This window comes from Brevundimonas mediterranea, assembly GCF_014196125.1.
GTDB classification, from domain to species: Bacteria; Pseudomonadota; Alphaproteobacteria; order Caulobacterales; family Caulobacteraceae; genus Brevundimonas; species Brevundimonas mediterranea.
Genome location: NZ_JACIDA010000004.1, coordinates 1 through 54,855 on the forward strand (window position 1 = coordinate 1; position 54,855 = coordinate 54,855).

Below are 54,855 nucleotides of genomic sequence, written 5' to 3' on the forward strand. Positions count from 1 at the left end.
ATATCTCGGGCGTGGTGCGGCGCGAGGACGGCTTCGTCGTCCTGATCGATCTGCCCCGACTGCTGTCCAGCACCGACACCGTCTCTCTGGCGTCCTTCCCCAACATCGACCGCGCGGCCTGACGGTCCCCGGCCTCTCCTGGAAAGAACACAACCTTGTCTCACGCGGCGCTAGAACGGTCCGCCCCCCTCGTCGATCAGATCAGCGCCCGCAATTTCGAGCGGATGGCGGCCTATATCTACGACTACAGCGGCATCAAGATGCCGTCGTCCAAGCGGACCATGCTGGAGGGGCGGTTGCGCCGCCGTCTGCGCAGCACCGGTCACGAGACCTTTGACGACTATTGCGACTATCTGTTCAAGGAGGACGGGCTCGAGGCCGAGTCCGTCTTCCTGATCGACGCGGTGACGACGAACAAGACCGACTTCTTCCGCGAACCCCGCCATTTCGACTATATGACGTCCCACGTGCTGCCCGAGTTCAAGGCGGCCGGGACGCGGCGGATCCGGGCCTGGAGCGCCGCCTGCTCGATGGGGGCCGAGCCCTACACCATGGCCATGGTCATGCAGAAATTCGCCGATGAACAGGGCGGCCCAGACTATCAGATCCTGGGCACGGACCTGTCCACCGATGTGCTGGAAACCGCCTTGCGCGGCGTCTATCCGAACGAGATGCTGACCCCGGTGCCCGCCGACATGCGGCGCTGGGTCATGACCGCCCGCGACAGCGGACGACGCGAGGGCCGCATCCATCCGTCATTGCGCGCGAAACTGTCGCTGGCGCGGGTCAATCTGATGGACGAGACCTATTCGGTCGGCGATCCGTTTGACATGATCATGTGCCGTAACGTCATGATCTATTTCGACAAGCAGACCCAGGCCAAGGTTCTGAAACGGCTGTGCGACCGGCTGAAGCGCGGCGGCTATCTGTTTATCGGCCATTCCGAGAGCATCACCGGCATCGAACTGCCGCTGGTGACTGTCGCCAACACCATTTTCCGGAAGACCTGATCCCATGCCCAAGGTCCGAGTCCTGATTATCGACGACTCGGCCAGCGTGCGTCAGACCCTGGTCGACGTCCTGTCCGCCGATCCCGGCATCGAGGTCATGGGCGTAGCGTCCGATCCCTTCGTCGCTGCGCGGCGTATCGCCGAGGACGTGCCCGACGTCATCACCCTGGACGTCGAGATGCCGCGCATGGACGGCATCACCTTCCTGCGCAAACTGATGTCCCAGCGGCCGATCCCGGTGGTCATGTGCTCGTCCCTGACCGAGGCCGGATCCGAGACCCTGATGCAGGCGCTGGAGGCCGGCGCGGTCGACATCATACTGAAGCCGCGCATCGGGGCGGCGGACCATCTTGCCGAGAGCGCCGATCGCATCCGCGATGTGGTCAAGGCTGCGGCGCGCGCCCGGCTGGGCGCAAGGCGAACGACGACGCGAACGCTGGACCCCGGAACCAAGCTGACGGCTGACGCCATGCTGCCGCCCCCGACCGGGGCCGCCATGGCGCGCACCACGGAGATGGTGGCCTGTCTGGGCGCCTCGACAGGCGGGACCGAGGCGCTGCGTGAGGTGTTGCAGGCGCTGCCGGCCAATGCGCCCGGCATCGTCATCGTCCAGCACATGCCTGCGGGTTTCACCGCCGCCTTCGCCAAACGGCTCAACAGCCTGTGCGAGGTCGAGGTCAAGGAGGCCCAGAACGGCGATCCGGTCCTGCGCGGCCACGTCCTGATCGCGCCGGGCGACAAGCACATGCTGCTGGAACGCCACGGCGCCCGCTATCAGGTGGCGATCAAGGACGGGCCGCCCGTGTCGCGCCACCGCCCCTCCGTCGACGTCCTGTTCCGCTCCGCCGCTCGGGCGGCCGGACGCAACGCCATGGGCGTGATCATGACCGGCATGGGCGACGACGGCGCACGTGGCCTGCTGGAGCTCAAGGAGGCCGGGGCCGTCACCGTGGCGCAGGACGAGGCGACCTCGATCGTCTTCGGCATGCCCAAGGAGGCCATTGCGCGCGGCGCCGCCCAGAAGGTCACGGCGCTGGAGCATATCGCCCGCGAGATCATGAACGTCGATCGTTCTCGCTGACGGGGGACAGCGGCCCGGCCGCTCGGCGGCCCGTAGACGGACAGGCAGACGGACGGGCCAGGCCTGCGCCTATCGCGCCCGACCGCCGCCCGGATCAGAACAGAAGGTCGTCGAATTCGTCCTCGGCGGCGGCCGTTTCACCGGCTGTTTCCGTCATCGTCGTCGCCTCGTCGGTCTTGTCGGTCTCGGTAAAGACCGCATGGGCCGCGTGGACCGTCCGCTCGCGCGCCATGGTGTAGCAGCGCCCGATCTCGGTCATGGCGGCGTCCACCACTCCGGCGATATCGGTCAGATCCTCGACCACCGGTCCGGCGGCCTCGGCCAGGGCGATGGCGGCGGTGTGCAGGGCGTCGCCCAGGTCTTCCTTGAGGCCCAGCTGGTCGGCGGCCAGGGCCAGCGACCGGGCGGTGGCCTCGCCATGGGCGCCGAGACCGACCAGATCGTTCTCGACCACGTCGGCGGCGCGGCGCAACTGGCCCTGCACACCGTTCAGGCGTCCGGCGTCCACGTGCGCGTCGCCGGGTTGGGTGGTCTCCATCCCGTTGGCCAGGCCGGCCAGGGCGGTTAGGGAACCCAGGGTCTGGTCGGCGGCGTCTTCCAGATGGGTGGCGTGGCTGCTCAGCTCGATGGCGATGACGCTCAGGGGCTTGCCGATTTCCCCGAGACGATTGCAGCGCAGGCTGCTGTTGATCGCCATCTGCTGGATGTCGCGCTTGACCTTCTGAATGGCGTCCACCCGTCGGGCCAGGGCCTCGACCGCCGAGACGGTCTCGCCGCTGATGCGCTGGGCGTTGGTCATGGCCGCGGTGACGTCATCGATCAACAGACCGGCCCGGCCCAGACTGATCTCGAGGTCGCGCAGATCGCCCCCACCGTCGGACAGGCCGTGGATGACCATGATCTGTTTGGTGTCCTGGGCCATGCCGGACAGGCTGTGTGCGACCTTGGCCGCTTCGGCCTCGAAATCGGTGGCGATGTCCGCCATCTGGTCGGCGACCATGTGCAACAGGCGGCGCTCGGCCCGGTCACGCGCCTCGGGCGACAGGTCCGCCTCGCGAACCGTGCGGGCCGCGACCTGGATGCCCAGTTGGACGTGTTCGATCCGCTGACGGGTGATGTCGCCGATCTGCAGGGCCATCAGGGCCTTGCCGACCTTCATCTGGATGTCGCGCGCGATGGCGGCGACCGAGGCGGCGACCTCGGCGATCCGGGCGTGGTTCACGCGGAGCGTCTCGGCGTCGAGCGCCAGCTTGTCCGGCACCGCCGGAATCAGCTCCTTGTACTTGCCGCCCAGCCCCTGTTCGAAGGTCAGGGCGCCGTCCAGTTGGCGTGCGAGCCGCGTAAGCTCTTCGGCCAGTTGATCCAGTTGGGACACGCCGAAGTCCAGCTGTTCACACATCCGCTCGGCGAAGCCGGCGAACTCGTCTGCGGCCCGGATGGTCGCGCCCGCCGTGATCTTCACGTTCAGGGCGAAGGCGCGCAGATAGCGCAGCGTGGTGCGCATCACGTCTATATCGGCTTCCAGCAGGGCGCCGGCGGTCTTCAACTGATCCAGATCCGCCACCCGCCGTTTCTGCGTAAGGGGCAGAGCGTTCAGGCTTTCCGCCGTCGACAGCAACTCGTTGCTGGTGTGCGAGACCGATTCGACGTTCAGCGTCAGGCCCAGTCGATCGAGCGCCTCGATCAACCGGCTGACCATCTCAAGCGATCCGGCCAGGCGTTCCCCCGCGTCGGAAAAACGGCTCTCCACCAGGGCGCGCGCTGCCTCCAGCTGATCCGTGACGTCAGAAGCGACGACGGGCGCGAAGAAGGGGGGGGCGGAATCCATGCCTGAATCGACGACGGCGTCGGCGGTCGCTGCTGGATCGAAATGCTGCGCTTGCGCCTGCATGCTGGGTCTCATTCTGAGAGTCATGAACCCAGGTTACGCGGCACAGGAAAACCGACCGTAAACGCCGACTCGAATTTCTGCGCTGGGCGGAAGAGATCAGGGCAGGCGATCCCAGGAGATGGCGTGAACCTTGTCGCGGCCCACGACGGCCGTCAGGGGCTCTGTGGCAAACAGGCCGGCGATGACGGGGTCGCGCACGTTCAGGCCGCCGGTGAAGGCGCCGAAAGCGGGCAGGATCAGGCGCGATCCGTCGGTGACAAAACAGGGACGACGCACGCCGCGGCCATAGGCGACGACGCGGGCGGCGGGGTGCAGGTGACCGGCGACCTCGCCGTGGCGGTCGTCGCCCGGCGTTCGGGGCTCCGGCTCGTGGGTCAGGCGCAGGGCGCCCAGGGCCATGTCGCCCACGATCCGGCCGGGCAGGGACGCCTCGGTCCGGGCATCGTCGGCCAGGGCCTTGTGGTCGTGATTGCCTTCCAGCCACAGCCAGTTTCGGCCGCTCGCCAACCGGTCCAGCCGCGCCCGGTCCTCATCCGCCATCCGTCCGATGGCCCGGGCGTCATGGAAGCTGTCGCCCAACAACACGACAAGGCCGGGGTCGAGGTCGGCGATCTCGGTCTCCAGCCGGTCCAGGGTGGCGCGGCTGTCGTAGGGCGGCAGCATCTGGCCGCGCGCGGCGAAGGCCGAACCCTTCTCCAGATGCAGGTCGGCCGCGATAAGGGCGCGATGGGTCGGGAGCCACAGGACGCCCGAACAGCGCAGCACGCAGGTTTCCCCCGCGATCTGGACCCGCAAGGAACCGCAGGGCTTGCGCGCGGGGGACAGGGTCTGGCGCAGGGCGGCGTTCATGGCGCGTCCTCGTCCATGACTTCGGCGATCAGATGTTCGGCGCTCTCGTCCAGGATCATTTCGGCCGCGTCGCCGCCGACCCGCTCGCGGCCGATTTGGACCAGGACCGGCACGCAGAAGGGCGAGGGACGGGTCAGGGCCTGATGCCTGATCCGGCCCTCGATCCGCGCCAACATCTGGCCCAGGCGCGCCACATCAAGCAGGCCGGAGGCGGCGTCGGCGCGGGCGGTCTTCAGCAGCAGATGGTCGGGCTGGTGGCGGCGCAGCACGTCGTAGATCAGGTCGGTGGAGAAGGTCACCTGTCGGCCGGTCTTTTCGGCGCCGGGCTGGCGGCGCTCGATCAGGCCCGAGATCAGGGCGCAATTGCGGAAGGAGCGCTTCATCATGAAGCTTTCCTCCAGCCAGGCCTCCAGGTCGTCGCCCAGCATGTCGGACTGGAACAGGGCGTCCAGGTCGATCTGGTCCATGGGCTTGATCGACCAGATGGCCAGGGAATAGTCGGTGACGACGAAGCCCAGCGGGCCGACGCCCAGCCGGTCCAGCCGCCGGGTCAGCAGCATGCAAAGCGTGGTGTGGGCCAGATTGCCCTCGAAGGGATAGGCGACCAGGAAATGCCGACCGCCGCGCGGGAAGGTCTCGACCAGCATGGACTCGGCGTCGGGAATGGCGGACCGTTCGGCCTGAAGCTCCAGCCATTCCTGCACGTCGGGCGGCAGGACGCGCCAGTGATCCGGGTCCTGAACCATGGTCCGCACCCGGTCGGCCAGGGAGGTGGACAGGGGAAATTTGGACCCGCCCCAGGACGGGATCTTCGGTTCCTTGTCATTGGCGTGGCTGACCAGGGCGTCGGTCCCGACAATGCCCTGAAACGCCCAGACCTGGCCCGCGAACAGGAAGGTGTCGCCGGGCGTCAGCTGTTCGAAATACCATTCCTCGGCCTCGCCCACCTTGCGGCCCGGGACCAACTGGCGCGAGGCCCCGCCGCGACGGCCCGCCACCCGCACGTTCAGGGTTCCGGCCGAGACGATGGCGCCGACGTTCATCCGGTGCCGCTGGGCGATGTCCTTGGTGCGGGCCTTCCAGCGGCCGTCCGGGGTGCGGACGATACGGGCGAACCGATCATAGGTGCGCAGCGCGTATCCGCCGGTGGCGACGAAATCGACCACCTCCTCGAACTGCTCCCACGCCAGGTCGCGGTAGGGGCCGCAGCCGATGATTTCGTCATACAGGGCCTGCATGTCGAAGGCTTCGGAACAGGCGACGCCCATCACATGCTGGGCCAGCGCATCCAGCGTGCCGATGTGGATCGGCTCCCAGTCGAAGGCGTTGTCGGCCACCGCCTCGCGGGCCGCTTGGCATTCCAGCATCTCGAACCGGCTGGCGGGCACCAGAAGGGCGCGCGAGGGCTCGTCCAGCCGGTGATTGGCGCGGCCGATCCGCTGGACCAGACGGCTGGAGCCCTTGGGCGCCGCCATCTGGATGACCAGATCGACGTCGCCCCAGTCGATGCCGAGGTCGAGGGTCGAGGTGCAGACCACGGCCCGCAGATCGCCCCGCGCCATGGCCGCCTCGATCTTGCGCCGCTGTTCGGCCGCCAGGGAGCCGTGGTGCAGGCCGATCGGCAGATTGTCGTCGTTGATCGCCCACAGTTGCTGGAAAACGAACTCCGACTGCCAGCGGGTGTTGACGAAGATCAGGGCCAGGCCCGCGCGCTGGATAGCGGCGTAGACTTCCGGGATGGCGTGGCGGCCGGTGTGGCCCGCCCAGGGGACTTTGCCCTCGGAGATCAGCACATCGATCACGGCCGGGGCGCCGGGGTCGCCTCGGACCAGAGCCACATCCTCGACGGCGGGGGTGGGGCTCAGCCACCCCCGGATCAGATCCGGATCTTCGATCGTCGCGCTCAGGCCGACCCGCCGCATGCCCGGCGCAAACTGTTGTAACCGCCCCAGTCCCAGCGACAGCAGATCGCCCCGCTTGCCGCTCCAGATGGCGTGGACCTCGTCCAGAACGACGCATTTCAGATCGGCGAAATAGGATCGCGCCCCTTCCCAGGCGCAGAAGAGGGCCAACTGCTCGGGCGTGGTCAGCAGGATGTCGGGCGGGAAGTCGCGCTGACGCTGGCGTTTGGATTGTTTGGTGTCGCCGGTGCGGGTCTCGACGTGGATGTTCAGTCCGATCTCGCGGATCGGGGTCGTCAGATTGCGCTCGACGTCGGTGGTCAGGGCCTTCAGCGGCGACAGATAAAGGGTGTGGACGCCGGACCCAGGCCCGTGCTGCGGCCTTGGCCCCCGTTCGGCGAGCTCGATCAGGCTGGGCAGGAAGCCGGCCAAGGTCTTGCCCCCGCCGGTCGGCGCGACCAGCAGGGCGTGCCGGCCGGACTGACCTGCTGCGACCATTTCCAGCTGATGACGCCGGGGCGACCAGCCGCGCCCGGCGAACCAGTCGGCGAACAGCGGCGGAAGCGTTGCGGGAACGGCGGCGGTCGTCACGAACGGCATATAGCATGTTCCCGTTCCGTTTCAGCCCCGACGTCGCTATCTATCGGCTGTGTCCGACGAATCCGTCATCGCTGAATCCCGCCTGACCGGCGCCGAGCCCTGGCTCGACCTGCCGCCGGCGCTCGCCACCCCGCCGGGGGCGGGGGCGGTCTGCGACGAGGCGGGGGCGCGCAAGATCGGGCGGGGGGCGGCCGAAGGGTTGTTCACCGGCGGGGCCGTGCTGGTGGCCCATGCGTCGCTGACCGCGCGACGGCTGGGGCTGACGCCGCCGCCGCGGTCGAGCGAGTTGATGGATGTGCTGGAGCTTTACGCCTTCGTCCGGCCGGCGCGATTCTGCGCCCCGTCGCCGACGGGCCTAGCCTTGTCTCTGGGTCTGGCCGAGCCGAAGTCGCCCGAGGCGCAGGCGGCGGTGTTGCGCGAGGCGGCGGCCGTGCTGCTGCGAGAACTGGCGGCCCCCGCCTATCCAGAACGCGAGGCCGCCTATGTCCTGGCCCTGACCCTGCAACGCGCCGGCTGGGCCTGGGGCGAGCGCGTGGTTCAGGCGCTGGAGGCGGGCGGGGTGCGCGCGCGCCAGCATCGCGGGTCCGGCCTGGACGTCTGGACCCGTCTGACGGAGTGGGAGGACGAGGCCGCGCGCGGCGAGGCGGGTTCGGCCCCGGTCGATAGCGAGAGCGCGCGGATCCGGCTAGCGAAACTGCTTCAGGCCTCGGGTCTGGACGAGACCCGGCCGACCCAGTCCGACTACGCCGCCGAAGCCGCCTTTGCCTTTTCGCCGCGTAATGAAGAGGGACGGCCGCGGGTGCTGCTGGCCGAGGCGGGGACGGGGACGGGCAAGACCCTGGGCTATCTGGCGCCGGCCTCGCTTTGGGCCGAGCGGAACCAGGGGGCGGCCTGGATCTCCACCTATACACGCGCCCTGCAACGCCAGATCGACCGCGAGAGCCAATCGCTGTGGCCCGATCCGGAGGAGCGGCGAAAGAAGACCGTGATCCGCAAGGGGCGCGAGAACTATCTGTGCGTCCTGAACCTGCAGGACATGGTCCAAGCGGCCCAGCTGGGGAACGGCGACCTGATCGGCCTGGCCTTGGCGGGGCGGTGGGCGCTTCACACACGCGACGGGGACATGACCGGAGGAGATTTTCCAGGTTGGCTGCCGGGTCTGTTCGCCATGGCGCCTGCCCATGCGGCGGGGGCGGCCAATCTGGTGGACCGGCGCGGCGAATGCGTCCACGCCGCCTGCCCCCACTATCGCAGCTGTTTTGTCGAGAAGACCATCCGCGCCAGCCGTCGCGCGGACCTGGTCATCGCCAACCACGCCCTGGTCCTGACCCAGGCCGCGTTCGACGGCGCGCGCTCGGCCCGTGGCCAGAAGCAGGATGGCGAGACGGCGGCCCTGAAACGCATCGTCTTCGACGAGGGCCACCATCTGTTCGACGCCGCCGACAGCGCCTTTTCCGCCTGTCTGTCGGGACAGGAGGCGGCCGAGCTGCGCCGCTGGATCCGGGGGCCGGAAGGCAAGGGTCGGCGCGGGCGCGGGCTGGAGCAGCGGCTGGGCGACATGGTCGGCGACAATGAGGCCGCGCTGAAGGCCTTGCAGGACGCCATCCGCGCCTCGGCCGCCTTGCCGGGCGAAGGCGTGTCGGGCCGCGTCGCCCCTGCCTCGGGCGAGGTCAATCCGATCGGACCGATCGAGGCCTTTCTGGCCGCCGCGCTGGACCAGCTGCGGGCGCGCACGGCCGAGGCAAGCGGCAATGGCGGATTCGGGGGCGGTCCCGAGTTCGGCATGGAATGCGCGTTGAAGCCGGTGACCGATCCCGTGGCCGAGACCGCCCGCGCGGCGGCCCAGGCCCTGGCCGCCATCGAGGCGCCCCTGCTGGCCCTGTCGCGGCATCTGGAGGACATCCTCGACGACGAGGCGGCCGAGCTGGACGGGTCGCAGCGGTCGCGGATCGAGGGGGCGTTGCGGGGCCTGGATCGGCGCGCCCGCATGACCCTGCCGGGCTGGCGCTCCATGCTGGCGGCGCTGGAGGACGGCGGGGACCAGCCCGATCCGGACTTTGTTGACTGGCTGTCGGCCGAGACCGCCTTCGGCCGCATCCATGACGTGGCCCTGCGCCGTCACTGGATCGACCCGACCGTGCCGCTGGAAGCCGCCGTGATCGTGCCGGCGCACGGGGTGCTGGTGACCTCGGCCACCCTGTCCGACCCCTTGCAGGAAGACCCGTTCGACCTGGCTCGCTTACGGACAGGCTCCGCCCGGCTGATCGAGCCGCCGCGCACGCTGAAGGTCGAGAGCCCGTTCGACTATGCGTCCAACAGCCGGGTCATCGTCGTCAACGACCTGGTCAAGGACGATCCGCGCCAGACGGCGGCGGCGATGCGCGAACTGTTCCTGGCCGCCGGGGGCGGGGGGCTGGGCCTGTTCACCGCCATCCGCCGGTTGAAGGCGGTCTATGAACGTCTGGGGCCGGATCTGGCGAAGGCCGGCGTGCCCCTGTACGCCCAGCACGTCGATCCGCTGGAGGTCGGGGCCCTGGTCGACATGTTCCGGGTCGAGGAGAATTCGTGCCTGCTGGGCACCGACGCGGTGCGCGACGGGGTGGACGTGCCGGGCCGGTCGCTGCGGGTTCTGGCCTTCGACCGCGTGCCCTGGCCGCGTCCGGATCTGCTGCACAAGGCGCGGCGCGAACGGCTGGGGGGTAAGGGATACGATGACGCCCTGGCCCGCGCCCGCATCGCCCAGGCCTTCGGGCGGCTGATCCGGCGGGGCGACGACAAGGGGGTCTTCCTGATGCTGGACGCCGCCACCCCCACCCGCCTGTTCGCCAGCCTGCCGCCGGGCACGGAGGTCCAGCGCATGGGTCTGGCTGACGCCGTGGCGCTGACCCGCGGTTTCCTGAACCCCGAGATGACCTGAAATGTCGAAGACCACGCCTGCGACCGTCGCCCTGACCAAGGCCGGGGTCGCCTTCGAACTGTTTGCCTATGACTATGATCCCGATGCACCGCGCGTGGGGCTTCAGGCGGCCCAGGCTGTAGGAAAAGCCCCGGAACAGGTGTTCAAGACCCTGATGACCCTGGTCGACGGCGCGCCTGCCTGCGTCATCGCGCCGTCCGATTGCGAGGTCAGCATGAAGAAGCTGGCGGCGGCCATCGGCGGCAAGTCGGCGCAGATGATGAAGCCCGCCGATGCGGAACGGTTGACCGGCTACAAGGTCGGCGGCGTCAGCCCCTTTGGGCAGCGCAAGACCGTACCGACGGTGATGGACGAGACGGCCGTTCTGTTTGATCAGATCCTGATCAACGGAGGGCAGCGCGGGCTGTTGCTGGGGGTCGCGCCCGAAGCGGCGGCCCGGGCGGCGGGGGCCAGGCTGGTCGACATCACGGCCTGAACGCCTTGGGCGGTCGTCCTTCCTTGGGCTATAGCCGTCTCGACCCCGGAGTTTGAATGACCGACGCACCGACCCAGCGACCCAGCCGTGCGGGCCTCTACGCCCCCTTCATCATCGTGCTGATCGCCCTGGCCGCCTGGACCGGCTGGTGGTTCTATCTGACGCGCCAGATCGACGCCGGACTGGAGGCCCAGTCGGCCGCCCTGCGCCAACAGGGCTGGGATGTGCGCTACGCCGACAAGCGGATCGTCGGCTGGCCCTTCCGCGCCAATGTGAAACTGACCCATGTGACCATCGCCGCCCCGTCCGGTCACGCCATATCGGCGCCGGAACTGAACGCCGAGGCCAACGCCTATCAGCCGACCAAATGGGTCGTGGTCGCGCCCGAGGGTCTGGTCCTGACCCGGGCCGGCAAGGGCAAGGTGGCCGTCAACGGCGACGCCATTCGCATGAGCGCCAGCGGCATCGACCAGCGCTGGCCCAATCTGGCGCTGGAACTGGTCAATCCGATCTTCACCGTCCATCCCGACGGCGAGCCCTTCCCCATCGCCCGGGCCGCACGGATCGAATTCTATTCGCGGCCCCATCTGGAAGGCTCGACCGCCCCGAGCGACGCCATCGACGTGATGTTCCGGCTGGTGGACGGGCAGGGACGCCGCGACGGACCGGTCGAGGGCTTCGCCCAGGACGGTCAACTGACCACCCAGCTGGAGGCCACCATCGGTCGGGCCGACCTGCTGAAGGTCGGGGACGCGGCGGGGGTGTTTTCGCAATGGACGCAGGGCGGCGGGACCTTCCGCAATCTGCGCGGCGATCTGCAGGCGGGCGACAGCCGCGCCACCTTGAGCAGCGACGTGCTGAAGGCCGACGCCAACGGGCGGCTGACGGGCCAGGTGGCGCTGCAATCGCAGAAGCCCCTGCCGGCCCTGTCCGGCCTGCTGGAGTCGCGCCAGGGTTCGGTGAACCGGATCGGAGCGGCGGGGGCCGCTGCTGCGGCCGGGGCGGCCGACGCCGCGGGGCGTGAAGACATGGCTCTCACCCTGGTGTTCCGCGATGGTCGGACCTGGCTGGGGCCTTTCCCTCTGGCCCCGGCGCCGAAATTGTTCTGATGGGATTGCTGGAAGAAGCCCAGGACGACGCCGTGCTGTCGGCGCTTGATCGAGCGGTGGTCGAGGCTGTGCGCGCCAGGGTCGCCGCCGGTCGGCGGGACCGGTTCGACGCCGGGGTCTTGGCCCTGCGTGATCTGGCGGCGGACGTCGGTCCCGTCGAGCGCGCGGCGTTGAAGGCGTTGTGGGGGCGGATCGAGGCGGCGACGGGGCCGTCGCTGGTGACGTGCGGTGGTCTGGCCCAGGCCTTGGCGACCGATCGATATGGCCTGGGCTCCCGGCCCCTTTCGGCCGACGAGGCCCTGAAGGCGGTGGAAGGCGGCTCTCGCGCCATGCTCGACCTGACGTCGGATCGGCCCTGGTGGGGGCGGCTGCTGGCGCGCCCCGAGCTGCGGATCGTCGCCGCCCTGCCAGACGACGGCCGCGCGCGGCCCCAGGCCTTTCTGGTGTCCAAGGAAATCTCGGGTCCGACCGGCGGCGATCGCACCTTCTGGGTCACCGACAGCGGCTGGTCCGAGACCAAGATCGTCGAGGACCTGGGCGAGGCCGGGCTGGTCGCCGATCCGCTTGCGGCGGCAGGCGGCTTGAAGCTGTTCGTGTTGACGGGCTATGTGCAGGCGGAGGACGGGCGGCTGAGCAACGCCCCCGGCCGTCTGACCGGCGTCATCGGCGCCGCCCCCATCTTCTGAGTTCTCTCATCTTCCGAGTTCAAGGCTTCTCATGACCGACGCGCCTGCGCCCAAGCCCGGCATCCTCGACATCGCACCCTACGTCGGCGGCAAGTCGTCCATCGCCGGCGTCGCCGAGCCGATGAAACTGTCCTCGAACGAGAACATGCTGGGCGCCGGGGAAAAGGCGCGCGCGGCCTATGAGGCCGCCATCAAGACCATCCACATCTACCCGGACGGCCGGGCGACCAAGCTGCGCGACGCCGTGGCGGAAAAACATGGGCTGGAGCCCGAGCGGCTGATCTTCGGCAATGGCTCGGACGAGGTCTTCGCCCTGCTGAACCAGACCTATCTGACGGCGGGCGACAATATCGTCTGCGGCCAGTACGGCTTCCTGGCCTATCGGATCAGCGCCCTGGGCTGCGAGGCCCAGGTCAAGCTGGCGCCCGAGCCGAACTTCAAGGCCGAGGTCGACGCGCTGCTGGCCCAGGTCGATGACCGGACCAAGATCGTCTATGTCTCCAACCCTTCGAACCCGACCGGCAGCTACAACACGGGCGAGGAGATCCGCCGCCTGCACGCCGCGCTTCCCGCCCATGTCATCCTGGTGGTCGACGAAGCCTATGCGGAATATGTGACCGAGGCCGACTGGGAGACCGCCTTCCCGCTGGCCAAGGACGCGGCCAACATCGTCGTCACCCGCACCTTCTCCAAGATCCACGGCCTCGGCGGTTTGCGCATCGGTTTCGGCTATGCGCCGCTGAAGGTGGCCGAAGCCATCGACCGCATCCGCCTGCCGTTCAACGTCTCCGTGCCGGGGCTGGAGGCCGCGACCGCCGCCCTGTTCGACGAGGCGCACCAGACGGCGTCGCGCGAGTTGGTGTCGAACTGGAAGCCGCGCCTGACCCAGGCCCTGCGCGGGTTTGGCCTCGAGGTCCTGCCTAGCGCGGGGAATTTCGTGCTGGTGATGTTCGACGGGGCCGAAAGGGCCGCCGCCGCCAATGATTATCTGAACGCCAAGGGGATCATCGTGCGGCCGGTCGGCGGCTATGGCCTGCCCCAGGCCCTGCGCATCACCATCGGCACGGAAGATCAGAACCGCGCCGTGATCGACGCCTTGAGCGAGTTCGCGGCTCAATAGGCATGGGCTTGCGGTCGGCAGGAGTGTTGGTTGGAGGGATCGTGTTGAGCGTGTCCGCCTGCGCCACGCCCTTGCCGCCCCTGCCCCACTGACCCTGCTCAGCGATGCGAAGCCTTGGGCGGCCTCGTGCTCGAGGGCCCGCCTATTCAGACATCCGACAGCAAGGCGGAGCGCGGTCAGTTCCTTGGCTGCAACGTGGACCCTCACGCGAGTGAAGAGGCTGTACGCCAAGCCCGGTGGGCTTGGCGAGAGCATCACAATGCGGGAGGCTGACGCCGATCAGCCGCCGAAGCGGCGGGCGAAGAAGACGCCCGTGCGGATGGTGTCGTCTTCCTGGGACAGGGGGCTGTCGGCCACGTCGCCCAGGCGGCGTTCATAGTTGACCAGGGCGCCGGCGGCCCATTTGTCGTTGATCGGGACCAGCAGGAACAGGCTGGCGCCGGCGCCTTGCAGGCCGCTGTCCGGCGAATAGGCGTCGATGCCGTTGCGGGCGGCCTCGGCGGTGCTGACGCCATAATAGGCGTCGGCCAGCTTGGCGTCGCCGCCGCGCGCATAGACCGAGACATTCATCAGCCCGATCGGCGTCACGCGCTGATGGCCGACCGAGGCGTAGTATTCTGTACCCTCACTGACGTCCGTCACGTCGCGGCTGACCCGGCCGCCGACCACGATATTGCCGGGCAGGCGTTTGAAGGCGTAGGCGGCGACGTCGGCGCCGAAGTCGGGACGATCCAGGTCCAGACCCTCGATGTCTTCGGGCGAGAAGCGCGGGCGAAGCTGCAGGCCGGCGCGGAAGTCGTCGGTCTTGATCGCGTTCCAGCCCAGACCGTCGATGGCGCTCAGATAGACGACGTCGCGGTAATTGGCGGCGACCCAGGGCACGACCCGGGTCTCGGAGCCCGTGTCGCCGCCGCTGTCCTTGCTGTAGAGGGCGCCGACGCCGAGATCGACGGTCCAGCCGTCGGGCGCGGGGCGCATCTGCTCATAGGGCTGGGACTGGGCAAGGGCGGAGCCGGCGAAGGCGGTTGCGGCGGCGGCTGTCAGGGCCAGGGTGCGCAAGGACATTTGGAGCTTTCTCGTACGGAATAGGTCAGTCCATACGTTCGAGCTGGGCCTTTGGCTCCAGCAGGGCCGCAGATGCCGTCTCTATGCGACTTTCCAGCAACGCCATCATCGCCCCGCGCTTCAGGCCGGCAGGGATCGGCTCCAGGAATTCGAACACCACCTTGCCCGGATAGCGGCGGAATCCATGGGCCGGCCAGTGGACGCCGGAGTTGGTGGCGACCGGCCAGCAGGGGCCTTCCAGATCGCGATAGATCGCGGCGACGCCGGGCTTGTAGTCGCCGGGCACGCCGGGGTCATTGCGGGTGCCCTCGGGGAAGATGACGATCTGGCGGCCTTCGGACAGGCGCTCGCGCGCCTGACGCGTCATGTCCTTCAGCGCCCTGGCGTGACCGGCGCGGTCGACGGCGATCATCTTGGCCTTCCAGGCGAACCAACCGAAGAAGGGCAGGGGCATCAGCTCCTTCTTCATCACGAAACAGGCGTCGGGCAGGACGGCGAGCAGGGCGACGATATCCAGCATGCCCTGGTGTTTCGAAGCGATCAGGGCCGCGCCCGACGGCGCGTGCTCCAGTCCCCGCACCTCGACCTTCACACCGGCGATCCAGCGCAGGCCGAACAGGACGATCTTCGCCCAGAGTTTGCAGACGCCTTGGGCGTATCGATGCGGCCCCAACAGGGCGGGCGACAGGCCGACGGCGACGATCGGCATCGACAGATAGAGCCAGGCGGTGAAGAGCAGGGAACGCAGGGTGTTCACTTAGGCAGGGGCCTTTTCGGCGGGGGTTTCGGACGCGGGGGCGTCGCGGCTGAGCCGGCGAATCCCTTCGCGGCCCAGTGCGGTCAGATATTTCAGGTATTCCAGCGTCATGCGCCGTGCCGTCACCGTCGCGCGCCACCAATGCCGGTTGTCCAGCGACGGGGTCGAGACGGCGTAGGGGGTCAGTTTGACGTCCGGCAGCTGGCCCCGGATCTCCACCAGCGAGCGGGGCATATGATAGTCGGAGGTGACGACGATCAGGTCGTCATAGCCCTTGGACCGCGCCCAGGCGGCGATCTCCTGGGCGTTGCCGACGGTATCCTCGGCTTCGAAGCCCAGATCGACGCAGCAGTTGAACAGGCGGCTGGAGCCCGGCGTCAGCTCGCGCAGCTCGCGACGACGGACCTCACGGTTGACGCCCGAGATCAGGACGCGCTGGCCCTTGCCCTGTTCCAGCAGACGGATGGCGGCGTTGACCCGTTCGGCGGACGGGCCGGTCAGGGCCACGATGGCGTCGGCCGGGGCGGGATCCTCAGCGGGCGTCAGTTCGCGCACCCGGTGGGCGAAGGCGAACAGGCCGACCAGCCAGATCAGGGCGACAATGCCGATGACGACGAGCAGTCTCATCCCTACCCCCGACCTGAACCCAGAACCTGCATGGCGGCGAATCTGGCCGCGACAAGCGCCACCGTAGCCGCCAGCAGCGGACATGGCGAGAGCAGCAGAAGGTCGCCCCAGGTCACGGGCAGGGCTTGGGTCAGTCCGTCCGATCCGCCCAGGAAGCGCACGAAGGCCAGGAGCACGCCTGCCAGTCCCGCCCCAATGGCTCCCGCGCCGGCCGCGATCAGGGCGAAGCGGCGCTGAAACAGCCAGGCGATGCGGCCGTCGGTCGCGCCGTTCAGGCTCAGGGTCTCGATCACGCCGCGCCCCGCCGCCAGGCCGGCGCGGGTGGCGTAGGCGATGGCGGCGGCGGCGGCGAAGGCGGTGGCTAGGAAGGCGGCGCCGGCCAGGGCCGTGATCAGGGCCGCCGAACGTTCGACCTCGCCGCGCCAAAGACTGTGGTCATCGACCGTGGCGTCCAGCCCGGCCTCGGCCAGGGCGCGGCTGAGGCTGACCGCGCTGGCGGGGGCGTTCGGGTTCAACCGCACCGTCACCAGATGGGGCAGGGGCAGGTCGGGCAGGACGGCGTCGCCCAGCCAGGGCCGCAGCAGATCCTCGGCCGCCTTTCGATCCAGGGCCGCCGCCTCCTCGACCCCGGCGACGCCGGACAGGGTCTCGGCCGCGCGGGCGGCGGCGGTGTCGCCGCTCTCGCCGACACGGGGGCGGACCTGAACCGTGGCCTCGGAGCCCAGCTGGCGCGCCCAGCCATGGGCGGCGCGGTCGGCGGCGGAGGCGGCGACGGCGGCCAGACAGGCCAGGAAACACAGGACGGCGATGACGGTCATCAGCCAGGGCTCGCCGGCCGCCGCTGGGGGCAGCAGACCGGGACGTCCCCGGGAAAGTCGGAAGTCGGACAGACGGATCATGCGGCGGCCCGTGCGGCTTCGGTCAGTCGGCCCTGGTCCAGTCGCAGCACCCGCGCGCCCGAGCGTTCGGCCAGGGCCTGGTCATGGCTGGCGATCAGGACGGTGGCGCCCAGCCGGTTCAGCGACTGGAACAGGCGCAGCAGTTTCTCGGCCATGACGGCGTCCACGCTGCCGGTCGGTTCGTCGGCGACGATCAGACCGGGGCGGGTGATGACGGCGCGGGCGATGGCCAGCCGCTGTTTCTCGCCGCCGGACAGGGCGGGGGGACGCGCGTCCATCCGGCGGCCCAGGCCGACCCATTTCAGCATTTCTTCCACATCGGCGGCGTAGTCGGCCTCGCGCCCGCCCGCCAGCCTCAAGGGCAGGGCGGCGTTGTCGAAGGCGGAAAGGTGGTCCAGCAGGCGGAAATCCTGGAACACCACCCCCATGCGGCGGCGAAACGCCGGGATGTCGCGTCGGTCGATATCCGACACATCGGCCCCGAACAGGCGGATGGTCCCCGTGGTCGGTCGGTCGGCCAGCGTCAAAAGCCGCAACAACGAAGACTTTCCGGCTCCGGACGGCCCGGTAAGGAAGTGGAAAGAGCCTCGCGTCAGAATGAGGTTAACGTCTCGCAGCACGTCGGGCGCGTCCGCATAGCCGAAACCCACGCCCGACAGGCGGACGGTCTCGGTCACAGGGGCGGAATCGACGGCGCTGGGTGGCGAGGACGGCATTGAGTTTTGTTTCAGGGACAGGGCGCGAAATCGCGCCTTACAGGAGGGGGCGACAGCCTCGCAGTCAGCCACATGATACTGACCTGCCCCGCCTGCGCCACCAGCTATTTCATTCCCGACGACGCCGTGGGCGCGAACGGGCGCAAGGTGCGTTGCAAATCGTGCGGCGAAGTCTGGCGCGCGACCAGCGACGAACCGCTGGAACTGAGCGTCGCGCCCGAGCCCCGCGTCATCTCCACGCCCGAGCCGGATGCGGCATCTGAGCCCGCCAGCCTGGCCGAGACTCCGGCGCCGGAACTGCCCAAGGCCTTCCGCGCCCGCGCCGAACAGCAGCGCCGCCTGCGCCGCGCCGCCACCCATGGCGTGGTGTGGGCGGGCCTGGCCAGCGCCTTTGTCGGCCTGATCGTCTCGGCCTTCCTGTTCCGGGTCGAGGTGGTCGATGCCTTCCCGCGCGCCGCCGCCGCCTATGCTGCAGTCGGGACGCCGGTGAACCCGGTCGGCCTGGACTTCGAGGCGATGACGGCCAAGGAGGTTCCCAATCATCCCGGCATGGTTCTGGTGTCCGGCGCGCTGCGCAATGTGCGCGACGCCGAGATCGTGGCCCCGCCCGTCCGGGTCGCCCTGCTGGACGAGCATGGCGCAGAGGTCGGGTTCAGGATCGTCGCCATCGACGCGGCCCCCGTCCTGCCCGGCAAGGTCCAGGGCTTCGCCGTCCTGATCCCCGATCCCGGCGGTCATGCGGCCGACATCGGGGTCAATTTCGTGACGCCCGACGCGCCTCACTCCAAGCCGGCCGCCGACCATGCCGCCCCCGCCGAGGCCGAGCCGGCGGCGGATCACGGCGAAGATCATGCTGCCCCTGCTCACGAGCCCGATCACGCGCCCGCCGAAACGGGCGGCGGTCATGCGCCGGCGAACGCTCATGCTGAGCTTGCGCCCGCCTCCAACGGCCTGAGATCGGCGGTCGCCCCGGGCGTCGGCGCGCGCAACGCCCAGGCGCCGATCGAGGCCCGACCCATTCGCGTGGTGGACAACGGCCACGGCGAGGCGGTATCCGCCTCGCATGGCTGATCCCTCCCCCAAGCCGACCATTCTTCTGGCCGAGGCCGACATCGCCCGCGTCGTGGCGGATCTGGCTGCGCGCATCGCTCCCGTTATCGACGACGACACCGTCGCCGCCGTTCTGCTCACCGGCGGTCTGTGGTTCGCCGCCGACCTGACCCGCGCCCTGTCGCGACGGGGCCGTAATGTCCGGTTCGACGCCCTGTGGCTGGCCTCCTACGGCGACGATAAGGCCAGCCGGGGCAAGATCGACGTCTACGCCCCGTTCCAGCGGCCCATCGCCGGGCGGCGGGTGCTGATCCTGGACGACGTGTTCGACACCGGCCTGTCCCTGGCCGAGGCGGGCCGGATCGCGCGCGAGGCCGGCGCCTCAGAGGTCCTGACCTGCGTCTTCGCCCGCAAGCCCTGGCCCGCGCCGCGCGCCCCCGAGCCGGACTTCGTCGGTTGGGAGGCCCCGGACCGTTTCCTGGTGGGCTATGGACTGGACAACGCCGGTGGCTTGCGTGGCCTTCCGGACATCTGCGCGCTGGACTGACGATAAAGCGGCCGGTTCGGCGTTGACTCTGAGACGCCCTTCCGTATATGTCGCCGCTCTTCGCCCCCGGGGGTCTCTCCGGAGGGCGTATTCATTTTTGCGTTTGCGCTGAGGCTTCAACATGTACGCGGTGATCAAGACCGGCGGCAAGCAGTACCGGGTCCAACCGGGCGATACGATTGTCGTCGAAAAGCTCGATGGCGACGCCGGCTCGGAGCTGAAGTTCGACAGCGTCCTGATGCTGGGCGGCGACAAGGGCGTGACCCTGGGCGCTCCCCTGATCGACGGCGCCTTCGTCGGCGCCACCCTGGTCGAAACCCGCAAGGGTGAGAAGATCAAGATCTTCAAGAAGACCCGTCGTCAGGGCTATCGCCGCACCAACGGCCACCGCCAGATGGAATCGGTCCTGCGCATCACCGGCATCGAAGGCGCCGGCGAGACCGCCAAGTGGGACGGCACGGTCGATCTGACGACCAAGGCCGAGATCAACCTGCGGGCCCGCAACCTGGCCACCCGCGGCGCGACCTCCTCGCTGGGTTCGACCGAGACGGTCGTGACCGACGTGGACGGCGCCGAGGTCAAGGGCGTCGTGGTCGAGAGCTCGGCTCCCGCCAAGAAGGCCCCGGCTAAGAAGAAGGCCGCGCCCAAGGCTGAAGCCGCCGGCGACGACGCCTAAGACATTCACCGGCGCTTCACCGCGCCAAACGGTATCACGGACGCGCTCAAGTAGGCCGAAAGGCCGGTAGCGCACCAAGAAGAGACGGAGCGGCAAGATGGCTCACAAGAAATCCGGTGGTTCGTCGCGTAACGGTCGCGACTCCGAGTCGAAGCGCCTGGGCGTGAAGAAGTTCGGCGGCGAGCGCGTGCTGGCCGGCAACATCATCGTGCGCCAACGCGGCACCACCTTCCACCCGGGTGAGAACATCGGCATGGGCCGTGACCACACCCTGTTCGCCCTGACCCACGGCGCGGTGAAATTCACCAAGAAAGCCGGCGGCCGTTGTTACGTCTCGGTCCTCGCGGCCAACGACGACGCCGCCCAGGCTATGGCGGCCGAGTAACGCAGTCTGGAACACTCCGGATCGCGTTGCTCTCGAAAGCAGCCGATCCGGACCAGGGAAGATATTCCGCGGGGAGTCTGGATCACCAGGCTCCCCGTTTGCGTTTCCCCGCCTCGTAGACCGTCCGAGCCCTCCAAGGAGGCGGTCCATACGAAGAGGCGACTGCCATGTGCGTCATCGAAACCTCCCCCGTCGTCGAGACGCGGCGTCTGGTGCTGCGCGCGCCCGCGCCCCAGGACGCGCCGCGCATCGCCGCCCTGGCCAATGATCTGGACATCGCCCGCATGACCAAGCGGATGCCGCATCCGTTCCGGATCGAGGACGCTGACGATTTCGTGCTTCAGGTTGCGTCGCAGGATCCGGCGCGGGCGAACACCTTCGTCATCGAGCATGAGGCGGCCGGCCCGGTCGGGGTCATCGGCCTGTTTGAGGGCGAGGATCGGGTTCCGGAGGCGGGATACTGGATCGGGCGCGAATACTGGGGGCGGGGCTTCGCCACCGAGGCCCTGGACGCCGCCTTGGTCTGGGCCAGCCGCAAGTGGAGGCGGCGCGCCCTGGTCGCGGGGCATTTCGTCGACAATCCGGCCTCGGGCCGCGTGCTGGAGAAGTCCGGCTTTCTCTACACAGGCGAGACCCGCCGGGCCTGGAGCCGGGCTCGGCGCGCCGAGATCGAGACGCGGATGATGGTGTGGCTGGCCTGAGCGGCCAGTCCTAGCTGGCCAGGCCGGGACCGAAGACGGCGGCGGCGCCGACCAGGCCGGCGACCAGCATGGCCACGGCTCCGGCCACGAAGGCCGTGGCCGTGCGGGCGCGACGGCGTCGAGCCCCGCCTGCGCGGTATTTGCGGATCAGGATCATGGGGCCTCGGGTAAAGGCCTCGGACCCGATGATGTTGTGCTGGGACAAGAAGGCGCTCCCCGACTGTCTCTTGAGCAGGGATCTGTCCGGGGTCGGAGTGGTCAGAAGATGGCGATCCGCGTTACCGGGGTCGCATCTTCGTGAGCGGCCGGTCAGCCGCAGAAGACCAGTCGTCCGTCATAGGTGCGATAATAGCCGCTGGCCGGGTCGTAGGAGCGGTAGGCGCTGCGACACCAATCCACCCGGCGGGCGTCGCGGCCATAGGCTGGGCGATCATGGCCATCGGCCGAGCCCCCGCCGGGATAGACAAGATCCGGACGGCCATAGGTGCCGGGATAGACGCCGGGGCCGCTGGAATAGCTGTAGCCATAGCCGGCGGAGCGATAGCGCCGCGCATAGGCCGGCCGCTGGTCGCGCCAGGCCGCGCCGCAGTCGGTGCGCGCGGCGTCCCAATAGGCGTCGCAGCGATAGTCGCCTGGCCGGTCCGCCTGGCCGTTGAAGCCGTAACGGGCGCCGGAACCATAGGTCTGGTCGCGGCCATAGGGACGATAGACGTCCCGACCCTGATACGCCCCATCGCGGGGATGATCATAGCGGGTCGGGGCGTCGTACCAGGTCTGGGCCACGGCCGGGGCGGTCGACAGGGCCGTGGCGACGGCGGCGATCAGGGCGAGTCTCATGATGAATCCCCAGGACGGCCGCACGGGCCGGGGCGGATGGGAACGCTTGGGATGACGCCTACTGGATCGAACGACGACTTACAGACCGATGTTACAGGGCGACATTGACGACACGGCCGCCCCGGGTGTCAACGCGGCGCATCAGCACCAGGGGGGCTTCGTCGCCCGAACGGACCGGGACGATCAGGAACCAGCCGCCGTCGGGCAGGCCGCTGAAGCGGAAACGGCCGTTGGCGCAGGTCTCGGAGCGGACGAAGCCGCTGTAGTTGGCGTTGGCGTCCGGCACGGTGCGGGCGCGGACCACGGCGGCCGGCACGGCGGCCCGCTCGGTCGAGCCGTACAGGGTGCGGAAGCGGGCGCGGGTGTAGGGGGTGTCGGGCGTCAGGCCGGCCGAGGCGACGCAGGCGTAGGTCTTGCCGTCCTGGGCATAGGTGATGCGGCCCTCGATGGCGGCCTGGCCCGAGCGTTCCGACCAGGCGAAGTCGGCGGTGTTGAAGGCGGCCGGGCCGCCGACGGGGACGCCGGTCGGGAAGGTGGTGGGGGCGCAGGCCGACAGGGCGCCGACGGCGAGACCCAGAACCAGGGCGGCAGGGGCGAGGGGGCGGATCGACATGGGCTTCCTCCGGAAATCCGGTCCGCCCTAGGGGAGGCGGGGCCGGAAATGATCGTGGACCGTTCGCGGGGTTGCGACGGTCCATCTATCGCACGGGCGATAACGCGACTGCCACGGTCAAGGTTGCGCCCTCTGGACCGGGAACCGACAAAGCGCGAAAGAGGCGAGAGAAAATTCGTCGGGCGACCGCCCGGCGGCAGAGTGGAGTCCGATCATGACCGTCACCTTCGCCGATATCCAGGCCGCCCAGGGCCGAATCGCCGGCCAGGTCGACCGCACCCCGACCCGCCATTCCCGCAAGCTGTCGCAGCTGACCGGAGCCGAGGTCTGGGTCAAGTTCGACAACCTGCACTTCACCGGCAGCTTCAAGGAGCGCGGCGCCCTGAACCGGCTGCTGATGCTGAGCCCGGAGGAGCGCAAGCGGGGGGTGGTGGCGGCCAGCGCCGGCAACCACGCCCAGGCTTTGGCCTATCACGGCGGGCGGCTGGGGGTGCCGGTCACCATCGTGATGCCGGAGGGAACCCCCTTCGCCAAGATCAACGGCACCCGGTCCCACGGGGCCACGGTGGTGATCGAGGGGCTGGATTTCACCGGCTCGACCGAGGCCGCCAAACGGCTGGAGGCGGAAAAGGGCTTCGTCTTCGTCTCGGCCTTCGATGACGAGGGGGTCGTGGCGGGCCAGGGGGTGTGCGCCATTGAGTTCCTGGAGGACGCGCCGGACCTGGACGCCCTGCTGATCCCCATCGGCGGGGGTGGGCTGATCGCCGGCTGCGCCATCGCTGCCAAGGCGATGAAGCCGGACATCAAGGTGTTCGGGGTCGAGGCGGCCCGTTATCCGTCCTTCACGGCGCGGCGGGCGGGCAAGCCGCCGGTCTGCACCGGCCAGACCATCGCCGAGGGCATCGCCATCAAGGCGGTGGGCGAGATCCCCTTCGCCCTGGCCGACCCGCTGGTGGACGAGGTCTTCGTCTGCGAGGAGGCGGACTTCGAACGGGCGGTGGCCCACTATGTCACCTATGAGAAGACGGTGTCGGAAGGGGCGGGCGCGGGCGGTCTGGCGGCCCTGCTGGCCTATCCCGAGCGGTTCAAGGGGATGAAGGTCGGGCTGGAGCTGTGCGGCGGCAATATCGATGCGCGGATGCTGGCGGTGGTGCTGAACCGCGAGATGGTCCGTGAACGGAGGTTGCTGGTTTACCGGATCCTGGGCGACGACCGGCCGGGCATGTTGTCGGCCATGGCGGCGGTGATCGGAGGCCTGGGCGGCAATATCATCGACGTGGTCCACAACCGTCTGGCGCTGGACGTGCCGGCCAAGGGCGCCGAGTTCGACATCATGGTCGAAACGCGCGATAGCGCCCACGCCGACGAGATCGGCGAAGCCTTGAAGGAACGCGGCTATGAACTTCGGATGGGGTAGGGCGGCCGTCGTCGCCGTTCTGATGCTGGCCGGCTGCGGCCGGTCGGAACCGGTCGATCCGAACGCGGGCAAGGCGGAAGCCGCCGCCTTCATGGAGAAGAACGCCAAGGCTGAGGACGTCGTGACCCTGCCGAGCGGGCTTCAGTACCAAGTGGTTCAGTCGGGTGCGGCGGGCGGCGTCAGTCCGGATCGCAACGACCTGGTCAAGGTGGATTACGAAGGCAAGCGGGTCGACGACACCGTGTTCGACAGCTCGTTCGCGCGCGGCGCGCCGGCGGTGTTCACGCCCGAGGAAGTGGTCAAGGGCTGGACCGAGGCGCTGCAGAAGATGCGCGTCGGCGACGAATGGCTGCTCTATGTGCCGCCCGAGCTGGGCTATGGCGAGCGGAGCAGCCCCAAGATCCCTGCAAATTCGGTGCTGATCTTCCGGCTGAAACTGCTGGACGTGGCCAAGGTGCCGGGCGGTGGATCGGGTACAGGCACGGCGATGGGGTGATGTCCCCGATAGCCTTCTCCCCAGTTTGTGGGGAGGAGGCGTCGCTTAGTTCAAGCCTTCAATCCGTGATACCCATCGGCGCTGGAGCTCCTGTGGCGCGACTTCCGTCGGGCGCTCGAATCTCAAGCAGTCCATCCTGATTGATAGTGATCTTCGCCTTGGTATGGAGCATCGCCAAAAGACGCTGCTTGCCTGCGGCGCAGTTCACACGACACTGGGGCAAGGGCTCGCTCATGGTCCACCCCTGTGGTGTGAACTGCAGGCTGCCCGCAGTGACGTCGTCAAACGAGGCGATATAGATCATCGGACTGTCGAGCGTTACGATTGCAGGGCCGATATCGGGATTTTGCGTTCCGCTTCCAGCATCGAAAAAGGCGTTCACTACATAAACATCATCGGTGGGTTCTTGCGAAAGCGCCAAGGCGTTGGCGTCTGCTTTTACGAACGCAGGAATCTCATTGCGTGTTGGGGATTCCGACCCTGAACATGAGGCGACTCCGCAGGTCATTGCGAGAGCGAGCACGTGAAGTTTCATGGCATGAACCTTGGGCGGCGATTATGCGGGTTGAGGCGTTTGCGCTGGCGCCACTCGGCCAGGACCTGGGGGTCGGTTTCGTCCGTCACGTCTGACAGGGCCGTGAACTCTTCGGGCGGCGTCAGTTGCGACAGGGCCCAGACGGCGGCTCCGCGCACCAGGGGGGCGGGGTCGGCCAGCAGGGCTTGGGTCGGGGCGATCAGGCTCGGGTCGTCCGAGTTGCCGACCGCGTAGAGGACGTTCCTCAGGAACCGGTCGCGGCCGATGCGCTTGACGGGGCTCTTAGTGAACAGGGCGCGGAAGGCGGCGTCGTCGAGTGCCAGCAGGTCGGCCAGGCGCGGGCTTTGGAAGGCAGGGCGGGGCGCCAGCCGGATCTCGCGGGCTTCCTGAGCGAACTTGTTCCAGGGACAGACGGCCAGACAATCGTCGCAGCCATAGATGCGCGACCCGGTCAGGGTGCGGAATTCCACCGGCCACGGCCCCGCGAATTCGATGGTCAGGTAGGACAGACACCGCCGGGCGTCGAGCTGGAACGGGGCGGGGAAGGCGTTCGTCGGACAGGCGTCCAGACAGGCGGTGCAGCGGCCGCAGTGTTCGGTCTCGGCCGCGTCCGGTTCGATCTGGGCGGCTGTCAGGATGGTTCCCAGGAACAGCCAGTTGCCGTGGGTGCGGCTGAGCAGATTGGTGTGTTTGCCCTGCCAGCCCAGGCCGGCGCGCTGGGCCAGGGGCTTTTCCATCAGGGGGGCGGTGTCGACGAAGACCTTGATGTCGGCGCCGTTGCGGGCCGCGATCTGGCCCGCCAGCTGTTTCAGCCGGCCCTTGATCACCTCGTGATAGTCGTCGCCCCGCGCATAGACCGAGATATAGGCGGCGGAACGGTCGGCCAGCTGGTCCAGCGGATTGTCGTCGGGGCCGTAGTTCATGCCCAGGACGATGGCGGTCTTCGCTTCGTCCCACATGGCGGTGGGGTGCTGGCGTCGGTCCAGCGTCGTTTCGATCCATTCCATGTCGCCGTGCCGGCCCTCGTCCACGAAATGACGCAGCCGCTCGCCCGCCGGCCAGGCGTCGGCGGCCGAGGCGAAGCGGCAGACGTCGAAGCCGAGCTCGGTCGCGCGCTGGCGGATGAAGGTTTTCAGGCGGTCGGACACGGGCGGGGGATAGCACGAAATCGGGCGAGGAAGACCTTCCCCCGCTTGCGGGGGAAGTGTCGCGTCGTGGCGCGAAGCGACACGCGTGACGATGGGGGAAGTCTAGCCTTTTGGCGACACTCCCCTCTCCGACCCTGGTCCGCTGCGCGGACGCCGGGCCACCTCTCCCGCAAGCGGGAGAGGGTCTTGGGGCGGTCATTTGGTCGATGCGGCGCCGTCGAACAGTTCCAGGATCTGGGCGTGGATGTCCGTGGGCCAAGGGGCGATCAGGGTGGCGAGCCTGGCGCGGTCGCCGGCGAACAGGGCGCGGCTGGCCTCTTCGAAATCGGGGGCGTCGCCGGCCATCTCGACCATGAAGCCATAGGCGGCGTCGGTGCGGCGGCGCCGCGCGTCGTCGTCCGCGCCGGTCTTGCGGGCCTGGTCCACCAGACGACGCAGGGCGGCCGACGCTCCGCCGGGCTGGGCCGCCAGCCAGTCCCAATGGCGAGGCAGAAGCGTGACTTCGCGTGCGGCGACGCCCAGGCGCGGCCGGCCGCGCTTGGGCGGCGGCGGCGCGGCTGGCCGCAGATCGAGATCGACCGCGCGGCCGGTCCGAAGGTCGAAGACGCGCAGCGCGGCCTGGGACGAGGCGGCCCGACTGGAGGCCGACAGGGCGGTTTTGAAGGCGGCGACGACCACGGCCTCCGGCCCCTTGGCGATCCGGTAGGGGCCGTCGAACAGAACCAGTTCGCGAATCTCGTCGTCCATATATTTACCCGGATAAAAATACTGGATAGGATAATACCCGGATATAAAGGAAGCCGTCATGACTACAAGCCGCAAGAGCCTGATCGCCGCATACAAGGAGCGGCCCACCATCGCCGGGGTCTATGCCGTGATCTGCAGCGCGACGGGCCAGGTCTGGGTCGGCAAGAGCCGCCACATCGACACCGAACAGAACGGGCTGTGGTTCGCGCTGCGCCACGGCGGCAGTCCGTACCGGTCGCTTCAGGCGGCGTGGAAGGCGCACGCGCCCGAGGATTTCCGCTTCGAGCAGCTGGATCGCTTGCCGGAGGATATCTCGGACCTTCGTCGCAAGGACGAACTGGTCAACCGGGCGAAGCTGTGGATCGCGCGGTTGGGTGCGGAGGCGTTGTAGAGGGGGCGAGCTTTTTAGAAATCCAGGTCGGCGTACCAGGCCGAGGGCGGCACGCCGACGAAGCGGTCGGCCAGCAGGGGGCGGAAGCAGGGACGGGATTTGAGTTTGGAATACCAGGTCTTCAGCGACGGCCAGTTGGCCCACTGAATCTCGCCGAAATAGTCGAGCACCGACAGGTGTGCGGCGGCGATCAGGTCGGCCTGGCTGAGGCGGCGGCCGGCCAGCCAGTCGCGGGCGACGACCAGGTCTTCCAGCATGGCGAGGTGGGATTTCAGGGCGTCGCGGCCGTGGCGCAGGGCGCGGGCCTCGGGCGGGCCCAGTTTGAGCAGGGGTTTCTCCATCCGCTCATGCAGCAGGACGGCGTCGACTTCATCGGTGAAGCGGCGCTCGAACCAGCCGGTCAGGCGGCGCGCCTCGGCCCGTTCGGCGGGGTCGGCGGACAGAAGCAAGGGGGCCTTCTGCTGATCCTCGATCCAGCCCAGGACGGCGGGCAGTTCGCACAGGGTCAGGGGGCGGCCGCGATCCGTGGTCTGGACGACAGGCGGCAGGCCCGAGGGGTTGAAGTCGTTGACCGGACAGTCGTCCTCCCACGGACGGACCGGGGTGTCGGTCCATTCGATACGCGCCTCGCCCAGAGCCAGGCGCGCGGCGCGCGAGGCGGGCTGGAAGGCGAAATGGAACAGGACGGTGGACTCGGACATCGCCGCTTGATGCGCCGACACCCGTTAATGTCCATTTACCGGATCGCGATCAGGACAGGATCAGGACCAGGGGCCTTTGGGCGGGGCGGTCGTGGGGGTGGCGGTGCGTGGTTCGGCGTCAGCTGTCGATACCGACGCACCGGGAGCGGCATGCGGCGGCGTGTCGGCGGCGGGCGGGCAGACCCGGCCGCGCGGATCGGCGTGAATCAGGATGTCGGCGGCGGGATAGTGGCTGAGCACCCGGGTCTCGGCTTCCACCACGATGGCGTGGGCGGCGTCCAGCGTCAGGTCGGGGTCCAGATCGACGTGCATCTGAACCATCATCACCTGGCCCGCCATGCGGGTGCGCAACTGGTGGACGCCTGAGATGCGCGGGTCGGCGAGGACGGCGTGGATGACGGCGGCGCGGTCCGTCTCGGGCACGGCGCGGTCCAGCAGATGATCGGCGGCGGCCTTCAGCATGCCGGTCGCCCCCCAGAACAGCCAGACGGCGACCACTAGGCCGGCGGCGGCGTCCAGGCCGGGCGCCCCCAGGAAGGCGCCCGAGATCACCCCGATCAGCACCACCAGATTGGCGGCAAGGTCGGCGGCGTAATGGGCGCGATCGCCGGCGACGGCCATGGAGCCGGTCTTCTTAAGGGCCCGGGTCTGCATCCAGACCAGCCAGGCGGTGATGGCGATGGAGACGATCACCACCCCGGTCGCCCAGCCGCCGGAGGTGACGGGACGCGGATCGAAGATGCGCTGAATCCCCTCCCACCCGATGAAGATGGCGGAGGCGAAGACCAGACCGGCCTGGACCATGGCGGCCAGGGCCTCGCCCTTGCCGTGGCCGTAGCGATGATCCTCGTCCGCCGGCGTGGCGGCCCAGCGCACGGCGAAGAAGGTCGCCAGCGAGGCGACCAGATCCAGCACCGAATCCGTCAGCGTCGCCAGGATGGAGACCGAACCGGAGGCGCCCAGCGCAAAGGCCTTGAGCGCGATCAGCACCAGAGCGACCCCGACCGAAAGCCGCGTGATGCGGCGGGTGGCCAGGTGGGCGTCCTCGAGAGGCGCGGGTGCGGGAGGAGGGGCGGGCGACGTCATTCCCGCCTCTTGTCGCGCAATCGTGGCGGAATGCCAACCGCAGGCCCTAATTCGAGCGCCCCGTTTGGATTGCGGCGTGCGTTAGCGTTAAGGACACACAACGGCGCTATGTCGAACGCCGTACATAGTTGATGGGCATCAGTCGTGGGGACGACATGAGCGCTGACGAACGCTGGATCGCGCGGAGCGAGGCCCTGACCCGGCTTGGGGTCAAGGCCCAGACCCTGTACGCCTATGTCAGTCGCGGCCGGATCGCCGCCCGCCCCGATCCCACCGATCCCCGACGCAGTCTGTACGCCGTCTCCGACGTGGCGCGGCTGTGCGGCGAGGGCGGCGCCGAGGCGGACGGCCCCGAAGTGCGGGCGCCGGTCATGGGGGCGGCGGCGCGGGGCGAGGCGGACATCCAGTCCTCGGTGTCGCTGATCGCCGACGGTCGGCTGTTCTATCGCGGTCTGGACGCGGTGCAACTGGCGGAGACCGCGACCATCGAGACGGCGGCGCGCGCCCTGTGGGACGCCCGCGAGACCAATCCCTTCGCCGATCTGAAGCCTCGCATCGACCCCATCGTCGGCGGATCCACCCAGAGGCGGGTCCTGGCCGTGCTGGGCCGCCGCGCCATCGAGGACCGGGCGCTTCGCACCCATGACCCCGTCAGCCTCAAGCGCGAGGCCGCCTCTCTGCTGAGCGAGGTGGTGGACAGCGTCTCCGGGCCGGGACCCCGCCTGTATCTTCACCAGCGGCTGGCGCGCGGCTTCAAGGCGGCCGAACGCGACAGTCATCTGATCCGTCGCGCCCTGGTGCTGGGCGCCGACGCCGGCCTGGACGACGCGGTCCTGGCGACGCGGGCGGCGGCGGGCGGGGGCGCGCCCCTGGCCGGCGCCGTTCTGGCGGGCGCGACCACCCTGGGGGGGACGCCGCTGACGGAAATCGACGATGTCGTGGCCTATGTCGGCGAGGCGCGGCGCGATCCGACCGGCGCGGCGCGGCGCTGGATCGGGCTGAAGGGGTGCGCGCCGGGCTTCGCGGCGGATACCGAATTCGGCCGGGTCGATCCGCGCGCCCCCGCCCTGTTGGATGCGGCGGACCTGACGGCGGACCTGAAGGCGGTCTGGGCCGAGGGCGAGGCGGCGGGCGGACTGCCGCCGGGCTTCGGTCTGGCCCTGGCCCTGACGGCGCGCCGACTGGACCTGGGTCCGACGGGGGCGGGGGACCTGTTGATGCTGGGGCGTCTGATCGGCCTTCTGGCCCATGCTGTGGATCAGGCGGCGGACGGCTCGCCTATCCGGGCGAGATTGCGCTATGTGGGGCCCGAGCCGGGCTCCCACTGACGTTTTTCGGTCAGGCGGGCCGGCCCCACGGGGATATCATGTCTGACTGGCTTGCAGCGATCATTCTCGGTCTGGTCGAAGGACTGACCGAGTTCATTCCAGTGTCCTCGACGGGGCATATGCTTCTGCTCGGCCATTTCATGGGCTTCGAGAGCTCGGGCAAGACGTTCGAGATCGTCATCCAGCTGGGCGCGCTGCTGGCCATCGTCAGCGTCTATTTCAAGCGTTTGTGGGCCCTGGCGACGCGCTGGCCCTTCGATCCCGAGGCGCGGCGGTTCCTGATCGGTCTGCTGGTCGCGTTCGCGCCGGCGGTGGTGATCGGCTTCCTGGCCTATGATTTCATCAAGACCGTGCTGTTCGAGACGCCCCAGGTGGTGTGCGTCGCCCTGATCGTCGGCGGGATCCTCCTGCTGCTGCTGGACCGGATGGACAAGCGACCCCAGTGGCTGGACGCCACCCAGTATCCGATGCGGGTCTATTTCCTGATCGGCCTGTTCCAGTGCCTGGCCATGATCCCCGGCGTGTCGCGATCCGGCGCCACCATCGCCGGCGGCCTGCTGCTGAAGACCGACAAGCGGTCGGCGGCCGAGTTCAGCTTCTTCCTGGCCCTGCCCACCATGGGGGCGGCGGTGGCCTATGACCTGCTGAAGAACCACAAGACGCTGGATTTCAGCGACGTCGGCCTGATCGTGGTGGGCTTCCTGGTGGCCTTCCTGACGGCGCTGGTGGTGGTGCGGTTCCTGCTGGACTTCGTGTCCAAGCACGGCTTCGGCCCGTTCGCCTGGTGGCGGATCGTGGTTGGAGTGGTCGGGCTGGCGCTGTTGCAGGCGGGGTTCTGAGGCTCCGGCTGGCGATTTTCGTCCCTAGCCTCTAAGGGGCGGGGCATGAGCACGCTTCTTTACGGCCGACCGCCGGTCGTCTTCGATCCGCCCAGCACTGGAGCGGGCGCCGCGATCCAGACCTCGCCCCTGATCCCCGGCTCGACCGCGCTGGAGAGCGTGGCCGAAGGCTCGGTCGACGACATCATGATCTATGCGCCGCCCGGCGTGCTGGAACGCCGCCATGTGCTGGCCCTGGCGCTGAGGGCGCTGAAGGTCGGTGGGCGGCTGGACGTGATGGCCCTGAAGGACAAGGGCGGGTCGCGGCTGAAGAAGGAGCTGACCGGCTTCGGCGTCGAGGTGGGCGAGACGGCCAAGGCGCACCACCGCCGCTGTATCGTGATCAAGCCCGAGACGATGGCCGGCATCGACGAGGCAATAGCCGATGGCGCGGCGCGGATCGTGCCCGGGCTGGAGGCCTGGTCGCAGCCGGGGATCTTCGCCTGGGACCGGATCGACGCAGGCTCGGCCCTGCTGGCGCAACATATGCCGGCGCTGAAGGGGGCGGGCGTCGATCTGGGCTGCGGCTATGGGGCGCTGGCGACGGTAGCCCTGAAGTCGGCGGCGGTGACGTCGCTTCGACTGATCGATCTGGACCGCCGGGCGGTCGAGGCGGCGCGGAAGAATGTCGAAGATCCGCGCGTGAGCATCGAATGGGCCGATGTGCGGACGATGGCTGCGGACGGCGAACTGAACTTCGTCGTCAGCAATCCGCCCTTCCACGACGGCGGGGCCGAGGATCGCCGGCTGGGGCAGGCCTTTATCAGGAAGGCGGCCGAACTGCTGAAGAAAGGCGGTGTGGCCTGGATCGTGGCCAACCGGCATCTGCCGTATGAGACCGAGCTGAATACGGCGTTCAATCGGGTGCGGCTGGTTGCGGATTCGGGTGGGTACAAGCTGTTCGAGGCGGTGAAGTGAAGACCCCCACCTCCCGCGTCGACCGCTTGCTGGGATCGATGGGCTATGGCTCGCGGGCCGAGATGGCGCGGATGGCCAAGGCGGGGGGGATCGTGCTGGACGGCGCGGACCTGACGGACGTGTCCAAGCGGATCGCGGTAACGCCGGACCTGCCGACCCGGATGGAGATCGACGGCGAACCGCTGGATCCGGTGCAGGGTCTGGTGATCCTGCTGAACAAGCCGCTGGGCATGACCTGTTCGCACAAGGAAGAGGGCGCGCTGGTCTATGACATCCTGCCGGGGCGCTGGCGGTCGCGCGACCCCGCTATTTCGACCATCGGGCGGCTGGACAAGCAGACCACGGGCCTGCTGCTGCTGACCGACGACGGGGATCTGCTGCACCGGGTGATCAGTCCCAAACGCCATGTGGCCAAGGTCTATCGCGCCGGGCTGGCGCGGCCGTTGACGGGGACGGAAGGGGCGCTGTTCGCCTCAGGCGAACTGGTGCTGGAGGGTGAGGACAAGCCGCTGGCGCCGGCGGTGCTGGAGGTGGCGTCTCCGACCGAGGCCCTGCTGACGGTGACGGAGGGCCGCTATCACCAGGTGCGGCGCATGTTCGCCGCCGCCGGCAATCACGTGGAGACCCTGCGCCGCGAGCGGCTGGGCGGACTAGCCCTGCCGGCCGATCTGGCGCCGGGGGAGTGGCGGCTGCTGACGCCGGAGGAGATTGCGTCGATCTTCGTCTGAACCGACCGGCGTTTGACGATCCATGCCGCGATGAAACGCGGCGAATTCTGATGGCGTTATTTACCTCGAGTAGCAGGCCTTTGTGGTCCGGTCCCGAAGACGATACGATGGCGCCATGAGCCACTATTCGGTGACAGAAGCACAGGCGGACCTGGCCCGTCTGATCGAGGCCGCCGAGCGGGGCGAGCCCGTCATCATCGACCGCCCCGATCCGGGCGTCGAGGTGAAGATCGTGGCGCGGCGCATCCGCCCTGATGGGCCGCACGATATCGAATGGCTGAGATCTGTGCGCGTCCAGCCGCGTCGTGAGCCGGTGAATACGGCTGCGGCCCTGGCGGAAATGAAGGAAGAACGCGGCCGGTGAGCGTCTATCTGGACGCCAGCGTCATCGTTCCCTTGTTCGTGCAAGAAAAGACGAGCGAGGCCGTGCTCGCCTGGATGGCGTCTGTCGATAGGGCGATCGTGTCCGATTGGGCGATGGCCGAGGTGTCGTCGGCCATGTCGTATCACGTCCGCCGCCGAAGCCTGGATCCCGACGAGCGGGATCTGGCGGAGACGAAGTTCAACATCTGGCTGGATCGTGCGGCGGCGGTGAGAGAGGTCGATCCAGAGGACGTGACGGCGTGTCGGTTTCTCCTGCATCGACATCCGCGATTGCGGACGCCGGACGCCCTGCACCTGGCCATCGTGCAGCGGCTGGAATGCGATCTCGCCACCTATGATCATGATCTGGCCGATGCCGCGCGTCGGGACGGGGTGAAGGTAATCGCGCCATGACAACCAAGATCAAGATCTGCGGCCTGACCACGGCCGACACCCTGGACGCCGCCCTGGACGGCGGGGCGGATTTCGTGGGGGCGGTGGTGTTTGCGAAGAGCCCGCGCCATTTGGCGCCCGAGGCGGCGGCGCGTCTGTTCGAACGGGCGCGGGGGCGGGCGAAGATCGTGGCGGTGACGGTTGATCCGGACGACGCCTTGCTGGAAGAGATCGCGCGGACGCTGAAGCCCGATTTCATCCAGTTGCACGGGGCGGAGACGCTGGCGCGGGCGGAAGGCGTGCGCGCCTTGACGGGGGCGGGGGTGATCAAGGCTCTACCGATCCGGCATGGCGACGACTTCTTCGCCGCCGACGAATGGGATTATCACGCCGACCATCTGATGTTCGACGCCAAGCCGCCCGAGGGATCGGTTTTGCCGGGCGGGGTCGGGCATAGTTTCGACTGGACCCTGCTGGCGGACCGGGCGTTTCGCCATGACTGGTTCCTGGCGGGCGGGCTGAATCCCGACAATGTGGCGGAGGCGCTGCGGATCACCGGGGCGCCGATGGTGGACGTGTCCTCTGGCGTCGAAAGCGCGCCGGGTGTTAAGGACCCCGACCGGATCGCGGCCTTCATCCAAAACGCGCGCCGGACGTAATTACGACGCCTCCCTGCGTGAAAGTTGGACTCGTGAACGCTCAAACCCCCATCCGGACCCCGACCCCAGGCCAGCCGCTGTCCAACGCCTATGCCTGGCCGGACGCGCAGGGCCGGTTCGGTCCCTATGGCGGGCAGTTCGTGGCCGAGACCCTGATGCCGCTGATCCACGAGCTGGACGCGGCCTACAAGGCGGCCAAGGCCGATCCCAGCTTCCAGGCCGAGCTGGACGGCTTCCTGACCCATTATGTCGGTCGCGAGAGCCCGCTGTATTTCGCCGAGCGGCTGACCGACCATTTCGGCGGCGCGCGGATCTGGCTGAAGCGCGAGGACCTGAACCATACGGGCGCGCACAAGATCAATAATTGCATGGGCCAGATCCTGCTGGCCCGCCGCATGGGCAAGACGCGGATCATCGCCGAGACGGGCGCCGGTCAGCACGGCGTCGCCAGCGCGACCGTGTCGGCGCGCTTCGGCCTACCCTGCACCGTCTATATGGGGGCGGTGGACGTCGAGCGGCAGCAGCCCAACGTGTTCCGCATGCGTCTGCTCGGCTCGGAAGTCTTCTCGGTCACGGCCGGGGCCGCGACCCTGAAAGACGCGATGAACGAGGCGATGCGCGATTGGGTGACCAATGTGTCGGACACCTATTACATCATCGGCACGGCGGCGGGTCCGCACCCCTATCCGGCCATGGTGCGCGATTTCCAGTCGGTGATCGGCAAGGAGATCAAGACCCAGTCGATGGCCCGGATGGGCAAGCTGCCGGAGGCCGTCGTGGCCTGTATCGGCGGCGGATCGAACGCCATCGGCGCCTTCCACCCTTTCATCGACGACGCGGCCGTGCGGCTGATCGGGGTCGAGGCGGCGGGGCATGGGCTGGATACGCCGGACCATGCGGCGTCGCTGAAGGGCGGGCGGTCGGGCGTGCTGCACGGCAACCGGACCTATCTGTTGCAGGACGACGACGGAAACATCGTCGAGGGCCATTCGATCTCGGCCGGTCTGGACTATCCGGGGATCGGGCCGGAACACGCCTGGCTGCACGACATCGGCCGGGCCGAGTATCGCTCGGCGACGGACAATGAGGCGCTGGAGGCCTTCCAGCTGTGCTCGAAGCTGGAAGGCATCATCCCGGCGCTGGAACCGGCCCACGCGCTTGCGCGCACGGGCGAAGTGGCACGCGAAGTCGGCAAGGGCGGCGATGTCGTCCTGCTGATGTCGGGGCGGGGCGACAAGGACATCTTCCAGGTCGCCAAACATCTGGGAGTGGAACTGTGATCCGTAGCTTTCTGGCGGCGACCGCCGTCCTGAGCCTTTCGACCGCCGTTCAGGCCCAGACGCCTGCGCCCCAGGCCGCCCAAGGCCAGCCGGCCGATGTCGGCTTGCTGCCGGGCGCGGAACTGTCGGCCGATTGCGGCGGGCTGAACAATCTGGCCGGCCGCGCCTGGTGCGTCACCGCGCCCCTGGGGCAGGTCGGCGCCTTGGCTGACGCCTATATCGCCGATCTGGCGACCAAGGGCTGGCTGGCGGCGGGCGGCGACGAGAACCGCGTGGTCTTCGTCAAGCGCCGCGAGGCCGGCGGCTGCGACGGCATGCAGATGGTCGCCTTCTACGACACCACCAAGACCGCCGTCGCCGAACTGCCCGCCTATCTGGGCTTTGCCACTGTGCCGGGCGATGTGTGCGCCCAGGCCGCCGCCGAGAAGCCCGCTTCGGAAACCACGCCGCAATGACCACCGCCCGTATCGACGCCCGTTTCGCCGCCTTGAAGGCCGAGGGCCGAGCGGCCTTTATTCCCTATGTGATGGGGGGAGATCCGTCGCGCGAGGAGGCGCTGGCGATCCTGAAGGGGTTGCCCGCCGCCGGGGCCGACATCATCGAACTGGGCTTTCCGTTCAGCGATCCGATGGCCGAGGGACCTCCGATCCAGCGGGCGGCGATCCGGGGGTTGAAGGCCGGGTTCGGGCTGCGCTCGACTATGGATCTGGCGCGGGAGTTCCGTAAGGGCGACGACGTCACGCCTATCGTGCTGATGGGCTATCTGAACCCGATCGAGAGCCTGGGCTATGACGCCTTCGCCGCCTATGCGGCCGACTGCGGCATCGACGGGCTGATCGTGGTGGACTGCCCGCCGGAAGAGGCCGGGCCGCTGATCGCGGCGCTGGACAAGGTGTCGATCTCGCTGATCCGGCTGGCGACGCCGACCTCGGACGACGCGCGGCTGAAGATCGTGGTCCAGGGGACCTCGGGCTTCGTCTATTATGTCGCCGTCGCGGGCGTGACGGGCGTCAAGGAAGCGAACGCCGACGTCGTGGCGCCGGCGGTGATGCGGGTGCGCAAGGCCTCGGGCCTGCCGGTCGCGGTCGGCTTCGGGGTCAAGACGCCGGAACGGGCCGCCGAGATTGCGCGTGTGGCCGACGCCGTCGTGGTGGGCTCGGCCCTGGTCGATGAGGTCGCCGCCGCGCTGGAGGCCGGCGAAGCTGTTGCGCCGCGCGTCCTGGCCCGGGTCAAGGCGCTGGGCGACGCGGTTCGGTCCGTGCGCACTGGTGCATCCCTGGCGGAAACCGTCTAAGAGCCCGCCCATGGTCGACAAGAACAAACCCCAGGAAAAGCGCGGCGGCTGGCTGAGCCGTTTCGCGCCCGGCGTCCGCAAGATCGTTTCGCGCCGCGACACCCCCGACAATCTCTGGGTCAAGGACCCCGATACGGGCGAGATGCTGTATCGCTCGGACTTGGAGGCCTCGCTTTGGGTGACGCCGTCGGGCCGGCACATGCGGATCGACGCGCCGACGCGGCTGAAGGCCACGTTCGACGGCGGTCAGTATGAGTCCATCGACACGCCGGACGTGCCGGAAGATCCGCTGAAATTCTCGGACGGCAAGTCCTACAAGGATCGCCTGAGCGCCGCGCGCAAGGCGGCGGGGCGCAAGGACACTATGGCCATCGGCTATGGCGTCGTCGGCGGCCAGGCGGCCGTGGTGATCGTCCAGGACTTCACCTTCATGGGCGGATCGCTGGGCATGGCGGCGGGCGAGGCCTTCATCAAGGCCGCGCGCGAGGCCGTGGCCCGCAAGGTTCCGATGATCTGCTTCACCGCCGCTGGCGGCGCGCGGATGCAGGAAGGCGCCCTGTCGCTGATGCAGATGGCGCGCACCACCCTGGCCATTCAGGAACTGAAGGCCGCGACCCTGCCTTACGCCGTGGTCCTGACCGATCCGACGACGGGCGGCGTGACCGCCTCCTACGCCATGCTGGGCGACGTGCATCTGGCCGAGCCGGGCGCGCTGATCGGCTTCGCTGGTCCGCGCGTGATCGAGGCCACCATCCGCGAGAAACTGCCGCCGGGCTTCCAGCGCGCCGAATATCTGCAGGAAAAGGGCATGGTGGACCGGGTGGTCGTGCGCGCCGACCTGCCGCGCGTCTTGGGCCAGATCCTGTCCATGCTGATGGGCGGAAACCGCCAGGCGGCCTGACCGCCTTGGACCCGATTTCCGAGCGGCTGCGCGCCCGACATCCGCAGCGGATCGACTTGTCGCTGGATCGGATGAAGGCGTTGTGCGCGGCGCTTGGCGATCCGCAGCATAGACTACCGCCGGTGGTCCATGTGGCGGGGACGAACGGCAAGGGCTCCACCGTCGCGATGATCCGGGCCATCGCCGAGGCGGCGGGGCTGAGGGTGCACGCCTACACCTCGCCCCATCTCGTGCGCTTCAACGAGCGGATCCGGCTGGCGGGCCGGCTGATCGAAGACGATGCGCTGAACGCCGTCCTGGACCGGATCGAGGCCGCGATGGCCCAAACGGGCATCGAGGCGACGGTGTTCGAGAGCACCACAACGGCCGCCTTCCTGGCCATGGCCGAGACCCCGGCCGACCTGGCCATCGTTGAGGTCGGGCTGGGCGGGGTGCTGGACGCCACCAATGTGATCGAACGGCCGCTGCTGAGCATGATCGCCCCGGTCGATTACGACCATGCGGAGTTCCTGGGCACAGACCTGGCCGGGATCGCGGCGGAGAAGGCCGGGGTGCTGAAGGCGGGGGCGCCGGGCGTGATCGCACGCCAGCAGGAGGCGGCCATGGCGGCCATCGAACGCGCCGCCCAGGCGGTCCATGCGCCGCTGACGGTCATGGGCGTGGATTTCGACGCCTGGGCCGAGCGGGGCGGGATGGTGTTCCAGAACCAGGAACGGTTCCTGGACCTGCCGGCGCCGGGCCTGGCGGGCGCGCACCAGATCGACAATGCGGGCGTCGCCGTGGCGGCGGCCCTGGAGCTGGACCTGCCCGAGGCGGCGATCGCGCAGGGGCTGAAGGCCGTGCGCTGGCCCGCGCGGCTGCAGAGGATTTCGGCGGGTCCGTATGGCGAGGCGGCCAAGGCGGCGGAGGCGGAGCTGTGGCTGGACGGGGGGCATAATCCCCACGCCGGGCGGGCGCTGGCGGTGTTTCTGGCCGAGCGTCAGACGCGGGCGCCGCGTCCGCTGGCCCTGATCTGCGGCATGCTGGCGAACAAGGACGCGGGTGGTTTTTTTGCGGCCTTGAAAGACAGCCAGGCGACGGTCTTCACTGTGGGGTTCGAGGGTGCGGCGGCGGAGCCTGCGGCCTTGGCGGCTGTGGCGCGCGGGCATGGACTGGCGGCGACGCCGGCGGGATCGGTGGGCGAGGCGCTGGATCTGGCGCTTAGACTGGGCGCCGGCCGCGTGGCGATCTGCGGGTCGCTGTATCTGGCGGGCGAGGTGCTGGCCGCCGGCCGGGAGACCTGGCCGGAGTGATATCTCTCCCTCCCCCTGCGGGGGAGGGAGATTCTGGTGTGCTGTCTTATTTGCTCATCCAGGGGCGGGATTTGCCTGCCGCGATGCGGGCGTTCTGTTCGCGCTGGAACCGGCCGCCGCGCGGGGCCTGGGGACGGGCGTCGAGCGCCGCCTTCTTCAGGCGCAGGGCGCGCTGAACGGGGGTTTCGCCGGGGATGTCGTCAGCCGGGATCGGGGTGTCTTCGTCGCTCATGAGACCCTCCTAGCATGAAAAACGCCCACCGGTCGGAACCGGCGGGCGCTTGATCTTCAACAGAGCGAGACGATCAGGCGTCAGCCTTGACGCCGGCTTCGGCCAGCCATTCGACGATCTTGCCCTTGGGCATGGCGCCGACCTTCATCGAGGTCATCTGGCCGTCCTTGAACAGCATCAGGGTCGGGATGCCCTTCACGCCCAGCTTGGACGGGGTCATGGGGCTGTCGTCGATATTGATCTTGGCCACGGTGACCTGACCGCCCAGTTCGTCGGCGATCTGTTCCAGCGCCGGGCCGATCTGTTTGCAGGGGCCGCACCATTCGGCCCAGAAGTCCACCAGAACGGGGGTGGAGGATTTCAGGACGTCGGCGTCGAAGCTTTCGTCCGTGACTTTTACAGTCGCCATCAATGGCTCCTTGGGGCGCTGGCGCCGGGCCCACGGGGCGAACGGCTTGAGCGCGTGTTGATGTTGGCCGGAGCGTCCGGGTTCGGTCGCAGATGTGGGAGCGAATCGCGGGCAATTCAACTGTTCGCCAACGCCGCGTCCAGCATCGGCTGCGGGATCGGCATCAGTTTGGGGCCGTCGGTCCAGACCAAGGCGGCCTCGACCGGGCGGTCGGGATAGAGACGTTTGAGCACGGCGACATAGGCGGAGGCCTGCAAGACATAGGCGGGATCGACCCGGTCGAGGGCGTCGGGGGCGGGGCGGTTGGTCTTGTAGTCGATGACCAGGACCCGGTCGGGCGTGACCACCAGCCGGTCGATGCGGCCGTTGATCGCCACGCTGGACGGGCCAGGCAGGGCGCCGGTCAGGGCCACCTCGGCGCGGGAGCCGGGACCGAAAACGGGGGCGAAACGGGCGTCGTCCAGCACCGAGAAGGCGGCGGCGATCATTTCGGCGCGCTGGGCCTCGTCCAGATCGGTCTCGCGCGCCAGCAGGCGCCGCGCGGCGTCGGGACGGTCGGCCGGCGCGATCTCGGGCAGGCGCTCCAGCAGTCGGTGGATCAGGTCGCCGCGCCGGAACCGACCCAGCGACGCGCCGCCGGCCGCGCTGCGCGCCAGGGGCGAGGGGGCGGGGATGCGGATCGAGCCCTCCATCCGCGACGGCGCGGCGAAACGGGCGGCGGCGTCGGCGGGCGGCGGGGTGGCGGCCCAGGCGGGCAGGGCTGCGGTCGTGCGGTCTTGGGCGGTCGTGACGGGGCGGCGTTCGGGATCGACGCCGAAGCGGCGGACGCCGTTCTCGACCTCGCGCACCTGGTCGCCCAGCCGGTCGAAGGTCTCCTCGATCACCGACCACCAGCTGCCGGGCTCGGCGCCTCGGCTGGAGGCGCGGCCCATGACGATGACCCGGTCGCGGGCGCGGGTCAGGGCGACATAGAGCAGGCGCAGGGTCTCGTCGTCGGTGCGGGCCTGGCGCGCCGCGCGAGCGTCCGCCGAGGCGGGGCAGTCGTCCTTGGCCGAGCCGGGGGCCATCAGCCAGGCTTCGCCTTCACCTTCATCGGTGACAGCGGGCATCAGGGAGGGGCCTTGAGCCTTCGCCTTCATGGTGGTGTCGGGCAGGATGACGATGGGCGCCTCCAGCCCCTTGGCGCCGTGGACGGTCATGACGCGGACCTCGCCGCGCGCCCCCTCCAGTTCGCGTTTCACCTCGACGTCGGCGGCCTCCAGTTGGGCCAGGCAGGTCTCCAAGTCGATCGCGCCGCGGTTCTCGGCCGCCAGGACCTGGTTCAGGGTTTCGTCGACGGCTTCTTCCGCCTCGCGGCCCAGCCGGGCCAGGATGCGGGCGCGGCCGGAGCGGCCCGTGTCGTCCACCCGGTTCAGAGCCTGGGAGAAGAAGGCGAAGGGATCGCCGCCGCGTGCATCGACGGCGGCCTGGAGCGCCTCGCGGGCGCGGGCCCATTCGGGGCGTTCGTGCGCCCGGTCGCGCAGGTCGCGCCACAGCTGGCCGGCCTTGCGGTTCTCGCGGCCGGCCAGGGCGTAGAGGCCGTCCTCGTCCACGTCGCACAGGGGGCTGCGCAGCACCTCGGCCAGGGACAGGTCGTCGTCGGGGAAGAGAGCAAATCGGGCCAGGGCGATCAGGTCGTCGAAGACGATGTGGCTGGACAGTTTCAGCCGGTCGGCCCCGGCGACGGGGACGCCCTCGGTCTTCAGCGCGCGAATGATCTCTTCGAAGGTGGCGTCGCGGCGGCGGACCAGGACGATGTAGTCGCCGTAGCCGGCGGGGCGCTGGTCGCCCGATTTGTCCTTCTTGAAGACGGCCAGGCCGCTTTCGACCTGGCGGCGGATTTCGCGGGCCAGGTCGCGGGCCAGGCGCTTGCGGGCGCTGCCGACGCTTTCCTGATCGACTGGATCGTCCCAGGCGTCGGTCTCAGGCGCGGGTTCGTCGAGGAACAGGGGCCACAGGTCGATGGCGCCGTGCTGGCCGACGCGCGCGGGGATGTGACGGGCGATGTCGCCCTGGGGGCCGGTCAGGGCGCGGGTGCGGTCGGGATCGGCAAAGACGGCGTCGACGAAGGTCAGCACCTCTTCGGTCGAACGGTAGGAGGTGTTCAGCTCGGGCCCGGCGAAGGGTTCGCCGGCGCCCTCGGCCAGGGCCAGGAAGTCGGCCCGTTCCTGACGCAGCCGTTCCGGCCGGGCGCCCTGGAAGGAGTAGATCGACTGTTTCTCGTCGCCGACGGCGAAGACGGTGCGGCCCAAGGCCCGATTGGGTGAACCTTGGCCGGAATAGAACTCCCCGGTCAGGGCGCGGACGATGGCCCATTGTTCGGGAGCGGTGTCCTGCGCCTCGTCGATCAGGACGTGATCGACGCCGCCGTCCAGCTTGTACAACACCCAGGCGGCGGCCCCGCTGCGGGTCAGAAGGGCGGCGGCGCGGGCGACAAGGTCGGGGAAGTCCAGGGCGCCGCACTGGGCCTTTGCGGCCTCGTAGAAGGCGGCGTGGGCGCGGGCCAGAGTCAGGACCTTGATCGTGTCGTCGGCGATCCGGGCCTTGCGCAGGGCCTCGCGGGTGGCGAGGAATTTGGTCTGGAGGTCCAGCAGCCAGCCGACCGCGCCTTGCGGCGCCGACTTGGTGCCCATGCTCTTTCGCGGCTCGCCCGCCTGGGTGCAGAAGACCCCGGCCAGGGCCGCGAACCCGGCGTAGGGGGGCGCGGCCACGCTCATGGCGTCGGCGATCTTGCGGTCGTTGGTCGAGCCGGTCTCCATGGCCTCGGCCATGCGGTTCCATTCGGCGGGGTCGATCCAGGCGACGAAGTCCTGTTCCAATTCTTCGGGACTGCGGCCCGCCTCGGCGCCGGTGAGGGCGTAGGGATCGGGCGCGGTTCCGGCCTCGGCGCGGTCGATATAGTCCAGCAGATCGGCGCGCTTGGCCTCGATCATCGACAGCAGGGCCTGGAACCTCTGCCAGTCCAGCTCGACGGCGAAATGGCTGTAGGCCTGGCCGATGGGACCGTCCGGGGCGGCGACGGCGGCGCGGGCCAGATCCTCGCGCGCGGAATGGCTGAGGGCGGTGGCGGCCTGGTCTTCCAGCACGGTGAAGCGGGGCGAGACCCCGGCCTCGAGCGGGAAGCGGCGCAGCAGTTTTTCGCAGAAGGCGTGGATGGTCTGGATCTTCAGCCCGCCCGGCGTCTCCAGCGCGCGGGCGAACAGTTTGCGGGCGCGGGACAGGGCCGCGTGATCCATCGCCTGCGGGTCGCCGTCGTCCAGCCGGGCCAGTTCGCGCGACAGGGCCGCGTCGTCCAGCACCGCCCAGCCGCCCAGCTGGTCGAACAGCCGGGCCTGCATCTCGGCGGCGGCGGCCTTGGTATAGGTGACGCACAGGATGGCGCCGGGATCGACCTGATCCAGCAGCAGCCGCGCCACCCGGTTGACCAGGGTGGTGGTCTTGCCCGAGCCGGCGTTGGCGGTGACGAAGACGGTCAGGCGCGGATCGGCGGCGACGATCTGGGGGGAGTGGACGGTCATTCGCTGTCCTCGCCGTCGCCGATGACCGACCATTCCCAGACGCGGGCCAGATGGTCGTAGTTGCCGCCCTGGTTGCCCATGAACTGGGGCGCGGCCCAGGAAACATAGGGGGTGTTCTCGTCGTCGAAGCGGGCGATGCGGCGCTTCAGCCCGTCCAGCGCCGCCTGGGCCAGGTCGGCGGCCTCGGCGCCCGAGGCACGGGTGATGACCTCGCCCGCCGTCTTGCGGCCGACCACGCGGACATAGGTCAGTTCGTCGGGCGTGACCGGGCCGTTGGTGCGGTCGAACCCGCCGTCGGCCAGGATGGCGGCGGTCAGGGTCAGCTGCGGGGCGAAGCCGGACTTGACCTGTTTGGCGCTGGGGGCTGCGCCGGTCTTGAAGTCCATCACCGCCGCGCCGTCGGAGGCCAGTTCGATCCGGTCGGCGAAGGCCTTGACGGTGAAGGGGCCGGCGGGGGCGTCGAAGGTCATGGTCCCCTGTTGCTCGACCAGGATGTCGATACCCCGCGCGCGGCGGCGGCGCTCGAAATCGGTCAGCCAGCGGGCGCAGTTGCGGGCCAGGGGCGCCTCGCGGGCCATGGCCGCATCCTCGAACCCGCGCGCGCCCAGTTCGCGCAGCAGATGGTCGTGCAGGATGGTTTCGCAGTCGTCGGGCAGGTCGTCGGGCCAGTCCAGCGTCAGCCGTTCGATGGCCGCATGGACGGCGTTGCCACGGGCGAGCGCTTCGGCAGAAGCGCCGGGACGGTCCATCGCCTCAAGCCCCAGCACCCACAGGGCGTAGATGGCGTAGGGGTCGCGCACCCAGCGTTCGATGCGGGTGACATAGAGGCTGCGCGGCCGGCGATGCACCGGGGGGCGCGGCTCGGGCCGTTTGGCGAAGCGCGGCGGGCCGGGCGGGGGCGCGTCCAGGGCGCGGGCCCAGTCCAGGACGGTGCGGGGCCGGGGCAGTTCGACCGGGGTTTCGGCGGAATGGGCGCCGCGGGTCAGCATCTCCAGCCGCCACAGCCAGCGGGACCGCACGGCCGGTTGGCCGCCGCGCCGTTCGCTGTGGACCAGGATCACCTCGTCGGCGCAGGCGGCCTGGACGAAGTCCTGGGCCGTCTGGCCCAGGCGGCGCTCGGGCGGGGGCAGGCCCAGGGCCTTGCGCATCGGGCGCGACAGGAAGGGGTCGGTGGGCGCGGCCTGGGGCCAGACGCCTTCCTCCAGCCCGGCCAGGATCATCCGGTCGGCGCGCACCAGCCGCGCCTCGATGGCCCCCAGGATCCGCAGCGACGGATGGGTCGCCCCGCCGGTCCGGACCACGGTCTCGCGCACCAGGGACGTGGTCAGCTCGGCCAGGTCGGTCTGGTCGATGCGGCCCAGCGAGGCCCCGCCCTCGATCAGGCCGGACAGGAGGGCGGCGGCGGCCTCGCCGTCGGGGCCGGCCCAGGCGTCCTGGCCGGCCAGGGTCTCGATCAGGCGCGTCAGGGCCGAGGCGGCCGTGTTCAGATCGGCGTCGGGGGCGAAGGCGGCGGTCGCCGCCTCGACGGTGGTTTGCAGATGATCGACCAGGCGCGTGGCGGCCGACAGGCGTTCGCGTTTCCACTCGGGCGGAGCCTTGCCGCGTCGGTCCGGCTCGACCGCCTCCAGCAGGCGACGGCGGATGGCGGCGAAGTCGCGGGGGCGGGGGCCGCGCAGGGCGTGCTCCTCCAGCGCGGCGACGGCGGCGGCTTGAGGGGAGCCGCCCAGGTCGAACCGGACCAGCGGGTGTTTGATGACGGCCAGCAGCAGATGGGGCTGGACCGGATCGGCGATCCAGCGGGCGCACAGATCGACCAGGGCGCCGGTGGGCAGGCGGGACAGGGGGGCGCCGGCCGAGGAGTCGGGGATGACGCCCCAGCGTTCCAGCCGCGCGGCGACGCGGCGGCCCAGGGCCTGGTCGGGCGTGACGATGGCGCAGGTCCTTCCCGTTCCGTCAGGATTGGGCGTTTCCAGAGTCTCACGCATCATTAGGGCGATGGCGGCAGCGGCCTCTTCCTCGGCGCGGACGGTCAGCAGGGACAGGCCTTGCAGGCCTTCGGCTATGGGGTCGCGGGCCTCGCCGCGCGCGGCGGCGGTCGAGCGAAGGTCGCGGATGGCGCGGCGCCAGTCGTCGGTGGCCTCGGCGGGGCGCAGGGCCTCGTTGACCAGGCGCTGGCGGGCCTGGCCACGGGCGAGGGCGGCAGGGGGCTGGGACGGGGCGAACCAGGGGCGGACATCGGCGCGGGCGACCTCGACGCGGTCCAGCAGTCGTTTCATCGCGCTCTGCGGATGCTGTTCGTCCAGCCGGTCCCAGACCGCCGCATCCAGATCGAGATCGAGGCCGGGCAGAACGACACAGCCCAGGGGCGCGCGGGCCACGGCGCCCAGGACGTCGGCGGCGGCGGGGACGGTGCCGGTCGAACCGGCGGCGATGACGGCCTGGGTCGGGGGCGTGTGGTCCCACAGTTCGGCCAGGCGGCGCAGCAGGGTCGCGCGACGCCACGCGGGATCGACCAGGCCCAGCTCGGCGAGGCGTTTGGGCCAGGCCTCGACCGCCAGCCCCAGGAACTCGGCGGACCGTTCCCAGTGTTCGGCCATTTCGCCGTCGACCAGGGTGGCGATCCGTTCGGGGTTCGGAACCTCTTCCAGCTGGCAGGAATCGAGGAAGCCGCCGAGCGCATCCGCCAGATCCAGGGCGCGCATCGGCGTCAGGCTGTTGTCGAACTGTTCGACGATCATCCGCGCCATCTCGAACCGGCGGGTCAGGGCGGGGATGGCGGGCGGCAGGTCGAGGCCGAGGGCGCCGGGGGTGAAGGGCGGCTCGTCCTCCTCCAGATCGCCCAGCGGCCGGACCTGGGGCAGAAGGATGGGGCGGCCCTGCGAGAGTTTCGACAGGGCGCCGGTGAAGGCGCGGGCGGCGCGGCGGTTCGGCAGCAGGATGGTGGCGTCGGACAGGGTCTCGGGCGGCAGATCGCCCAGCCAGGCCAGGACGCCGGCGGACAGGTCCTCGAGGAAGGGCCGGTGCGCGGGGATGGCGTACCAGCGGGGGCTGGACGCCGCGAAAGGATCGAACGCGCTCACGCGTCTCCCGCCAATTTCGCCTCGGCCTGATCCCGCGCCTGGGGATCGCCGACGTGCATCCAGTCGCCGTCCAGGACGCAGCCGTAGAGGCGACTCTCGGCGGCGGACTTGCGCCACAGGGGGCTGAGGGAGAAGGGGCCATCAGGGCCGTGGTCGGCATAGCCGGGGCGGGTGATGTGGACGCCCATATAGGCGAAGGGGGCGGAGGGGGCGTCGCCGCGGAAGGTCAGTTCTCCGTCCTCGGCCAGGAAGAAGTCGCCGTCGCCCTCGAAGCCGATGGAGCCCTCGCGGCGGGCCAGCAGCAGGGCGGCGTCCATCGTGTCCGGGTTCCAAAGGCGCACGAGGTCCGCCAACGCATCGCCCCGGTCGATCCAGACGCTGTCGATATTGGCGACGAAGATCGGATCGTCGCCCAGCAGGGGATGGGCCTTCTTCAGGCCGCCGCCGGTCTCCAGCAGTTCGGCCCGTTCGTCGGAGATGAGGATCCGTGGGTCGCGTCCGCGTGCGGCCAGATGGGCTTCCAGGCGTTCGGCGAACCAGTGGACATTGACGACCGCCGTCTCGACTCCGGCCTCGGCCAGCCGGTCCAGCACATGGTCGATCAGGGCCCGGCCGTCGACCTCGACCAGGGCCTTGGGCCGGTCGTCGGTCAGGGGACGCATGCGGGTGCCCAGGCCGGCAGCCAGCACCATTGCGGTCTTGGGAGCGGTCATGCGCGTACCTCGGCGGGGACGTGGCGGTCGAACCAGCGGGCGACGGGCGCCAGGGCCGGCTGTTCCAGATTGGCGTTCAGATGCCGCCACATGCGCGGCAGGAACTGACGGTAACGGGGCTTGCCGTCCCGCGCGATCAGCCGGGCGAAGATGCCGATGATCCGCGCCTCGTTCAGGGCGGCGAGCCCGGCGTAGCCGGCCATGAATGCGGCGCGGTCCACGTTGGGCCGCAGGGCGAAATAGCGGTCCAGGGCCTCGGCCTCCAGGGCGGGAGAGACGTCGCGGCGGGCGTCCTGGAGCAGGGAGTGCAGATCCCAGGACGGGTGGGCGCGGACTGCGTCCTGGAAGTCGATCATGCCGACGCGGGCGGGGCCTTCCCGCTCGGGCAGCCAGATCAGATTCTCGGCGTGATAGTCGCGGTGGGCCATGACCGAGGCGCCGCCTGCGCCCGAGGCGACCAGGGGCGCCCAGGCCTCGCGCCACGCCGTCACGGCGGCGGCGTCGAAGGCGACGCGGTCGTCCAGCCGGGGCAGCCATTCGACGAACAGGTCGGCCCCGCCCTGAAGCGCCGTCTCGTCATAGGTCAGCAACGGCCAGTCGCCGCCGAGGCCGTGCAGGGTCTGCGGCGGGTTTCCGGCGTCGTGCAGGGTCGCCAGGGCCTCGATGGCGGCCAGATACAGCGGCGTCTCATCCGCGCCGTCTTCGATGACGCGGGCGAACAGGGCGTCGCCGAAATCCTCCAGCACGGCCAGACCGTTGGGGGCGTCCAGGGCCGGGATTTCAGGGGCGGACAGGCCCAGCGCCTTCAGATGGGCGGCGACGGCGGCGAAGGCCTCGATCCGTCCGGCGGACAGGCGGGCGACGGCGTTCCAGCCGGCGGCCTGACGCTGCTGCGGCGTCCAGGATGGGTCGGCGGGCGGGCTTTCGGCGGCGGGCGCCTGGTCCATCAGCATCAGGCTGGCGCCACCCGGCGTGGTCAGCCGCTCGTAGCGTCGCGTCGAGGCGTCGCCGGGCAGGGGCGCGCGGGCGGCCTGGGCCAGGCCGGCGGAGGCCAGGAAGTCGAGGCGAAGCTGTTCGCGGTCAGAAACGGACATGGTCGATCAGGTCTTCCCACCGGCCTGCGCCGGAAACGGTCGCAACACGGCCATCGCCGTGTTCGGAAATCTCGATGACCAGCCGGTCTGGCCCCAGGAAGCGCTCGGGCGCCTCGCCCAGACGCTCGGGCCATTCGATGACGGCGCAGCCCTCGTCCAGGGCGTCGTCCAGGCCGATCTCGAAGGCCTCTTCCGGCCGGGTCAGGCGATAGAGGTCGAAATGGGCGACGGGCGGGTCGGATTCATAGAGCTGAACCAGGGTGAAGGTCGGGCTGGGCACGTCCTCGTCCGGCGTGGTCAGGGCGCGGATCAGGCCGCGCGCCAGGGTGGACTTGCCCATGCCCAGCGGGCCGTACAGCAGCAGGCTGTCGCCCGGCGCCAGCAGGGGGGCGATGACCTGGCCCAGACGGGTGGTGGCCTCGGCGTCGGGGAGTTCGATCTTCATGGGAACACCGCGTCGGGGTCGACGGCCAGGGTCCGTTCGGTGAACTGTTTCAGGGCCACGGTGGCCTTGACGGCGTCCCCGTCCAGCCGTTCGGGCGGGATCGGCCGGCCCACCACGATGTCGAACGGCTTGCCCTCCTTGTTCAGGAGTTCGTGGAACAGGGTCACGTCGCGCAGTTCCTGCGAGACCTTGTCGAACAGGTGGAACAGCCGGCTGTAGGGGCCGGTGACGTGCATGGGAATGACCGGGGCGGCGTATTTGCGCGCTAGGGAGGCGGCGGTGGGCGCCCATTCGGGATCGGTCAGGACGCCGTTCTTCTCGCGGGCCAGGCGGCCGGCGGGGAACATGACGACGCAACGTTCGGCCTCGAAGGCGGCCTTGGCGGCGTTCAGGGTGGCGCGGGTCTTTTCGCGGGTGCGCTTGTCGTGAACCCATTCGACGGGAATCACTGTCTCGGCCAGTCGCGGCGAGACGCGCAGGGCGTCGGCGTTGGCGAAGAAGATGGCGTCGGGGCGGCGCTGTCGGACGGCGTCATAGACCGCCACCCCGTCGGCGATGCCGGTGGGATGATTGGCGACCACGACGCACCGGCCGGTCGCGGGCAAACGGTCCAGATGGGTGGTGGAGACCTTCAGGTCCAGCAGGTCCGAGACGTGGCTCAGGGTCTCGGCGCCTGACAGGTTCTGGATGGCGTCGGCCATCCGCACCGCCGCCCTGTAGTTCAGCACGGAATACAGGGCTGGCCGCACCACGGGCCACCAGGCCGAGGCGGTCAGACGCGGGGCGCGCTCGGCGATGAGGACATCGACGATATGGGGCGAGCGGCGGACGGGAAGGGCGGCGGAATTCATGGACGACCGCTTGTCGCCGGTTCGGCGAAAGGGAGCAAGCCTACCAGAGGCGCGCCACGCCGAAGCTGTCGAACACCTGTTCATTGGAGACGAGCGTCAGGTTGTTGATCAGGCCCTGGGCGATCAGCAGCCGGTCGAACGGGTCGCGGTGCGTATGGTCCAGCCGGCCGGCGTGGGACGCCTCGCGGGCGGTGATCGGCAGGATGTCAAAACCTTCGAGATCGACCTCGGCCTCGAACCGTTCGGCCAGCAGCCCAGCCCTGGGCAGTCGGCCCATGCCGTGTTTCAGGGCGATCTCATAGGCCGAGACGGCGCTGACGAAGACATGGGCGCCGCCGTCCCTTATCGCGGCCTCTGCGGCGCGGCTGAGCCCGGCTTCCCCCGACATCCACCAGATGAGGGCGTGGGTGTCGAGCAGCAGCCTCATTCGCCTCGGCCCTCCCACAGACGCAGTTCGTCTTCCGGCAGGGGGGCGAAGAAACGATCATCCATGGCGACGAGGCCCTTCAGCCGACCCGGCTTGCGCTCGGGCTTGGTCGCCGGCTCGAAGGGCACAATCCGTACTGCGGGCTTGTCGCCGCGCGCAATGACGACCTCTTCGCCGCGTTCGGCGGCGGCGATCAGTTTGGAGAGATGTGTCTTGGCGTGGTGGACGGTGACAGTGGTCATGTCGCGCTCCTTGGTCCAAGCAGCTTAGCTAACTTCTGAGCTGTCAGCAACTTTCGCCTGGCGAACGGTGGTGCTACGCCTCGCCGCTGCGAGTTTTGCGAGGAATGCCCCATGCGCCACCGTTCTCTCTTGTCCGCCGCCTGCGCGGGGATTGCCTTGTCGGGCGCTCTTATGAGCGCCGCCCCGGCCCTGGCCGAGGTTCCGCCCGCGCCGGTTCCGGCTGCGCCTGCGACGCCCGACGCCTTCACCTACCGCGACATGATCACCGCCAACCGGCTGGGCGATCCGCAGGTGTCGCCGGACGGCCGCTACGTCGTCTATTCGGTGACGACGACGGACGTGGAGGCGAACCGCCGCGCCGGCAGCCTGTGGATGCTGGACCTGAACACGCCGGACGTCGCCCCGCGCCGTCTGGCCATTTCGGACCAGGGCGCCAACACCGCCCGCTGGGGCGGGGACGGCAATCTGTATTTCCTGTCGGGCAAGTCGGGCGCCAGCCAGGTCTGGCGCGTGGCCTCGCCGACGGCGACGCCGGTGCAGGTGACCAATCTGCCGCTGGACGTGAACGCCTATCGGATCAGCCCCAACGGCGACAAGGTGGCCGTGTCCCTGGCCGTCTATCCGAACGCGGCCGACCTGAACGCCTCGGTCGAACTGGGCAAGGCCGCCGCCGAGCGGAAAACGACCGGCCAGGTCTATGACCGGATGTTCGTGCGCCACTGGGATACGTGGAACGACCACACCCAGAACCATCTGTTCGTCCAGTCGATCGGCCGCAACGGTCAGGCGACCGGAACTCCGGCTTGGGTGACCAAGGGTTTTGACGGGGACACCCCCTCCAAGCCGTTCGGCGACGAGAGCGATTTCGTCTTCACCCCTGCGGGCGACTCCATCGTCTTCTCGGCGCGCCTGGCCGGCAAGACCGAGCCGTGGAGCACCAATTTCGACCTGTGGAAGACCAACGGCCTGACCGGCGACGGGACCTTCACCAACCTGACCCAGGACAATCCGGCCTGGGACGCGGGTCCGGTGTTTTCGCCGGACGGCCGCACCTTGGCCTATCGCGCGATGGCGCGCCCGGGCTTCGAGGCCGATCGCTATCAGATCGTGCTGATGGATGTGCAATCGGGCCAGAAGCGCGAGATCGCGTCGAACTGGGACCGTTCGGCCGACACCCTGCAATGGTCGCGCGACGGCCAGACCCTGTACACGACCGCCGGCGACGTGGGTTCGACCAGGCTGTTCGCGGTGGATACGCGCAACGGCGTCGTCACCCCGGTCACCGGCCCCGGCCATGTCTCGGCCTTCCAGCAGACGCCGTCGGGCTTCGTTTTCGCCCAGGACAGTCTGAAGTCGCCCAGCGATCTGTATTTCAAGACCTATCTGGGTCGTGAAATGCCGCGTCGCCTGACCCAGGCCAATCCGGCCTTCGACGCCAAGGCCTTCGGCGAGTACGAGCAGTTCAGCTTCCCCGGCTGGAACAACGAGACGGTCCACGGCTATGTCATCAAGCCGGTGGGCTATGAGGAGGGCAAGAAATATCCGGTCGCCTTCCTGATCCACGGCGGACCGCAGGGTTCGTTCGGCGACGGCTGGTCTTATCGCTGGAACCCCGAAACCTATGCGGGCGCCGGCTATGCGGTGGTGATGATCGATTTCCACGGCTCGACCGGCTACGGCCAGGCCTTCACCGACGCCATCAGCCAGCACTGGGGCGATCGCCCGTTGGAAGACCTTCAGAAGGGCTGGGCGGCCGCTCAGCAGAAGTACGCCTTCCTGGACGGCGATAACGCCTGCGCCCTCGGCGCCTCCTACGGCGGCTATATGATCAACTGGATCGCCGGCAACTGGTCCAATGAGTTCAAGTGCCTGGTCAACCACGACGGCGTATTCGACACCTTCGGCATGGGCTATTCGACCGAGGAGCTGTGGTTCACCGAGTGGGAATACGGCGGCACGCCGTGGGACAAGCCGGACGGCTATCAGAAGTTCAACCCGGCCAACCATGTCGAGAACTGGAAGACGCCGATGCTGGTGGTGCAGGGCGACCTGGACTTCCGCATCCCGACGGCCCAGGGCCTGTCCACCTATACGGCGCTGCAGCGCCGAGGAATCGACAGCCGCCTGATCGTCTTCCCGAACGAGAACCACTGGGTGCTGAAGCCGGCCAACAGCCTGCAATGGCACAACGAAGTGTTCGGCTGGCTGAACAAGTATCTGACCCCAGCCCAATAGGGCCGGGTCGTTTTCAGAACGAAAGAGGGGCGCAGCCGCAAGGCCGCGCCCTTTTTTCATTCGGAAATCGGCTGGGGTTACAACGAGGCGCGCGTCTGGGTCGAGGAGACCAGACGGTTGTACTGATGCGCGGTCATGCAGCGCGGGGCGGTCCAGCGTTGGCCGGCCTGGCGGGCCGCTATGGCCTCCTGGGCGGTGACGAACACCGGCGCAGCGCCGAATTCACGCTGGTAGGCGCGGCGCGTCGCTGTGTCGCTGGCGCAGACCATCACCGACTGAAGCGTGGCGGCGCGCGGGGCCTCGGAACGCGAAGCCTGGGCCAGGCTGGGCGTGGCGACCGCGGCCAAGGCGGCGGCGATCAGGGCGGGTGATACGAAACGGGTCATCGGGGCATCCTCCTGTGGCCTGAATTAAGATCAGGACTCTGACGAAATATGCGCCGATTTCTTGCGTTGTAAAGTATTTGCGACAACTAAGCGTTAGACGGACGAAAATCGTGATCCACCGCCTCGCCTGGCGGCCTTCTGGGCTCCAAACTGCGACTTGCGCGTTCTGTCTGGCTCACGGAGCCGATTGTTTGGCCAAGATGCTGAAGTGGAACGAATTGTGGTCTGATCTGCGTCGAAAGGGCGTAGATCCGGCCGTGGTTCGCGCGCGGGGTTTTCACGACTGGATGCGTCGGAATGACCCGGTCTACGCCGCCGTTCGACGCCCTGGTCGCGCCGAAGCCTGGGCGGGGGGCGTCGGCCTATTGCTGATCGGCCTGGTCGTCCTGGCTTTGATCCTGTTCGACTGGAACATGCTGCGCGGCCCGATCGGGCGCTGGGCCTCGGCCGAGTATGATCGCGACATCGCGCTTCAGGGCGACCTGGACGTCAATCTGTTCAGTTGGACGCCGTCTGCAGTGGTGCGCGGTCTCAAGATCGGCGGGCCGCAGTGGGCGCGGGATCGCGACACGGCGGATGTGGACGAAGTCCGCGCCTCGGTGCGGCTGCGCAAACTGTTCGCCGGCCAGATCGAAATGCCGTTGCTCAGCTTCACCCGCCCCCAGCTGGTGCTGATCACCGACAAGGACGGCCGAAACAGCTGGGATCTGAACCCCGAAAAGCCCGACACGGGCGAGGGGATGAAACTGCCGGTCATCCAGCAACTGGTCATCACCGACGGCCGCCTGGTCTTCGATGAGCAGCGGCGCGGGCTGAAACTCGAGGCGACCGTCGATGCGCGAGAGGGGCAGGGCGACGACGCCGGTTTCGTGCTGGACGGCGAGGGCGAGGTCAATGGTTCGCCGCTGAGGCTCCGCGTCCGGGGCGCCCCTTTCATCAACATCCGTCGTGACCGACCCTACGACTTCGAGGCGAGCGTCAGCGGCGCGGGCTCCAGCCTGATCGCCAAGGGGGCCGTGACCCGGCCTTTCGATCTGGGCCGGTTTGACGCCACCCTGAGCTTGCAGGGGCGCGACCTGTCGGACCTGTATCTGCTGACGGGGGTCGCCCTGCCCAACACCCCGCCCTATCGGCTGAAGGGCGCGTTGAAGCGGAACGAGAATATCTGGACTTTCAGTGATTTCGACGGCCGGGTCGGGGCCTCGGACCTGTCCGGCGATGTGCGGGTCGATGCGGCGAAACGGTTGCGGGTCGATGCGGAACTGACGTCGCGCCGCCTCGACATCGACGACCTGGCCGCCGTCCTGGGCGCCCGGACCGTGACGAATGCGGCGGGATCCAATACCGAGGCGCCTGTGGCCGTCGGCGGCAAGCTGCTGCCCGACGCGCCGCTGCAGACCGAGCGCCTGCGGGCGATGGACGGAAGCCTGACCTATCGGGCGGTGGCGGTGAAGGCCAATGACCTGGATGTGCGGGCGGTGAACCTGGGGGCGAGATTGAAGGACGGCGTCCTCGATCTCGACCCCGTCAGTTTCAACTTCAATCGGGGCGAACTGAACGGCACGGCCCGGATCAATGCGACGCGCGACGTCCCCTACAGCGTCGTCGATTTCCGTCTGGCCGGCTATCCGCTGGAATCCATCATTCCCGCCCGCGATGGAACCGCGCCCCTGACCGGGCGCGCCTTGGGCCGTGCGCGGCTGGAAGGACCCGGCGCCTCGATCCATGATTTCGCAGCGGCGTCCAAGGGCTCGCTCAGCCTGGTGGTGCCCGACGGCCAGATGCGGTCGGCCTTCGCCGAACTGCTGGGCATCAACGCCAGCGCCGGCCTGCTGAAACTGTTGCGCGGAGACCAGTCCACGGCCCAGATCCGGTGCGCCGTCGCCGATTTCGACGTGCGAGGCGGCGCGGCGACGGCCAAGACCCTGGTCATCGATACGGATGTGGTTCTGGCCCAGGGTACAGGTACGATCGACCTGGGGGCCGAAACCCTGGACCTGCGCGTGGATGGCGAGTCCAAGAAGCCGCGCCTGCTGCGGGTCTGGGCGCCCATCACGGTCAAGGGGCCCCTGACGGCGCCCCAGGTCGGAGTCGATGTCCAGGCCCTGGTCGGCCAG

General features: G+C 69.1%; 56 protein-coding genes (1 of these 56 only partly in view). 29 read left to right on the forward strand and 27 right to left on the reverse strand.

Annotated elements, in window-relative coordinates:
- Nucleotides 1-155 precede the first annotated feature (155 nt).
- Together GGR11_RS15580 and GGR11_RS15585 are read left to right on the forward strand one after the other, a co-directional pair.
- A complete protein-coding gene (locus GGR11_RS15580) occupies nt 156-1,010 on the forward strand; it encodes a CheR family methyltransferase (protein ID WP_183198533.1) in 855 nt (284 codons plus the stop codon).
- Nucleotides 1,011-1,014: 4 nt separating this feature from the next.
- Nucleotides 1,015-2,091: a protein-glutamate methylesterase/protein-glutamine glutaminase gene (locus tag GGR11_RS15585; RefSeq protein WP_183198535.1), complete on the forward strand. Its 1,077-nt coding sequence runs from the start codon at nt 1,015-1,017 to the stop codon at nt 2,089-2,091.
- A gap of 94 nt (nt 2,092-2,185) precedes the next feature.
- On the opposite strand, the gene GGR11_RS15590 is transcribed toward GGR11_RS15585, so the two are convergent.
- From GGR11_RS15590 to GGR11_RS15600, 3 genes are all read right to left on the reverse strand, one after another.
- The gene (locus GGR11_RS15590; protein WP_183198537.1) at nt 2,186-3,982 is read right to left on the reverse strand and encodes a hypothetical protein; all 1,797 of its coding nucleotides are present in this window, start codon (nt 3,980-3,982) and stop codon (nt 2,186-2,188) included.
- A 96-nt stretch (nt 3,983-4,078) separates the two neighbouring features.
- Nucleotides 4,079-4,831 carry a ligase-associated DNA damage response endonuclease PdeM gene (gene pdeM / locus GGR11_RS15595; protein WP_183198539.1) on the reverse strand — a complete coding sequence of 251 codons (753 nt, stop codon included), beginning with the start codon at nt 4,829-4,831 and terminating at the stop codon, nt 4,079-4,081.
- Nucleotides 4,828-7,332 carry a ligase-associated DNA damage response DEXH box helicase gene (locus GGR11_RS15600; RefSeq protein WP_183198541.1) on the reverse strand — a complete coding sequence of 835 codons (2,505 nt, stop codon included), beginning with the start codon at nt 7,330-7,332 and terminating at the stop codon, nt 4,828-4,830. Before GGR11_RS15600 ends, pdeM begins: the two co-directional genes overlap by 4 nt.
- 49 nt (nt 7,333-7,381) lie before the next feature.
- Between GGR11_RS15600 and GGR11_RS15605 the strand changes: the two genes are divergently transcribed.
- Genes GGR11_RS15605 through hisC form a run of 5 tightly spaced genes read left to right on the forward strand, consistent with a single transcriptional unit; the run spans nt 7,382 to nt 13,639 of the window.
- The gene (locus GGR11_RS15605; protein ID WP_183198543.1) at nt 7,382-10,249 is read left to right on the forward strand and encodes a helicase C-terminal domain-containing protein; all 2,868 of its coding nucleotides are present in this window, start codon (nt 7,382-7,384) and stop codon (nt 10,247-10,249) included.
- Between the two features lies 1 nt (nt 10,250).
- Entirely contained in the window at nt 10,251-10,724 is a 474-nt protein-coding gene (gene ybaK / locus GGR11_RS15610; RefSeq protein ID WP_183198545.1) for a Cys-tRNA(Pro) deacylase, read from the forward strand.
- Nucleotides 10,725-10,780: 56 nt separating this feature from the next.
- A complete protein-coding gene (locus GGR11_RS15615) occupies nt 10,781-11,833 on the forward strand; it encodes a DUF2125 domain-containing protein (protein WP_183198547.1) in 1,053 nt (350 codons plus the stop codon).
- Nucleotides 11,833-12,519, forward strand: a complete 687-nt coding sequence (locus tag GGR11_RS15620) for a hypothetical protein (protein WP_183198549.1) — start codon at nt 11,833-11,835, stop codon at nt 12,517-12,519. The genes GGR11_RS15615 and GGR11_RS15620 overlap by 1 nt, the downstream gene beginning before the upstream one ends.
- A 31-nt stretch (nt 12,520-12,550) precedes the next feature.
- Nucleotides 12,551-13,639, forward strand: a complete 1,089-nt coding sequence (hisC, locus tag GGR11_RS15625; RefSeq protein ID WP_183198551.1) for a histidinol-phosphate transaminase — start codon at nt 12,551-12,553, stop codon at nt 13,637-13,639.
- A 279-nt stretch (nt 13,640-13,918) separates the two neighbouring features.
- Here hisC and GGR11_RS15630 read toward each other — a convergent pair whose 3' ends face one another.
- From GGR11_RS15630 to GGR11_RS15650, 5 genes are read right to left on the reverse strand one after another with little or no spacing between them, the layout of a single operon-like run.
- Entirely contained in the window at nt 13,919-14,704 is a 786-nt protein-coding gene (locus GGR11_RS15630; protein WP_183198552.1) for a MipA/OmpV family protein, read from the reverse strand.
- 25 nt (nt 14,705-14,729) lie between these two features.
- Nucleotides 14,730-15,461, reverse strand: coding sequence for a 1-acyl-sn-glycerol-3-phosphate acyltransferase (locus GGR11_RS15635; RefSeq protein WP_183198554.1), 732 nt, complete (start codon nt 15,459-15,461; stop codon nt 14,730-14,732).
- Entirely contained in the window at nt 15,462-16,088 is a 627-nt protein-coding gene (locus tag GGR11_RS15640) for a YdcF family protein (RefSeq protein ID WP_183198556.1), read from the reverse strand.
- A 2-nt stretch (nt 16,089-16,090) separates the two neighbouring features.
- Nucleotides 16,091-16,987, reverse strand: a complete 897-nt coding sequence (locus GGR11_RS15645) for a cell division protein FtsX (protein WP_183198558.1) — start codon at nt 16,985-16,987, stop codon at nt 16,091-16,093.
- On the reverse strand, nt 16,984-17,703 hold the full coding sequence (locus tag GGR11_RS15650) for a cell division ATP-binding protein FtsE (protein WP_183198559.1): 720 nt from the start codon (nt 17,701-17,703) through the stop codon (nt 16,984-16,986). The genes GGR11_RS15645 and GGR11_RS15650 overlap by 4 nt, the downstream gene beginning before the upstream one ends.
- A gap of 72 nt (nt 17,704-17,775) precedes the next feature.
- Here GGR11_RS15650 and GGR11_RS15655 point away from each other — a divergent pair, with 72 nt between their 5' ends.
- The 5 genes from GGR11_RS15655 (at nt 17,776) to GGR11_RS15675 (ending at nt 21,062) form a co-directional block, all read left to right on the forward strand.
- Nucleotides 17,776-18,774 (forward strand): MJ0042-type zinc finger domain-containing protein, encoded by a 999-nt coding sequence (locus tag GGR11_RS15655; RefSeq protein ID WP_183198561.1) that lies wholly within the window; start codon nt 17,776-17,778, stop codon nt 18,772-18,774.
- On the forward strand, nt 18,767-19,300 hold the full coding sequence (locus GGR11_RS15660) for a phosphoribosyltransferase (RefSeq protein ID WP_183198563.1): 534 nt from the start codon (nt 18,767-18,769) through the stop codon (nt 19,298-19,300). The genes GGR11_RS15655 and GGR11_RS15660 overlap by 8 nt, the downstream gene beginning before the upstream one ends.
- A 121-nt stretch (nt 19,301-19,421) precedes the next feature.
- Nucleotides 19,422-19,976, forward strand: a complete 555-nt coding sequence (rplU, locus tag GGR11_RS15665; RefSeq protein WP_183198565.1) for a 50S ribosomal protein L21 — start codon at nt 19,422-19,424, stop codon at nt 19,974-19,976.
- Nucleotides 19,977-20,073: 97 nt separating this feature from the next.
- Complete coding sequence (gene rpmA / locus GGR11_RS15670) at nt 20,074-20,361, forward strand: 50S ribosomal protein L27 (protein WP_035309791.1); 288 nt, start codon at nt 20,074-20,076, stop codon at nt 20,359-20,361.
- 167 nt (nt 20,362-20,528) lie between these two features.
- A complete protein-coding gene (locus GGR11_RS15675; protein ID WP_183198568.1) occupies nt 20,529-21,062 on the forward strand; it encodes a GNAT family N-acetyltransferase in 534 nt (177 codons plus the stop codon).
- 10 nt (nt 21,063-21,072) lie between these two features.
- On the opposite strand, the gene GGR11_RS15680 is transcribed toward GGR11_RS15675, so the two are convergent.
- The 3 genes from GGR11_RS15680 to GGR11_RS15690 form a co-directional block, all read right to left on the reverse strand.
- A complete protein-coding gene (locus tag GGR11_RS15680; RefSeq protein ID WP_183198570.1) occupies nt 21,073-21,267 on the reverse strand; it encodes a hypothetical protein in 195 nt (64 codons plus the stop codon).
- Nucleotides 21,268-21,371: 104 nt separating this feature from the next.
- The gene (locus GGR11_RS15685) at nt 21,372-21,899 is read right to left on the reverse strand and encodes a BA14K family protein (RefSeq protein WP_183198572.1); all 528 of its coding nucleotides are present in this window, start codon (nt 21,897-21,899) and stop codon (nt 21,372-21,374) included.
- A gap of 91 nt (nt 21,900-21,990) precedes the next feature.
- The gene (locus GGR11_RS15690; protein WP_183198574.1) at nt 21,991-22,512 is read right to left on the reverse strand and encodes a hypothetical protein; all 522 of its coding nucleotides are present in this window, start codon (nt 22,510-22,512) and stop codon (nt 21,991-21,993) included.
- Between the two features lie 214 nt (nt 22,513-22,726).
- On the opposite strand from GGR11_RS15690, the gene GGR11_RS15695 reads away from it, so the two are divergent.
- Nucleotides 22,727-23,929: a threonine ammonia-lyase gene (locus GGR11_RS15695; RefSeq protein ID WP_183198576.1), complete on the forward strand. Its 1,203-nt coding sequence runs from the start codon at nt 22,727-22,729 to the stop codon at nt 23,927-23,929.
- Complete coding sequence (bamJ, locus tag GGR11_RS15700) at nt 23,910-24,425, forward strand: BamJ family beta-barrel-assembly machinery protein (RefSeq protein WP_183198578.1); 516 nt, start codon at nt 23,910-23,912, stop codon at nt 24,423-24,425. Before GGR11_RS15695 ends, bamJ begins: the two co-directional genes overlap by 20 nt.
- Nucleotides 24,426-24,483: 58 nt before the next feature.
- On the opposite strand, the gene GGR11_RS15705 is transcribed toward bamJ, so the two are convergent.
- From GGR11_RS15705 to GGR11_RS15715, 3 genes are all read right to left on the reverse strand, one after another.
- Nucleotides 24,484-24,960 carry a hypothetical protein gene (locus tag GGR11_RS15705; RefSeq protein WP_183198580.1) on the reverse strand — a complete coding sequence of 159 codons (477 nt, stop codon included), beginning with the start codon at nt 24,958-24,960 and terminating at the stop codon, nt 24,484-24,486.
- A complete protein-coding gene (gene queG / locus GGR11_RS15710) occupies nt 24,957-26,108 on the reverse strand; it encodes a tRNA epoxyqueuosine(34) reductase QueG (protein ID WP_183198582.1) in 1,152 nt (383 codons plus the stop codon). The genes GGR11_RS15705 and queG overlap by 4 nt, the downstream gene beginning before the upstream one ends.
- Before the next feature lie 195 nt (nt 26,109-26,303).
- The gene (locus GGR11_RS15715; RefSeq protein WP_183198584.1) at nt 26,304-26,855 is read right to left on the reverse strand and encodes a DUF2239 family protein; all 552 of its coding nucleotides are present in this window, start codon (nt 26,853-26,855) and stop codon (nt 26,304-26,306) included.
- Nucleotides 26,856-26,913: 58 nt separating this feature from the next.
- On the opposite strand from GGR11_RS15715, the gene GGR11_RS15720 reads away from it, so the two are divergent.
- Nucleotides 26,914-27,246, forward strand: a complete 333-nt coding sequence (locus GGR11_RS15720; RefSeq protein WP_183198587.1) for a GIY-YIG nuclease family protein — start codon at nt 26,914-26,916, stop codon at nt 27,244-27,246.
- A gap of 14 nt (nt 27,247-27,260) precedes the next feature.
- Here the strand turns inward: GGR11_RS15720 and fzlA are convergent, their stop codons facing one another.
- Together fzlA and GGR11_RS15730 are read right to left on the reverse strand one after the other, a co-directional pair.
- Nucleotides 27,261-27,947, reverse strand: a complete 687-nt coding sequence (gene fzlA / locus GGR11_RS15725; protein ID WP_183198589.1) for an FtsZ-binding protein FzlA — start codon at nt 27,945-27,947, stop codon at nt 27,261-27,263.
- Nucleotides 27,948-28,007: 60 nt separating this feature from the next.
- Nucleotides 28,008-29,033, reverse strand: a complete 1,026-nt coding sequence (locus GGR11_RS15730; RefSeq protein WP_183198591.1) for a cation diffusion facilitator family transporter — start codon at nt 29,031-29,033, stop codon at nt 28,008-28,010.
- Between the two features lie 155 nt (nt 29,034-29,188).
- On the opposite strand from GGR11_RS15730, the gene GGR11_RS15735 reads away from it, so the two are divergent.
- From GGR11_RS15735 to GGR11_RS15790, 12 genes are all read left to right on the forward strand, one after another.
- Nucleotides 29,189-30,361 (forward strand): citrate synthase family protein, encoded by a 1,173-nt coding sequence (locus tag GGR11_RS15735; protein WP_246331952.1) that lies wholly within the window; start codon nt 29,189-29,191, stop codon nt 30,359-30,361.
- A gap of 38 nt (nt 30,362-30,399) precedes the next feature.
- Nucleotides 30,400-31,200 (forward strand): undecaprenyl-diphosphate phosphatase, encoded by an 801-nt coding sequence (locus GGR11_RS15740; RefSeq protein WP_183198595.1) that lies wholly within the window; start codon nt 30,400-30,402, stop codon nt 31,198-31,200.
- A 45-nt stretch (nt 31,201-31,245) separates the two neighbouring features.
- Nucleotides 31,246-32,157: a class I SAM-dependent methyltransferase gene (locus GGR11_RS15745; RefSeq protein WP_183198596.1), complete on the forward strand. Its 912-nt coding sequence runs from the start codon at nt 31,246-31,248 to the stop codon at nt 32,155-32,157.
- Nucleotides 32,158-32,195: 38 nt separating this feature from the next.
- Nucleotides 32,196-32,885: a pseudouridine synthase gene (locus GGR11_RS15750; RefSeq protein WP_183198788.1), complete on the forward strand. Its 690-nt coding sequence runs from the start codon at nt 32,196-32,198 to the stop codon at nt 32,883-32,885.
- A 115-nt stretch (nt 32,886-33,000) separates the two neighbouring features.
- Complete coding sequence (locus GGR11_RS15755) at nt 33,001-33,249, forward strand: type II toxin-antitoxin system Phd/YefM family antitoxin (protein WP_183198598.1); 249 nt, start codon at nt 33,001-33,003, stop codon at nt 33,247-33,249.
- Nucleotides 33,246-33,662: a PIN domain-containing protein gene (locus tag GGR11_RS15760; RefSeq protein WP_183198600.1), complete on the forward strand. Its 417-nt coding sequence runs from the start codon at nt 33,246-33,248 to the stop codon at nt 33,660-33,662. The genes GGR11_RS15755 and GGR11_RS15760 overlap by 4 nt, the downstream gene beginning before the upstream one ends.
- Nucleotides 33,659-34,300, forward strand: a complete 642-nt coding sequence (locus GGR11_RS15765; protein ID WP_183198602.1) for a phosphoribosylanthranilate isomerase — start codon at nt 33,659-33,661, stop codon at nt 34,298-34,300. The genes GGR11_RS15760 and GGR11_RS15765 overlap by 4 nt, the downstream gene beginning before the upstream one ends.
- Before the next feature lie 77 nt (nt 34,301-34,377).
- A complete protein-coding gene (gene trpB / locus GGR11_RS15770) occupies nt 34,378-35,580 on the forward strand; it encodes a tryptophan synthase subunit beta (protein ID WP_221205368.1) in 1,203 nt (400 codons plus the stop codon).
- Entirely contained in the window at nt 35,577-36,035 is a 459-nt protein-coding gene (locus GGR11_RS15775; protein ID WP_183198604.1) for a hypothetical protein, read from the forward strand. Before trpB ends, GGR11_RS15775 begins: the two co-directional genes overlap by 4 nt.
- Complete coding sequence (trpA, locus tag GGR11_RS15780) at nt 36,032-36,874, forward strand: tryptophan synthase subunit alpha (protein WP_183198606.1); 843 nt, start codon at nt 36,032-36,034, stop codon at nt 36,872-36,874. The genes GGR11_RS15775 and trpA overlap by 4 nt, the downstream gene beginning before the upstream one ends.
- 10 nt (nt 36,875-36,884) lie before the next feature.
- Complete coding sequence (locus tag GGR11_RS15785) at nt 36,885-37,775, forward strand: acetyl-CoA carboxylase carboxyltransferase subunit beta (protein WP_183198608.1); 891 nt, start codon at nt 36,885-36,887, stop codon at nt 37,773-37,775.
- A gap of 5 nt (nt 37,776-37,780) precedes the next feature.
- Nucleotides 37,781-39,067: a bifunctional folylpolyglutamate synthase/dihydrofolate synthase gene (locus GGR11_RS15790; RefSeq protein ID WP_183198610.1), complete on the forward strand. Its 1,287-nt coding sequence runs from the start codon at nt 37,781-37,783 to the stop codon at nt 39,065-39,067.
- 46 nt (nt 39,068-39,113) lie between these two features.
- On the opposite strand, the gene GGR11_RS15795 is transcribed toward GGR11_RS15790, so the two are convergent.
- The 10 genes from GGR11_RS15795 to GGR11_RS15840 form a co-directional block, all read right to left on the reverse strand.
- Nucleotides 39,114-39,299: a hypothetical protein gene (locus GGR11_RS15795; protein WP_008258864.1), complete on the reverse strand. Its 186-nt coding sequence runs from the start codon at nt 39,297-39,299 to the stop codon at nt 39,114-39,116.
- Nucleotides 39,300-39,372: 73 nt separating this feature from the next.
- Entirely contained in the window at nt 39,373-39,708 is a 336-nt protein-coding gene (trxA, locus tag GGR11_RS15800) for a thioredoxin (protein ID WP_008259544.1), read from the reverse strand.
- A 116-nt stretch (nt 39,709-39,824) separates the two neighbouring features.
- A complete protein-coding gene (addA, locus tag GGR11_RS15805) occupies nt 39,825-43,265 on the reverse strand; it encodes a double-strand break repair helicase AddA (RefSeq protein WP_183198612.1) in 3,441 nt (1,146 codons plus the stop codon).
- Nucleotides 43,262-46,345: a double-strand break repair protein AddB gene (gene addB, locus GGR11_RS15810; RefSeq protein ID WP_183198614.1), complete on the reverse strand. Its 3,084-nt coding sequence runs from the start codon at nt 46,343-46,345 to the stop codon at nt 43,262-43,264. Before addB ends, addA begins: the two co-directional genes overlap by 4 nt.
- Nucleotides 46,342-47,058 (reverse strand): N-acetylmuramate alpha-1-phosphate uridylyltransferase MurU, encoded by a 717-nt coding sequence (gene murU / locus GGR11_RS15815; protein ID WP_183198616.1) that lies wholly within the window; start codon nt 47,056-47,058, stop codon nt 46,342-46,344. The genes addB and murU overlap by 4 nt, the downstream gene beginning before the upstream one ends.
- The gene (amgK, locus tag GGR11_RS15820) at nt 47,055-48,152 is read right to left on the reverse strand and encodes an N-acetylmuramate/N-acetylglucosamine kinase AmgK (protein ID WP_183198618.1); all 1,098 of its coding nucleotides are present in this window, start codon (nt 48,150-48,152) and stop codon (nt 47,055-47,057) included. The genes murU and amgK overlap by 4 nt, the downstream gene beginning before the upstream one ends.
- Complete coding sequence (tsaE, locus tag GGR11_RS15825; protein WP_183198620.1) at nt 48,139-48,597, reverse strand: tRNA (adenosine(37)-N6)-threonylcarbamoyltransferase complex ATPase subunit type 1 TsaE; 459 nt, start codon at nt 48,595-48,597, stop codon at nt 48,139-48,141. Before tsaE ends, amgK begins: the two co-directional genes overlap by 14 nt.
- The gene (locus tag GGR11_RS15830) at nt 48,594-49,448 is read right to left on the reverse strand and encodes a GNAT family N-acetyltransferase (RefSeq protein ID WP_183198622.1); all 855 of its coding nucleotides are present in this window, start codon (nt 49,446-49,448) and stop codon (nt 48,594-48,596) included. Before GGR11_RS15830 ends, tsaE begins: the two co-directional genes overlap by 4 nt.
- Before the next feature lie 40 nt (nt 49,449-49,488).
- The gene (locus GGR11_RS15835) at nt 49,489-49,875 is read right to left on the reverse strand and encodes a type II toxin-antitoxin system VapC family toxin (protein ID WP_183198624.1); all 387 of its coding nucleotides are present in this window, start codon (nt 49,873-49,875) and stop codon (nt 49,489-49,491) included.
- Nucleotides 49,872-50,117: a type II toxin-antitoxin system Phd/YefM family antitoxin gene (locus tag GGR11_RS15840; RefSeq protein ID WP_183198625.1), complete on the reverse strand. Its 246-nt coding sequence runs from the start codon at nt 50,115-50,117 to the stop codon at nt 49,872-49,874. The genes GGR11_RS15835 and GGR11_RS15840 overlap by 4 nt, the downstream gene beginning before the upstream one ends.
- A 111-nt stretch (nt 50,118-50,228) precedes the next feature.
- Between GGR11_RS15840 and GGR11_RS15845 the strand changes: the two genes are divergently transcribed.
- Nucleotides 50,229-52,352 (forward strand): S9 family peptidase, encoded by a 2,124-nt coding sequence (locus tag GGR11_RS15845; RefSeq protein ID WP_183198627.1) that lies wholly within the window; start codon nt 50,229-50,231, stop codon nt 52,350-52,352.
- Between the two features lie 77 nt (nt 52,353-52,429).
- On the opposite strand, the gene GGR11_RS15850 is transcribed toward GGR11_RS15845, so the two are convergent.
- On the reverse strand, nt 52,430-52,738 hold the full coding sequence (locus GGR11_RS15850) for a hypothetical protein (RefSeq protein WP_183198629.1): 309 nt from the start codon (nt 52,736-52,738) through the stop codon (nt 52,430-52,432).
- A 200-nt stretch (nt 52,739-52,938) separates the two neighbouring features.
- Between GGR11_RS15850 and GGR11_RS15855 the strand changes: the two genes are divergently transcribed.
- A protein-coding gene (locus tag GGR11_RS15855; protein WP_246331968.1) for an AsmA family protein crosses the window boundary here: on the forward strand, nt 52,939-54,855 show its 5' portion. The gene runs 120 nt beyond the window's last position; 1,917 of the gene's 2,037 nt are visible here — the first part of the coding sequence; it begins with the start codon at nt 52,939-52,941; its stop codon lies off the right edge, out of view.

Coding starts and splice junctions, on each gene's coding strand:
- GGR11_RS15585 (WP_183198535.1), top strand. CDS start 1,015: ATGCCCAAGGTCCGAGTCCTGATTATCGACGACTCGGCCAGCGTGCGT.
- GGR11_RS15590 (WP_183198537.1), bottom strand. CDS start 3,982: ATGCAGGCGCAAGCGCAGCATTTCGATCCAGCAGCGACCGCCGACGCC.
- pdeM (WP_183198539.1), bottom strand. CDS start 4,831: ATGAACGCCGCCCTGCGCCAGACCCTGTCCCCCGCGCGCAAGCCCTGC.
- GGR11_RS15600 (WP_183198541.1), bottom strand. CDS start 7,332: ATGCCGTTCGTGACGACCGCCGCCGTTCCCGCAACGCTTCCGCCGCTG.
- ybaK (WP_183198545.1), top strand. CDS start 10,251: ATGTCGAAGACCACGCCTGCGACCGTCGCCCTGACCAAGGCCGGGGTC.
- GGR11_RS15615 (WP_183198547.1), top strand. CDS start 10,781: ATGACCGACGCACCGACCCAGCGACCCAGCCGTGCGGGCCTCTACGCC.
- GGR11_RS15620 (WP_183198549.1), top strand. CDS start 11,833: ATGGGATTGCTGGAAGAAGCCCAGGACGACGCCGTGCTGTCGGCGCTT.
- hisC (WP_183198551.1), top strand. CDS start 12,551: ATGACCGACGCGCCTGCGCCCAAGCCCGGCATCCTCGACATCGCACCC.
- GGR11_RS15630 (WP_183198552.1), bottom strand. CDS start 14,704: ATGTCCTTGCGCACCCTGGCCCTGACAGCCGCCGCCGCAACCGCCTTC.
- GGR11_RS15640 (WP_183198556.1), bottom strand. CDS start 16,088: ATGAGACTGCTCGTCGTCATCGGCATTGTCGCCCTGATCTGGCTGGTC.
- GGR11_RS15645 (WP_183198558.1), bottom strand. CDS start 16,987: ATGATCCGTCTGTCCGACTTCCGACTTTCCCGGGGACGTCCCGGTCTG.
- GGR11_RS15650 (WP_183198559.1), bottom strand. CDS start 17,703: ATGCCGTCCTCGCCACCCAGCGCCGTCGATTCCGCCCCTGTGACCGAG.
- GGR11_RS15655 (WP_183198561.1), top strand. CDS start 17,776: ATGATACTGACCTGCCCCGCCTGCGCCACCAGCTATTTCATTCCCGAC.
- GGR11_RS15660 (WP_183198563.1), top strand. CDS start 18,767: ATGGCTGATCCCTCCCCCAAGCCGACCATTCTTCTGGCCGAGGCCGAC.
- rplU (WP_183198565.1), top strand. CDS start 19,422: ATGTACGCGGTGATCAAGACCGGCGGCAAGCAGTACCGGGTCCAACCG.
- rpmA (WP_035309791.1), top strand. CDS start 20,074: ATGGCTCACAAGAAATCCGGTGGTTCGTCGCGTAACGGTCGCGACTCC.
- GGR11_RS15675 (WP_183198568.1), top strand. CDS start 20,529: ATGTGCGTCATCGAAACCTCCCCCGTCGTCGAGACGCGGCGTCTGGTG.
- GGR11_RS15685 (WP_183198572.1), bottom strand. CDS start 21,899: ATGAGACTCGCCCTGATCGCCGCCGTCGCCACGGCCCTGTCGACCGCC.
- GGR11_RS15690 (WP_183198574.1), bottom strand. CDS start 22,512: ATGTCGATCCGCCCCCTCGCCCCTGCCGCCCTGGTTCTGGGTCTCGCC.
- GGR11_RS15695 (WP_183198576.1), top strand. CDS start 22,727: ATGACCGTCACCTTCGCCGATATCCAGGCCGCCCAGGGCCGAATCGCC.
- bamJ (WP_183198578.1), top strand. CDS start 23,910: ATGAACTTCGGATGGGGTAGGGCGGCCGTCGTCGCCGTTCTGATGCTG.
- GGR11_RS15705 (WP_183198580.1), bottom strand. CDS start 24,960: ATGAAACTTCACGTGCTCGCTCTCGCAATGACCTGCGGAGTCGCCTCA.
- GGR11_RS15715 (WP_183198584.1), bottom strand. CDS start 26,855: ATGGACGACGAGATTCGCGAACTGGTTCTGTTCGACGGCCCCTACCGG.
- GGR11_RS15720 (WP_183198587.1), top strand. CDS start 26,914: ATGACTACAAGCCGCAAGAGCCTGATCGCCGCATACAAGGAGCGGCCC.
- fzlA (WP_183198589.1), bottom strand. CDS start 27,947: ATGTCCGAGTCCACCGTCCTGTTCCATTTCGCCTTCCAGCCCGCCTCG.
- GGR11_RS15730 (WP_183198591.1), bottom strand. CDS start 29,033: ATGACGTCGCCCGCCCCTCCTCCCGCACCCGCGCCTCTCGAGGACGCC.
- GGR11_RS15735 (WP_246331952.1), top strand. CDS start 29,189: ATGAGCGCTGACGAACGCTGGATCGCGCGGAGCGAGGCCCTGACCCGG.
- GGR11_RS15740 (WP_183198595.1), top strand. CDS start 30,400: ATGTCTGACTGGCTTGCAGCGATCATTCTCGGTCTGGTCGAAGGACTG.
- GGR11_RS15745 (WP_183198596.1), top strand. CDS start 31,246: ATGAGCACGCTTCTTTACGGCCGACCGCCGGTCGTCTTCGATCCGCCC.
- GGR11_RS15750 (WP_183198788.1), top strand. CDS start 32,196: ATGGGCTATGGCTCGCGGGCCGAGATGGCGCGGATGGCCAAGGCGGGG.
- GGR11_RS15755 (WP_183198598.1), top strand. CDS start 33,001: ATGAGCCACTATTCGGTGACAGAAGCACAGGCGGACCTGGCCCGTCTG.
- GGR11_RS15765 (WP_183198602.1), top strand. CDS start 33,659: ATGACAACCAAGATCAAGATCTGCGGCCTGACCACGGCCGACACCCTG.
- trpA (WP_183198606.1), top strand. CDS start 36,032: ATGACCACCGCCCGTATCGACGCCCGTTTCGCCGCCTTGAAGGCCGAG.
- GGR11_RS15785 (WP_183198608.1), top strand. CDS start 36,885: ATGGTCGACAAGAACAAACCCCAGGAAAAGCGCGGCGGCTGGCTGAGC.
- GGR11_RS15795 (WP_008258864.1), bottom strand. CDS start 39,299: ATGAGCGACGAAGACACCCCGATCCCGGCTGACGACATCCCCGGCGAA.
- trxA (WP_008259544.1), bottom strand. CDS start 39,708: ATGGCGACTGTAAAAGTCACGGACGAAAGCTTCGACGCCGACGTCCTG.
- addA (WP_183198612.1), bottom strand. CDS start 43,265: ATGACCGTCCACTCCCCCCAGATCGTCGCCGCCGATCCGCGCCTGACC.
- murU (WP_183198616.1), bottom strand. CDS start 47,058: ATGACCGCTCCCAAGACCGCAATGGTGCTGGCTGCCGGCCTGGGCACC.
- amgK (WP_183198618.1), bottom strand. CDS start 48,152: ATGTCCGTTTCTGACCGCGAACAGCTTCGCCTCGACTTCCTGGCCTCC.
- tsaE (WP_183198620.1), bottom strand. CDS start 48,597: ATGAAGATCGAACTCCCCGACGCCGAGGCCACCACCCGTCTGGGCCAG.
- GGR11_RS15830 (WP_183198622.1), bottom strand. CDS start 49,448: ATGAATTCCGCCGCCCTTCCCGTCCGCCGCTCGCCCCATATCGTCGAT.
- GGR11_RS15835 (WP_183198624.1), bottom strand. CDS start 49,875: ATGAGGCTGCTGCTCGACACCCACGCCCTCATCTGGTGGATGTCGGGG.
- GGR11_RS15840 (WP_183198625.1), bottom strand. CDS start 50,117: ATGACCACTGTCACCGTCCACCACGCCAAGACACATCTCTCCAAACTG.
- GGR11_RS15845 (WP_183198627.1), top strand. CDS start 50,229: ATGCGCCACCGTTCTCTCTTGTCCGCCGCCTGCGCGGGGATTGCCTTG.
- GGR11_RS15850 (WP_183198629.1), bottom strand. CDS start 52,738: ATGACCCGTTTCGTATCACCCGCCCTGATCGCCGCCGCCTTGGCCGCG.